The following is a 57671-nucleotide window of genomic DNA, read 5'->3' on the forward strand; positions in this document are numbered from 1 at the left end:
TCAGTTGGTAGTAGCGCATGACTGTTAATCATGATGTCGTAGGTTCGAGTCCTACTGGCGGAGCTAGTATAGCACCCATTTGGGTGTTTTTTTGTTTTGAAAAAGGCTAGGATAATTGCTATCCTAGCCTTCTATTTATAAGAACGATAGTCATATTCCTTAGCTTTTTCGTCTTTTTATCTGTCTCCATTCGTAGAGAAAAAAGAGAACGATTCCAACGAAAAAGGCAATGAGTCCTTCAACGAAGCCTTGAGGAACAAATGTTAAAGTGACTGTTCCAGATCCTTTTGGAACACGAACTCCCATTAATCCTTTCTGGATACGATGAATGTGGATAGGTTTCCCATTTTGTTTAGCTGACCAGCCTTTATCATAAGGCAGTGTAAAAATCAGAGTAGTATCTCTATTTGCGTTATAGGCTGCCACCAATTTATTTTTCTTTTTGTGAATAGCAACTTCTTGCTGACGAATGGTGGTAATAGCTTGTATATATTGGTCGAGATTTAGAGCAAAAAATTCTGGTGTATCAAAGGAAACCGTCGAATTTTCTGGGAAACTCATACGAATAGTAACCGTTTCCTCTGTGTCAAAATAGCCAATCGAAAAGAATGGGAAGGCATTATCAATGGTATAGCGTTGGGTCTGTCCCTTGTAGTCGATTTCAATATCTTTTCGATCATCATTTGAAAAATGTAAATTTGGAACATTGACATACAGTTGACTATGGGCAGGAACCGTTACTTCATATTGAATACTTGCGTAGGATAGATGACTATCTTCTTCAATTTTTGCAGTTTGCAACGAAGATGTACTATTTTGTGAAGTAGGCGAGAGAATATTTAATTTCTTATAAAATTTATATTTTTTATCTGTGATTTGATGGATGAATCGTGTTTGATTATCAAGTGTTAAATTTGTAAAGGAAGCATTTTTATAAGTTTTTGCTGACAAAAAGGCGATTGGTAAGGCATATTCATTTTCTGAAAGTGAGACTCCACTTTTGGTTGCAATCTCTTTAAATCCAAATTTTTGAACAGGTTGTTTGCTCAAATTATAGCGAAAACCAAATAGACTATCCATTAAAATAGAATTATTTTGATACCGAAGATTGAGGTTGGTTCCTTCAGATTTAAATCCTAGTTTGTCCAATGTCGAGCTAGCATCCGTATTTCGTACAGATGAAAATTGAGAAATTCCATTATAACCATACTTCATGCTATCATTGCCTGTTTGTGGCTGTAGAATCTCAGTCCGATAATTTGAGTCAGTCTTTCCTCTTACTAAGGATTGGATAGCTTTTAAGTCGCGTTCGTAGGATGACCGAGAAGCAAAGACCCATTCATTCGCAATTCCTTCTATTTGATAATAACTATTCACCGATAATTCAAAGATGGAGAAAAAAAGGATTGAAAGATAGAAAAGTCTAGGCGGTATTTTTTTTAAGATAAAACCTAAACAGACTAAATAGAAGGCAATTAAAAATTCAAAAGTAACAATGAAATTGACAGCATCTAAAAATTTATAGTGACTGCTGAAAAGGACAGTTGCTCCAAATCCTAGAATAAGGAGGAAATTAGCAAGACTAAACCGAATCCAAGTGATCTCATCCATTCGATTTAGAACTTCTCCTGCCATTAGAATAATTGTCAAAGAAAAGATCCAAGAGTATCGATGAAGAAACATATTTGGCGCGTGCATACCTTGCCAAAGGAGATCTAATATTTGAAAACGAAAACTCAAAATAAGAATGGTCAATAGTATAAAGTAAGAAAGTTTCACGTGAAACTTGATCGACTTTACAAAGAAAAAGGTGATTGCTAGTAGCAGTGGAAATAGCCCTACGTAGATCATTGGAATGGATCCATATTTAGTAGTGTCAAAACTTCCAATGAAATTTTTTGCAAATACATCAAGATACCAACTTTTTTCTGTAAAGATACTGTCAACCTTTGAAAAATTTTCTCCATGAGTGCGTATATCTAAGAAGGTTGGATATAACATCACAAGACTTGTTATAACTGATAAAAGAGATACAATCACAAAATGGAAGAAACGTTTTCCAATTTCCTTTATGTTCCATGACAGTTGTGTCAAGTACCATAAAATGAGAAAAATAGACATCATAAACCCAAAATAATAATTTTGGATAAACAAGCTGGTTAAGCTGATAAAATAGAGAATCTCTCCCTCATTGTGAATTAATTTTTTGAATCCATAAAGAATCAATGGTGCTAAGATAAAAACATCTAGCCAAGTTTTAATTTCAATTTGACTAATGGCAAAGCTCATCAGAGCAAAGGATGTTGAAAGGGTAAGAACCAGGCTTCTAGGGATTTTAGAAAACATCCCATGTAGACTAATATAAGTACTCAGACCAATTGCACCAAATTTTAGAAGAGTGATGAGATAAATAGCATTCGGCATGGATTGTGCATTAAAGAAGTAGACAAGAGGAGAAAAGAAACTTCCTAGATAATAGCTACTGAGTGCATAGAAATTAATGCCTAATCCACTTTGAAAACTATAAAATAGGCTATCTGTCCCATGTAAAATATTTCGAAGTGTGGTATCAAAAATGACATACTGATGATAACCATCTCCTAATAATGGGGATGTATCACTGTTCCAGTAGATTCCTTGTGAGAGGTAAATACAGAACATCATGATAGCTGGAATCAGGAAAGAAGATACTATAAAAAGGGATGTTTTTAGCTTTGTTTTATTCATATATTTCTACTGAAAGAGCCTGAAATCATTATTTCAGGGCTCTTTATTTTTATGATTGACTCCAAAGTTCTTTCACTTTTGCTTGAACTTCTTCATTTTCAAGAAACTCATCATAGGTTTCATCAATGCGATCGATCACGCCGTTTTTTGAAAGAACGATAATATGGTTGGCGAGTGTTTGAATGAATTCGTGGTCATGGCTGGCAAAGATAATTGATTCTTTAAAATTCTTCAATCCATCATTCAAACTTGAAATGGACTCCAAATCCAAGTGATTGGTTGGATCATCTAGTACAAGAACGTTTGACTTAAGGAGCATCAATTTAGACAACATGACACGAACTTTTTCTCCTCCTGACAAGACGTTGACAGACTTGTTAACTTCGTCACCTGAAAAGAGCATCCGTCCTAAGAAACCACGAAGGAAAGTGTTGTCATCTTCTTCTTTACTTGCAAATTGACGAAGCCAATCAAGAATACTTTCACCACCAGCAAAATCTCGACTGTTGTCCTTGGGTAGATAAGAACGACTAGTTGTGACTCCCCACTTAACAGTTCCTTCATATTCAATATCATCCATCAATGCACGGATCAAAGCGGTTGTTTGAATATCGTTCTGTCCGATAAGAGCGGTTTTATCACCAGGACGTAAGATAAAGCTGATATTGTCAAGGATGGTTTCTCCATCAATCTTGACAGAAAGATTTTCTACTGTCAAGAGATCGTTACCGATTTCTCGTTCCGCCTTAAAGTTGATAAATGGGTACTTCCGGCTAGATGGAACAATTTCTTCTAACTCAATCTTGTCAAGCATTTTTTTACGAGATGTTGCTTGTTTTGATTTTGAAGCGTTGGCTGAGAATCGTGCGACAAACTCTTGCAATTGTTTAATTTTTTCTTCAGCTTTTGCGTTTCTATCTGCTTGTAATTTTGCTGCAAGTTCAGAAGATTCTTTCCAGAAATCATAGTTTCCGACGTAAAGTTTAATTTTTCCAAAGTCAAGATCTGCCATATGGGTGCAGACTTTATTCAAAAAGTGACGGTCATGGGATACAACGATAACCGTATTTTCAAAATCAATCAGAAAATCTTCTAACCAGGTAATGGATTGAATATCGAGACCGTTGGTTGGTTCGTCTAAAAGAAGGACATCTGGTTTACCAAAAAGTGCTTTAGCTAAGAGAACTTTCACTTTATCCCCGTTAGCTAACTCGCTCATCGTTTGATAATGAAGGTCTTCTGAAATATTTAGATTTTGAAGCAATTGAGATGCTTCACTTTCTGCTTCCCATCCACCGAGTTCGGCAAATTCACCTTCAAGTTCAGCTGCACGGACGCCGTCTTCATCAGAAAAATCTTCTTTCATGTAGATAGCATCTTTCTCTTTCATAATGTTGTAGAGCTTTTCATTTCCCATAATGACAACATCGATGACCCGTTCGTCTTCATAGTCAAAGTGATTTTGACGCAAAACGGACAAACGTTCATCAGGACCGAGAGAAATATGACCAGTTGTTGGTTCAATATCTCCAGCTAAAATTTTTAAAAAGGTTGATTTTCCAGCACCGTTGGCACCGATAAGACCGTATGTATTTCCTTCTGTAAAGTTGATATTGACATCGTCAAACAATTTTCGATCACTAAAACGTAGTGAGACGTCTGATACTGTAAGCAATGATATTCTCCTATTTCTATAATGTCTTCATTTTACTAGAAAATAGGGGAAAATTCAACTTTTTTAGTGTCAATTTATTTTTACAATTTTGTAAATTTAGTTGACAATATAGTAAAGTGTTATTTCGTCACAAACATAGAGGGAAGACTAACATTTTCAACTAGAAAGTGCTATAATGATAGGGATAACGATTAAGGAGAAGAGTATGACAAAACCCATCATTTTGACAGGAGATAGACCAACAGGAAAACTTCATATTGGCCACTATGTAGGTTCTTTAAAAAATCGCGTCTTGCTACAAAATAAAGACGAGTATAATATGTTTGTTTTCCTAGCAGACCAGCAAGCTTTGACAGACCATGCAAAAGATCCAAAAACGATTGTAGAATCTATTGGAAATGTTGCTTTAGATTATCTTGCTGCAGGATTGGATCCTGAAAAGGTTACGATTTTCATTCAAAGTCAGATTCCTGAATTGGCAGAATTGACTATGTATTATATGAATCTGGTATCTTTGGCACGACTTGAAAGAAACCCAACTGTAAAAACTGAGATTTCTCAAAAAGGTTTTGGTGAGAGTATTCCAACAGGATTTTTGGTATACCCTATTTCACAAGCAGCTGATATTACAGCATTTAAAGCAAATTTTGTTCCAGTAGGAAATGACCAAAAACCAATGATTGAACAAACTCGTGAGATTGTTCGTTCCTTTAACCATGCATACAACACAGATGCTTTGGTCGAACCAGAAGGAATTTATCCTGAAAATGAGGGAGCTGGTCGCTTACCTGGTTTAGATGGAAATGCTAAAATGTCTAAATCGTTGAATAATGGAATTTACCTAGCTGATGATGCAGATACTTTAAAGAAAAAAGTGATGAGTATGTATACTGATCCGGATCATATTAAAGTAGAGGATCCAGGAAAAATCGAAGGGAATATGGTATTTCATTACCTGGATGTATTTGGCCGTCCAGAAGATGCAGCTGAAATTGCAGAAATGAAAGAACATTATCAACGTGGTGGACTTGGTGATGTAAAGACCAAACGATATCTTTTAGAAATTTTAGATCGTGAATTAAGACCAATTCGTGAAAGACGCCTTGAGTTTGCAAAGGATATGGGGGAAGTTTACTCTATTCTTGAAAAAGGAAGTGAGCGCGCTCGAAATGTAGCAGCTCAAACACTGGATGAAGTAAAATCTGCGATGGGAATTACCTATTTTAAAAAATAAAACGACTTCAGTAATAGCGAACATTTCTTTACTGTTCATTGATAATTTACCAATAAATGATTGACAAATTACGATAGAATGGTATGATATTAACAATAAAAATTCGAGCCTTGCTCAAATAAAAAGAAAAGAGGATCCAGCTAATGTCTAATTGGGACACAAAGTTTTTAAAAAAAGGGTTTACATTCGATGACGTGCTTTTGATTCCAGCAGAAAGTCACGTATTACCTAATGATGCAGATTTAAGTACACAATTAGCAAGTAATTTACGCTTGAACATCCCAATCATTACTGCTGCTATGGATACAGTGACGGAAAGTCAAATGGCAATTGCAATGGCACGTGCTGGTGGACTTGGTGTGATCCATAAAAATATGTCAATTGAGCAACAGGCAGATGAAGTACGCAAAGTGAAACGTTCTGAAAATGGGGTTATTATTGATCCATTCTATTTGACACCTTCTCATACAATTGCAGAAGCAAATGAGTTGATGGGACGATACCGCATCAGTGGTGTTCCAGTTGTTGAAACACTTGAAAATCGTAAATTAGTTGGTATTCTTACCAATCGTGACTTGCGCTTTATTTCTGATTACAATCAACCTATTTCAAATCATATGACAAGTGAAAACTTGGTGACTGCACCAGTCGGTACTGATTTAGAAACCGCTGAACGGATTCTCCAAGAACACCGCATTGAAAAATTACCATTGATAGATGAAAATGGTCGTCTTTCTGGCTTGATTACAATCAAAGATATTGAAAAAGTTATTGAGTTTCCAAATGCGGCTAAGGATGAATTTGGTCGTTTGCTTGTGGCTGGTGCCGTAGGGGTTACTTCAGATACTTTTGAACGTGCAGAAGCTCTTTTTGAAGCTGGTGCAGATGCTATTGTCATCGATACTGCTCATGGACATTCTGCAGGTGTTCTTCGTAAGATCGCAGAAATTCGTGCTCACTTCCCAGATCGTACCTTGATTGCAGGAAATATTGCAACAGCTGAAGGTGCGCGTGCATTATTTGATGCAGGGGTAGACGTAGTTAAGGTTGGAATTGGTCCAGGATCAATCTGTACAACTCGTGTTGTTGCAGGGGTTGGTGTCCCTCAAGTTACTGCTATTTATGATGCAGCTGCTGTAGCTCGTGAATATGGAAAAACGATCATTGCTGATGGTGGTATCAAGTATTCAGGAGATATTGTCAAAGCACTCGCAGCTGGTGGAAATGCGGTTATGCTTGGCTCAATGCTTGCAGGTACAGATGAAGCACCAGGTGAAACAGAAATCTTCCAAGGTCGTAAATTTAAAACATACCGTGGTATGGGATCTATTGCAGCAATGAAGAAAGGTTCTAGCGACCGTTACTTCCAAGGATCTGTCAATGAAGCCAATAAATTGGTTCCTGAAGGAATTGAAGGACGCGTTGCTTATAAAGGTTCTGTAGCAGATATGGTCTTCCAAATGATCGGTGGTATTCGTTCAGGTATGGGTTATGTTGGTGCAGCAACCATTCAAGATTTACATGATCATGCACAATTTGTTGAAATGAGTGGCGCAGGATTGAAAGAAAGTCATCCTCATGATGTGCAAATTACAAACGAAGCTCCTAACTACTCGGCACAATAAATTTACAAAAATGTAAATATAATTAACAACACCTTGACAATATTGTCAAGGTGTTGTTTTGATATGGCCAGCTTGAACAGTAAAAATTTTCAACTCTTCAGGCAGTTCTTTTAAATGATCGAGAGTTGTCGTTGTAATAAATGTCTGAATATTATTAGAGATGGTTTCAAGTAATTGAAGTTGACGATAATTGTCAAGTTCACTCATGACATCGTCAAGTAATAAAATAGGCTTTTCTCTTGTGATTTCTTCCATCAATTCGATTTCTGCTAATTTTAGAGAAAGAACAACACTTCGATGCTGACCTTGACTGCCAAAGGTAGCATTCATATTATTGATAAAAAATGCCAAGTCATCCCTGTGAGGTCCAATACTTGTTGTTTTCCTAAAAATATCCTTCTGACGATTTTTTTCCAACATATAGAGAAACTGCTCCTCTATATCATTTACTTCTTCAGAAAAAACAGTTGACTGATATTGAATTGATAGGTCTTCTTTGTTGTTAGAAAGTCGAGTGTGTTTTTCATTTGCTTTAGCTTCTAATTTTTTTATAAAATCAAGTCGATGATGAATGACGCGACTTCCAAAACTAGCTAGTTGTGAATCTAACACCTCCAAAAATGTAGCATCAATTTTTTCTGAATTTTTTAGGTAACTATTTCTTTGTTTGAGAACATGGTTGTATTGAGATAAGTCGGATAAGTAGATAGGTTTCATCTGACCTAATTCAATGTCAATAAACTTTCGACGTCCTGCAGGTGATCCTTTGATCAGTTGCAAATCTTCGGGTGCGAAAAGTACAACATTCATATGGCCAATATAGTTCGATAATTTGGCTTGTTTTAAATGATTTACCTTAGTTATCCGACCTTTTGGTGTCAAGGAAATTTCTAATGGAAGTGGGCCAGTTTCCCTTTGTAATTGACCAGAAACTTTAAAATCAGTGGATTCAAAATAGATAAGATCTCTATCATTTCTTGTTCGATGACTTCTAGTTAAAGCCAGAAAATAAATTGATTCGAGAATATTGGTCTTCCCTTGAGCATTTTGACCTAAGAAAATATTTAATCCAGGATGAAAATCGACTTCAAGTTCTTGATAATTACGAAAATGTTGAATGGATAACTGTTTTAACCACATTACGAGATACCAGGAAAGCGAATCGCTTTTTCCTTTTTGTTAATCTTTGTCGATTCTTTCTTTTGTTGTTGATTGAGCTGCTTGACAAGTTTAGCAACACGTTCCTTTTCTTCCCTTTCTTTGAGATGCTCTTCTATTTCCTCTTGAGAAGGTCCGAGAATGGTGATAGTCATGTTCAGTTCAGGGATGTCAATTTGATCATTGACACGAAGTTTACGGCCTCTCCGTTGTTCTAATTCACCATTAACAAAGACTTCTTTTTCTTGAAGAAAGGTTTTGATTGCACCACCGCTCTGTATAATACCAAGTTCTTTTAAGATAGCTTGCAATGTAATAAAGTCATCAAATAATTTGTAATTCATAGTTCACCTCTTTGCGTGTTATTATACCATATTTTTAGTTTATCTAGGGTAGAGAATGTTGTGTGATTTGAGCAGCTTTTTCACAGTTTGAATTAGGATTTTAGTGTGATTTCGTGTTATAATGAAAGTTACTATTGAATAGAACGAGGATGAAAATGGAATTAGTAAAGGGCGTGAATCTTCACTTTCTTCAATCAAAAAAATTTAAAACCAATAAAATTAAGGTCCGTTTTTCATCGCCATTAGATGAAAATACCGTGGCTGCGCGTGTTTTAGTAGCCTGTATGATGGAAACTGCAAATCAAAAATATCCAACTTCTCAATTATTCCGTGAAAAATTAGCGAGTCTATACGGGGTAGAATTGTCAACCTCAGTCTCTAAGAGGGGGCGTGTTCATTATGTTGATTTGAATATTTCCTTTGTGCGCGATGATTTTTTGAGCAAAAAAAATGTTCTTACTGATGAGGTTTTGGACATTATAGAAATCATCTTCTTTTCACCTTTGGTAGTAGCAGATTACTTTGACAGTGATACATTTGAGGTTGAAAAGAAAAATACGATTTCCGATTTGGAGTCGGAAATTGAAGAGCCTTATTATTATGCCCATGGGCAATTGAATCAACTATTTTTTGAAGACGAAACAATAGGGATGTCAAGATTGGGAAAAGTTGATTTAGTGAGACAAGAGACAGGTCAAACTTCTCTTTCACAGTTTCATCAGATGCTTCAATTCGATAACATTGACTTCTTTTTCATAGGCGATTTTAATGAAGTCGCTATTGTAGATCGAGTGAATAGTTTTGAATTCAAGCCACGTGATAATCATTTATCTGTCAACTATCAACAACCTTTTACAAATATCGTTAGAGAAAAGTTAGAGCAAAAACACAATCAACAATCTATTTTAGAATTAGGTTACCATTTCTCTACCCAATATGGAGACCCTCTCCATATTCCACTTGTTGTATTGAATGGGATGCTGGGAGCATTCTCACATTCAAGACTTTTTCAAACAATTCGTGAGAAAGAAGGTCTCGCTTACACCATCTCTAGCCATTTTGATATTTTCACAGGCTTTATGAGAGTTTTTGCAGGTATCGATAAGGAATCTCGTACTAAAGTAATGACCTTGATTATGCGACAGTTGAATGATTTAAAACGAGGTAAGTTTACAGATTCAGAGCTTCGATTGACAAAAGAAATGTTGGTGAATACGACCTTATTAGCACAGGATCGACAAAATACCTTGATTGAAAGGGAATATCTGAAAACGATCCTAGGAACGAAGGTACTTCCCTTAGAAGAATGGTTAGAATCCATCAATAAGGTTAGTAGAGAGGAAATTATTGAAACGGCAAAAACAATTAATTTACAGTCTGTTTATTTTATGGAAGGAAAGTAGTGTAAAGATTGAAAATTAAAGAAAAATATTATGAATCAGTTGGTGAGCAGGTTTACTTTACACGCTTGTCAAATGGGTTGACCATTCATTTAGTTCCAAAAGAAGATTATTATGAAACTTATGGGATGATCACAACTAAGTTTGGTTCAGTGGACACACGAATTCTAGTGAATGGGGATGAAAGAAAATATCCTGCAGGAATTGCTCATTTTCTAGAACATAAAGTGTTCGAAGATGAAAAAGGCCAAGATTATCTAAAAAAATTCGTTCATTTAGGATCGGAAAGCAATGCCTTTACAAGCTTTACAAAGACAAGTTATCTTTTCTCAACAACTTCAAAAGTCCCTGAAAATATTCAATTGTTATTGGAGATGGTTTCAAAAGCTTCCTTTACAGAAAAATCTGTATCTAAGGAAAGAGAAATCATTCAACAAGAGATTGGAATGTATCAAGATAGTCCAGACTATCGATTGTTTTTTGGTGCTTTAGAAAATTTATATCCTGGGACACCGTTAGCAGATGATATTGCTGGGACGAGGGAGTCTATCTCTAACATTACAATAGATAATCTCCGTGAAAACTTTGACCTATTCTATCATCCCTCTCAAATGCACTTATTAGTGATTGGAAATTTTGATGTTGATGAAGTATTGCAAGTAGTAAAGGAATATGATCTGACTCCTCCTCATCCTTCTATTGAGTTAGAACGTTTTCCTGTAGAAAAAAATGAAGTAAAATTGAATCAATCCTGTAGAATGGAAGTTGCTACTCCTAAGTTGGCAATTGGAATTCGAGGAAATGATATCATTAAGGAAGAGGAAAAATTTCGCTATAAATTAATGTTAAAATTACTATTTTCGATGATGTTTGGTTGGACCTCACAACGGTTTCAAAGTTTATATGAAGCTGGGAAAATTGACAACTCATTGACACTTGAAGTCGAGGTTGAGGAATTGTTTCATTTCGTCGTCTTGACAATGGATACTCAAGAACCGGTCTCCTTATCTCATCAATTTAGATCAGCTATTAAACAATTTGATAAGGATCCGGATGTGAATCAGGAACATTTAGATACGATTAAAAGCGAAATGTTTGGTGATTTCTTACAAGGTTTAAATTCGCTTGAGTATAGTGCAACTCAGTTTGAATATTTTTCAGACGGTAGCACTTCTTATGATCTTCCAAAGATTTTACAAGGTATTAGTTTACAAGATATCATCAAATTAGGTCGTCAGTTCATCGACCAGGCTGAAATGGTTGACTATATGATTTTTCAAAAGTAGTAAACAATGTATCAAGAAGGGAAAACATGAAGAAGAGAACGATTGGTCAAGTGTTAAGATTGTCAAGAGTAAATTTACACTTAAGTTTACAGGATGTTTCAAATAAGACAGCCATCGAAATTCCTTATATAGAAGCGTTGGAAAACGATGAGTTTGATCTATTACCGAGTCCCTTTTACGCCCAGATCTATCTTAAAAAGTTAGCATGGGCTTTGGGATTAGATGAGTCCATCCTATTGACAGCTTTTCGTGAAGGAAAAGAATTGTTATTTGATGAAGAAATACTTGTAGATGACGAGGAGCTTCATTCAAGAAAATTAAGGCAGAAAACAAGCTGGTTACCAATCCTGTATTATCTGCTAGTTAGCTTTGCCATTCTTACTTTTGTGATTTATATCGTATATTTTTATGAGTTTACAGCATCTGTAAAATAGATGTAAAGATAGTTTATTTTTGGAGGAAATATGAAAAAAGAAAATATTCCTAATGCATTGACATTAATTCGAGTTGTAATGATTCCTATTTTTATTGCCATTTTAAGTTTAACTCACTCTTATCTAGGACATATTGTAGCAGCAGTTATTTTTGCAATTGCAAGTATTACAGATTATTTAGATGGCTTCCTTGCACGAAAATGGAATGTAGTTAGTAATTTTGGGAAATTTGCCGATCCAATGGCAGATAAATTATTGGTCATGTCAGCCTTTATCATGATGATTGAATTAAAGATGGTCCCTGCTTGGATTGCAGCCGTTATCATTTGTCGTGAGTTAGCTGTCACTGGTTTGCGTCTTCTACTTGTTGAGACAGGTGGTACAGTTTTGGCTGCAGCCATGCCTGGTAAAATTAAGACCTTTAGCCAAATGTTTGCTATTATCTTTTTGCTTTGTCATTGGACCCTTCCAGGGCAAGTATTACTTTATATCGCACTGATTTTTACAATTTATTCTGGTTACGACTACTTTAAAGGAAGTAGCTATCTCTTTAAAGACACATTCAAATAAATGAAACATATTATAGAGCTAAAAAATGTATCCTTTCGATACGATAAAACAATAGAAGAGTATCAAATTGACACTGTTTCGTTTCACGTGAAACAAGGGGAGTGGCTTTCAATTGTTGGGCACAATGGTAGTGGGAAATCTACCGTTGTACGCTTGATGGATGGTCTTTTAGAACCTGAGTCTGGTGAGATTTATATTGATGGGCAACAGTTGACTCGTGAAACTATATGGCAAATCCGCAGTAAAATTGGGATTGTATTTCAGAATCCGGACAATCAATTTGTCGGTGCAACAGTGGAAGATGATGTCGCCTTTGGCTTGGAAAACCAAGGAATTCCACGGGAAGAAATGATTCAACGTGTAGAGAAGGCTATTGACCAAGTAGGCATGCTAGAGTTTAAAGATCGGGAACCTTCTCGATTGTCGGGTGGTCAAAAACAACGAGTAGCCATAGCGGGTATTATTGCCTTGCGACCAACTATTATTATCCTTGATGAAGCAACTAGTATGTTAGATCCAGAAGGCCGAGAGGATTTAATGGCAGTAATGCGGGAACTCCAGAAAAAGTTTCAATTAACGATTATCTCCATTACTCATGATTTAACTGAAATCGCCCTAAGTGATCGAACCCTAGTGTTTCAAAAAGGAACATTAGAGTCTTCCATGACGCCGAGGGAATTGTTTTCAAGAAATGATCTGCACGAGATTGGACTGGATAAGCCTTTTAGTAAACAAGTCCAAGAATCTCTGAGCTCGCATTTCCTGCTAAAACAGGATTATTTAACAGAAAGTGAGTTATTAGACCAACTATGGGAATTTCTTTAAAGAATGTCTATTATACTTATCAAGAGGGAAGTCCTTTTGAAGGACAAGCGCTTTCTGACGTCACTTTGGAAATACAGGATGGCTCTTATACTGCCATCATTGGACATACTGGTAGTGGCAAGTCCACTTTGTTACAATTACTAAATGGTTTACTTCGTCCGACTGAAGGAATGATTCAATTCGATGATTTTGTTTTAGATAATCATTCTGAGCCAAAAGAAATGAAGTACTTAAGAAAAAAAGTTGGCTTAGTTTTTCAATTTCCAGAGAGTCAGTTATTTGCAGAAACTGTTCTAGCTGATGTAGCTTTTGGACCACAAAATTTTGGGGTACCTAAGGACAAAGCGGAGGAAATAGCCAAAGAAAAATTAGCGATCGTTGGTTTAGAAGAGTCTATCTATGATAAAAGTCCATTTGAATTATCTGGTGGACAAATGAGGCGGGTTGCGATTGCGGGTATTTTAGCCATAGAGCCAGAGATTTTAGTATTGGACGAGCCAACAGCAGGCCTAGATCCTGCTGGGAGAAAGGAATTGATGGCGCTGTTTGAGACGTTGCATAAAAATGGGATGACTCTTGTTTTGGTGTCTCATACAATGGATGATGTAGCAAACTTTGCTGATACTGTATTTGCTTTGGAAGCGGGAAAACTTGTCCTAAACGGATCCCCAAGGGAAGTGTTTCAACAGGTTGATTATTTACAAAAACTTCAATTAGGAGTCCCACAAATTACGAATTTTGCTCTTCAATTGAAAAAAAGGGGGCTTCCTCTAGACAGACTACCAATCAAAATTGAGGAACTAAAGGAGCTGTTACTTCATGAATAATATGATTTTAGGACGGTATATCCCTGGAAATTCCATCATTCATCAACTGGATCCTCGTGGGAAGTTGCTCTCAATGTTTTTGTTCATTTTTCTTCTTTTTTGGGCCAATAACTTGCAGACCAATATTCTGCTCTTTGGTTTCATCTTTGTTTTAATGTATTTAACGAGGATTTCGGTTAGTTTTTATGTCAAAGGCTTAAAATCAATGATTTTTATCATTGCGTTTACAACTATTTTTCAATTATTTGCGACCTCTCAAGGAACAATTTTATATCACTGGTGGTTTTTTAAATTAACCGACCAAGGATTGATACAGGCCGCCATCATATTTTGTAGATTTATTTTAATCATTTTTTATTCGACAATTTTAACCGTGACAACGACACCATTAAGTTTAGCAGATGCTGTTGAAAAGATCCTTACACCATTAAAAATTATTAAAGTTCCGGCTCATGAGATTGGGCTAATGCTATCTATGAGTTTGCGTTTTGTTCCAACATTAGTAGATGATACGAATCGAATCATGAATGCGCAAAGGGCGCGTGGTGTTGATTTTGGAGAGGGAAATTTATTAAAAAGAATTCGTTCTTTTATTCCGATCCTTATTCCTTTATTTGCTTCTAGCTTTAAACGTGCAGATGCACTAGCGATCGCAATGGAAGCGAGAGGGTACAAAGGGGGTGAAGGACGAACACGTTATCGGAGTCTACAGTGGGGAGTGAAAGATACTCTAGCATTGTTTATTATTCTGTGCCTCATGGGGTTGATTTTTTATCTAAAAAATGGATAGAGCTAGTTGTATTGGTTCAAAAATAAGGAAAAAGCGCTAAACAAAGCGCTTTTTACATTAAATTCACATATTCTTGTAACATTTGTAATATATTCTACAATAAACTGTAACATTTTGTGTGTATGATAGAATTATGTTCGAAAGGAGAATAGAATTCATGAACAGTAAAAAGTTCCAATGGACAGTCACTTCCTTACTTTCAGCAGCATCGCTTTTCATTTCTGGTATTGCTACAGTGAATGCTGAAACTTACGAAGTGAAGTCTGGAGATACTCTATCAAAAATTGCATTAGAAAATAACACTTCAGTAGAAAATATTATTGCATCTAACAATTTGACCAATGAAGATTTGATCTATGCAGGACAAATTATTGAGTTAGGTGAGCGTTCAAAATCTATGATTGATAAAGTTGCTCCACAAGAGCAAGCGAAACCTGCTGAAAGTGCACCTGCAGCAGCACAAACTGCTCAAAAACAAACAACTTATGCAGCAAATGCTGCAGTGACTTCTGCACAATCAACAAATGGTGGAATTGTTCTATCAAATGGAAATACTGCTGGGGAACAAGGTTCTTATGCAGCTGCTCGTATGGCTGAAATGACTGGTGTACCTGCTTCTACTTGGGAAGCAATTATTGCCCGTGAATCAAATGGTCAAGTAAATGCAGCAAATGCTTCTGGTGCAAGTGGTTTATTCCAAACAATGCCAGGTTGGGGTTCAACTGCAACAGTTGATGATCAAATCCAGGCAGCATATAATGCATACAGCTCTCAAGGTTTGTCAGCTTGGGGTTATTAAAAAATAGGTTTACAATTTGTAAACCTATTTTTTTAATGTCTCTAGGATTTCAAGTGGAGAATGACAAATAAAATCAGGTGAGTAAAGAAGTAGCTCTTCAAGATCTCCAAATCCCCAAGAGACTGCCATAGTTTTTATTCCAATTGTTTGACCTCCAATGAGGTCAAATTTTGTATCTCCAATAATGACTGTTTCCTCTTTTGGAAGATCATTGATTGACAAGGCGTATCGAATGACATCGGCTTTGTGGATACGATCTGAATTGGATCCATAAATTCCTTTAAAGTATTTAGCGATACCTAAATCTTGACACATCTGTAAAGCAACTGGTTCATGTTTTGAAGTCGTTACATAAAGGGGAATGTTTTCGTCTTGTAATGTTTTCAAAGCTTCTACGATCTGAGGAAACAGAGTTGATTTGTATTGACCTTTTTCATGGTAATACTGACGATAAATAGTTACAGCTTGATCTACCAAAGCTTCAGGAAGAGTAGCTTCAAAACTAGAAATCAAAGGTGGTCCCATAAAACTTCGGATGGTTTTAAGATCGGGTTGAGGAACCTTCAAGGTATCGAATGTATGTTGAAAGCTCTCTGTAATTCCCTTGGAACTGTCAACTAATGTTCCGTCTAAGTCAAAAAATAAGGCTTGCATGTTATTCTCCAAATATCTCTTTTTGTAATCTTCGACCGGTTGGTGTTGCTGCCAATCCTCCTTCAGCTGTTTCTCTAAAGGCAGTTGGAAGACTGGAACCAACTTGATACATGGCGTCAATAACTTCATCAACAGGTATTTTTGATTCAATGCCTGCTAAGGCCATATCAGCAGCAACGAAGGCATAGCTGGCTCCCATTGCGTTTCGTTTGACACATGGGACTTCCACAAGCCCTGCTACTGGATCACAAATGAGCCCAAGCATGTTTTTGATGACAAAACAGACCGCTTGACTCGCTTGATAAGGAGTTCCCCCAGCAGCTAGTGTTAATGCAGCCGCGCTCATAGCTGAAGCAGAACCGACTTCTGCTTGACAACCACCTTCTGCACCTGAAATAGAAGCATTATTGGCGATCACTAACCCAAAAGCCCCAGCTGTTAGTAGAAAATCTAATTGTTGCTGACGGTTTAACCCTAATTTTTGAGTTGCAGCAGTGAGAACTGCAGGAAGACAGCCAGCAGATCCTGCAGTGGGTGTTGCACAGACCAGCCCCATTTTAGCATTGTGTTCGTTGACAGCGATAGCATTCTTCGCTGCGGTTAAGACGGTCAAGTCAGATAAAGTTTTTCCTGATTTGATATAACGATCTAATTTTGTCGCATCTCCACCAGTTAATCCACTACGAGAGTGATTTTCATTTAACCCTAACCTTACAGAATCAATCATCACTTCTAAATTACGGGTCATTAATCGGAGGACTTCTTCGCGTTCACGACCAGTTAGTTCAAATTCAGTTGCAATCATTAACTCTGCGACGTTTCCTTCGTATTGCGTGCTTGCTTGTTCTACGAGGTCTACAATTGAATAAAACATACGAACTCCTTATTTGAAAAAGTTGACATTATGAAGATGAGGAATTTTACGGATATCTTCGATAGCTGCTTCACAACTCCTTGAGTCAACTTCTATAATCATAATTGCTTTTTCTCCAGCTTTTTCCCGCGTCACATTCATTTGTGCAATGTTAATATCATAGCGAGAAAGGGCTTCTGTCACATGAGCGATCATCCCAGGGACGTCTTGGTGCACAATGATAATGGTTGGAGTATTCATATTTAGCGAGATGGCAAAGCCATTTAACTCAGTAACCTGTATATTCCCACCACCAATGGAGATTCCAGTGACAGAAATCGTTTTATGGTCATTTTTCACCGTGATGGTCGTCGTATTTGGATGAGGAGCATTGCTCTCTTTTTGAATAGACCAAACAATCCGAATGCCTCGTTCATGTGCAATTTTTAGACTATCTGGGATTCTAGGATCATCTGTGTCCATTCCTAAGATGCCAGCTACTAAGGCTAAATCTGTTCCATGACCACGATAGGTTTTTGCGAAGGAATTAAATAATTGGAACTCAACCTCTTTTGGCTCTTCTCCAAAGATAGAAGAAACAATTTTACCAATTCGAACTGCACCTGCAGTGTGACTGCTGGATGGGCCAATCATCACAGGTCCAATAATATCAAAAACAGATTGGAATTTTAAAGAGTTCATGTTCTGCTCCTTTGTGATCACTTTACTTCATTATATCAGATATGGCTGATGATTTCTTCTATTTTTCCCGAAATATCTGAGAAATCTTAAGCAAGACTTAAAACATTTATATTATATCTAAACTTTAGTATTTCTAACATCTATATGAAATATTTGACATATAATTTCAATAAATATGAAATATTTCTTGTGTAGTATAGAGGTATACCAATAAAGGAGTACATAATAATGAATAAAAAACAAATGATGAAACGTATGATTGGACTTAGTTTACTTGCAGGACTTTTCTTTCCAATTGCAGCGAATGCAGATGCTTATACTGTAAAATCAGGTGATACTTTATCTGCTATTGCTAAAGAGAAGAACACAACGGTTGATGCAATTGCTAAGAAAAATAAGATTAGTAACGTGAACCTCATCTCAGTTGGTCAAGTTCTTGAGATTGAAGGTACAAATACAACGAAAAAGACTGAGGAGCAAGCTACTACAAGTAAAACAGACGCTACACAAGCAACAACGACTGTCTCTGCTTCAGATGGCTTGAGTGCGGAAGATGCAGCTGCTAAGGAATGGATTGCCCAAAAAGAATCAAGTGGTAGTTATACAGCACAAAATGGCCAATATTATGGTCGTTACCAATTAACTCTCACCTATTTGAATGGTGATTTATCACCTGCAAACCAAGAAAAAGTGGCCAATCAATACGTTGTCAACCGTTATGGATCATGGTCAGCAGCTAAAAATTTCTGGTTGGCAAATGGCTGGTATTAAATTCGTTTAAAAAGAGTCCTTGAATAAGACTCTTTTTAAATTTACAGCTCTGTAAACGTATCATTAATTAGCGAGGACTAGGGCGGTCAAATGCTTGTTTTCTTCTACAAAGCGTGTTAAAATGGTAACTGCTCAAAACGACCTTCAATCGTTGAAGCAAACCACGACCTTCAATCGTGAGTAACGAAAAGATGGGAGAAACCTATGAGTGATAACTCGAAAACACGTGTTGTTGTTGGTATGAGTGGCGGTGTCGATTCATCTGTAACGGCTTTGTTGTTAAAGCAACAGGGTTACGATGTCATCGGCATCTTCATGAAAAACTGGGACGACACAGACGAAAATGGTGTCTGTACAGCTACAGAGGATTACAAAGATGTGGCAGCAGTTGCAGACCAGATTGGCATTCCTTACTATTCTGTCAACTTTGAGAAAGAATATTGGGATCGTGTCTTTGAATATTTCCTTGCTGAATACCGAGCTGGTCGGACACCAAATCCGGATGTCATGTGTAATAAGGAAATCAAATTTAAGGCCTTTCTAGATTACGCTATGACCCTCGGTGCCGATTATATAGCGACAGGGCACTATGCACGCGTGACGCGTGATGCGGATGGCGTTGTCCATATGTTACGTGGCGTTGACAATGGAAAGGATCAAACTTATTTCTTAAGCCAATTGTCACAAGAACAACTTCAAAAAACCATGTTTCCGTTGGGGCATTTAGAAAAGCCTGAGGTTCGCCGGTTAGCAGAAGAGTCTGGACTAGCAACGGCTAAAAAGAAAGATTCCACGGGAATCTGCTTTATCGGAGAAAAGAATTTCAAAGAGTTTCTCAGCAACTATCTACCTGCTCAGCCAGGCCGAATGATGACCGTAGATGGACGAGATATGGGTGAACATGCCGGTTTGATGTATTACACGATCGGTCAGCGTGGTGGTCTTGGAATTGGTGGACAACAGGGTGGAGACAATGCTCCATGGTTTGTAGTGGGGAAAGACCTTAGTCAAAACATTCTTTACGTTGGTCAAGGTTTCTATCATGATGCACTGATGTCAACAAGTTTACAGGCTAGTCAAGTTCACTTTACACGAGATATGCCTGAAGAACTTACGTTAGAATGTACAGCTAAGTTTCGCTATCGTCAACCTGATTCCAAAGTGACTGTACACGTTAAAGGTGACAAGGCAGAAGTGATTTTTGCAGAACCTCAACGAGCCATTACGCCAGGACAAGCTGTTGTGTTTTACGACGGTGAAGAGTGTCTCGGTGGTGGTTTGATTGACAATGCTTATCGAGATGGTAAGGTTTGTCAATATATTTAAATTGACAAATTTAGTCAATCTGATACAATAAAATAAGCAATAGAAATGATGGTCAAAGCTCATGGATGTTGCAGGCTTTTTGTCCTGCACTTCTTGCGAGTTTTGACTGTTTTTGTGTCGTTTTTTGAGAGGAAGGAAAAGATGCAGCAGCAGGATTTTCGAACGAAAGTGGATCGCACGGTTTTTGGTGTGAGAGCGACTGCCTTGATAATAAAAGATAGTCGTTTGTTAGTCATAGAAGACAAAGATGGTTTTTATACAATTGGTGGTGCTATTCGAGTGAATGAAGCTACAGAAGATGCTGTGGTCCGAGAAGTAAAAGAAGAACTTGGTGTCATATCTAAAGCAGGCCAGCTAGCTTTCGTGGTTGAAAATCGCTTTGAACAAGCTGGAATCCACTACCATAACATTGAATTTCATTATTTGGTGGACTTGCTGGAAGAAGCACCTTTGGTCATGCAGGAAGAAACAAAGTCCTTACCCTGCCGGTGGATACCTCTGAATCAGTTGCATACATTTCCTCTGAAACCATCCTTCTTAAGAACAGCTTTGCCTGGTTGGGACGGACAATTGCAACACATCCATCTTGAAGAATAGGAGAAAAAATGACTTATAATTTTATAGAAGAATACGATATCATTGTCATTGGTGCTGGGCATGCGGGAGTTGAGGCTTCACTTGCCGCTAGTCGTATGGGCTGCAAGGTCTTACTTGCAACTATTAATATTGAAATGTTGGCCTTTATGCCTTGTAATCCGTCTATTGGTGGGTCTGCAAAAGGAATTGTTGTTCGTGAAGTAGATGCTTTAGGTGGAGAAATGGCGAAGAACATAGACAAGACCTATATCCAAATGAAAATGCTCAATACTGGTAAAGGTCCTGCGGTTCGTGCCCTTCGGGCTCAAGCAGACAAAGAACTTTACTCAAAAGAAATGCGGAAAACGGTAGAAAACCAAGAAAATTTGACTCTCCGCCAAACCATGATTGATGAGATTTTGGTGGAGGATGGTAAGGTTGTTGGTGTAAGGACTGCGACTCACCAAGAGTATGGGGCAAAGGCTGTCATTGTCACTACTGGGACAGCTTTACGCGGAGAAATTATCATTGGAGATCTCAAGTATTCGTCAGGGCCTAATCATAGTCTAGCTTCTATCAATTTAGCCGAAAATCTCAAACAGCTAGGATTAGAAATTGGACGTTTCAAAACAGGGACACCACCTCGTGTAAAGGCATCGTCAATTAATTATGACGAAACGGAAATTCAACCTGGAGATGAAGCTCCAAATCATTTTTCTTATACATCGCGTGATGAAGATTATGTAAAGGATCAGGTTCCTTGTTGGTTGACTTATACGAATGGGCATAGCCATGAAATTATCCAGAATAATTTACACCGGGCACCTATGTTTACAGGGGTTGTAAAGGGAGTAGGTCCTCGCTATTGTCCGTCCATTGAGGATAAAATTGTCCGTTTTGCTGACAAAGAGCGTCATCAACTATTTTTAGAACCTGAGGGACGAAATACAGAAGAAGTCTATGTTCAAGGTTTGTCAACCAGTTTACCAGAGGATGTGCAACGAGATCTTGTCCATTCTATTAAGGGATTGGAAAATGCTGAGATGATGCGAACGGGTTATGCGATTGAGTATGATATGGTTTTGCCTCATCAATTGCGCGCAACTTTGGAAACCAAGAAAATTTCAGGTCTCTTTACAGCTGGCCAAACCAACGGAACATCTGGCTATGAGGAGGCCGCTGGTCAAGGGATTATTGCAGGGATCAATGCGGCTCTAAAAATCCAAGGAAAACCAGAACTCATTTTGAAACGAAGTGATGGTTATATTGGGGTCATGATCGATGACTTGGTAACAAAAGGAACGATCGAACCCTACCGTTTGTTAACAAGCCGTGCAGAATACCGCTTGATCTTACGTCACGATAATGCAGATATGCGGTTGACGGAGATGGGGCGAGCAATTGGATTGGTAGATGATGAACGTTGGCAACGTTTCGAAACCAAGAAGTATCAGTTTGAAAACGAGATGAAGCGTTTGGATAGCATTAAGTTAAAGCCTGTAAAGGAAACCAATGAGAAGGTCGCTGCAATGGGCTTTAAACCATTGACAGATGCTGTCACTGCTAAAGAATTCTTGAGACGACCAGAAGTCTCTTACCAAGATGTGGTAGAATTTATCGGTCCTGCAGCTGAAGAACTGGATGATAAAATCATTGAATTGATTGAAACTGAAATTAAATACGAAGGCTATATTTCAAAAGCAATGGACCAAGTCGAAAAAATGAAGCGTATGGAAGAAAAACGAATTCCTGCGAATATTGACTGGGATGATATTGACTCCATCGCAACCGAAGCTCGTCAAAAATTTAAATTAATTAATCCAGAAACGATTGGTCAAGCAAGTCGTATCTCAGGTGTCAATCCAGCAGATATCTCTATTTTAATGGTTTACTTGGAAGGTAAATCTCGGAGTATCTCCAAAAACAAAGCAAACCACTAATCAAATGAGGCTGAGATGATGTTTCAGCCTCAATTTTATAGATTGAAATTTGTTGCTGTTGTTTACACGATTGTAAACTTTTGTTTACAAGGTAGTGAAGTGGAGAAAGAGTTTTTGACTGGTCAATCTTCTCTGTAATATAGAGAGAAACCTCGCTTTTTACCTCTAATTATGGTATAATTCCGAGAAGAGGTTTATGATGAAAAAATTTCGTTTATCGTTCATCCATTATGTGTTAATTGGTTTTATTTCATTTGCAATTTTAGCAATTTTTTTAAGAATCTTTGGCAAAGGCTATGTAACTCTCATTGCAATTTTTTTAGTCTTAGCTGGATTGATTGCTTTATTTGAATACCAGTTACAAATTTCAGAGTTAGATGAATTAGAACAAATACAATATGTGAACCATCAGGCAGAAAGCGGATTAGCATCCCTCCTTGATAAAATGCCTGTTGGAGTTATCAAAATTAATGAAGAGTCAAATGAAGTAGAGTGGTTCAACCCTTATGCTGAATTGATTTTTTCAACAGATGATGGGGACTTTGATGTTGAATCCTTGAAAAAGTTGCTCAATACTCTGTTTGAGGATAAAGGACACTATGTCACTGTAGCCGATAAGAAATATTCCGTTTACTTTGATCAGACGTCTAGTGTTGTTTACTTTTTTGATGTTTCAAGTGAGTATGAAGCAACTGTGGGGTTGGTGACAACTCGTCCCGTTATCGGTATTATTTCTGTTGATAACTATGATGATCTAGAAGATGTCATTTCAGACTCTGATATTAGCAATATCAATAGTTTTATTGCCAACTTTGTAGAAGAGTTTACAGCTCATTACCATATGTTTTACAGACGTGTGGGGATGGATCGTTTCTATTTGTTTACAGACTACACGGTCTTAGAACAGTTGATGGAATCAAAATTTTCAGTCATCGATCAATTCCGTGAAGAAGCTAAAAATCGTGAGCTACCTATTACCTTAAGTATGGGATTCTCGTACGGTGACGGGAAGCATGATGAGATTGGTAAAGGGGCTCTCTTGAACCTAAACCTTGCAGAAGTTCGTGGTGGGGATCAAGCGGTTGTCAAGGAAAATGATGAACAGAAAAACCCTATTTTCTTTGGTGGGGGAACAGCTTCGGCTGTGAAGCGGACTCGGACTCGCACACGCGCTATGATGACAGCTATTTCGGATAAGATCAAATCCGTTGATCAAGTCTTCATTGTTGGGCATAGAAACTTGGATATGGACGCTCTAGGAGCGTCTGTGGGAATGCAGTTTTTCTCTAGCAATATTTTGGCCTCCTCTTATGTGGTCTATGACCCGCATGCAATGGCAAGTGATATTTCAAGAGCGATTGCGAAACTAGAAGAAGAGCAGGTAACGAAAATCCTTTCCCTAGAGGAAGCCATGCAAATGGTGACGGATCGCTCTTTGTTAATTATGGTTGACCATTCTAAGACAGCTTTGACCCTTTCTAAAGAATTTTATCAGGAATTTCAACAGATTATTGTCATTGACCATCACCGTCGGGACGATGATTTCCCTGAAAATGTTCTGATCACCTATATTGAAAGTGGAGCAAGTAGTGCGAGCGAATTGGTTAGTGAACTGATTCAGTTCCAGAAGTCGAAGAAAAATCGGTTAACGAAGATTCAAGCTAGTGTCTTGATGGCTGGGATCATGCTGGATACTAAGAACTTCTCCACACGTGTTACAAGTCGGACCTTTGATGTGGCGAGTTACCTTCGTTCAAGAGGTAGTGATAGTGTAGCCATCCAGGAGATCTCTGCGATTCAGTTTGACGAGTACCGCGAAGTGAACGAACTGATCTTGACTGGTGAAAAGATTTTGCCGCATATCATCGTAGCTTGTGCCAATACGACTAAAGCCTATGATTCAGTAACCATTAGTAAGGCTGCTGATAGTATGCTGGCCATGTCTGAGGTGGAAGCAACCTTTGTCATTGCTTGTAATCAAAGTGGAACTGTCTCGATTTCTGCACGTAGTCGAAGCAAAGTCAATGTACAGCGTATCATGGAACAGCTTGGCGGAGGAGGTCATTTCAATTCGGCGGCTTCTCAAATTGAGGGTCAAGATTTGATGAGTATTCGTCAACAATTGATTGAGACTATTGAAAACGAAGTAACTATTGAAAAGGAGAATGTAGAATGAAAGTTATTTTCTTAGCGGATGTAAAAGGTAAAGGTAAGAAAGGCGAAATTAAAGAAGTGCCTACTGGTTATGCACAAAACTTTTTGATCAAGAAAAATCTTGCGAAAGAAGCCAATGCCCAAGCAATCGGTGAACTTCGTGGAAAGCAAAAGTCAGAAGAAAAAGCGCATGCTGAATTGTTAGCAGAAGCGCAAAAGATTAAAGCAAAATTAGAAGAAGAAGCAACTGTTGTTCAATTCACGGAAAAAATTGGGCCAGATGGCCGTACTTTCGGCTCTATTACCAATAAAAAGATTGCAGAAGAGCTTGAGAAACAATTTGGCATTAAAATTGATAAACGTCATATCCAAGTTTCCTCTCCAATTCGTTCAACAGGTTTGATTGACGTCCCTGTAAAAATTTATCAAGATGTTACAGGTGTGATTAATATTCGTGTAAACGAAGGGTAAACACGATCGATAGAAAGGTTTTTTTATGGCTGAGATAGAGGAATTACGAACACAACCTCAGGATATCCAAGCGGAGCAATCAGTGTTGGGAGCCATCTTTATTGATGAGGGGAAATTGGTCTTTGTTCGTGAATATATCGAGCCTGGCGATTTCTTTAAGTACTCGCACCGTTTGATTTTTAAAGCCATGATCGATCTAGCTGACCGCGGGGATGCGATTGATGCGACGACTGTTCGAAATATTTTAGATAGTCAGGGGGATCTCCAAAATATTGGTGGTCTCTCCTATTTGGTAGAAGTCATTAATTCGGTACCAACTTCAGCTAACGCGGAGTATTACGCGAAAATTGTTGCCGAAAAAGCTGTCTTACGTCGATTGATCTCTCGATTAACGGAAAGTATTAATCAAGCTTATGATGGTGCAAGTCCTTCAGATGAAATCATTGCGGGTGCTGAAAAAGCTCTGATTGATGTTAGTGAAAACGCAAATCGTAGTGGATTTAAAAATATTCGAGACATCTTGAATATAAATTTTGGTAGCTTGGAAGCCCGCTCGCTTCAAACCTCTGATATTACGGGTATTGCGACAGGCTATCGCGATTTGGACCATATGACGACAGGGCTACATGAGGAAGAGTTGATTATTTTAGCGGCTCGTCCTGCAGTAGGGAAAACAGCCTTTGCTCTAAATATTGCTCAAAATATCGGGACAAAGTTGGATAAGACAGTGGCTATTTTCTCATTAGAAATGGGTGCTGAAAGTTTGGTTGACCGGATGTTAGCAGCTGAAGGCTTGATTGAATCCCATTCGATTCGTACAGGTCAATTGACGGATGAAGAGTGGCGGAAATATGCCATTGCTCAAGGAAATTTGGCCAATGCGAGTATTTACATCGATGATACCCCAGGAATTCGGATCACTGAGATTCGTTCGAGAGCAAGAAAATTAGCGCAGGAAACAGGCAATCTCGGTCTTATTCTGATTGACTACCTGCAGCTGATTACAGGGACTGGAAGAGAAAACCGTCAACAGGAAGTTTCAGAAATTTCTCGTCAGTTAAAGATTTTGGCAAAGGAACTAAAAGTTCCCGTTATTGCTTTGAGTCAGCTATCACGTGGTGTGGAACAGCGCCAAGACAAACGTCCTGTTCTTTCTGATATTCGTGAATCTGGATCGATTGAGCAGGATGCGGATATTGTTGCTTTCTTGTACCGTGATGATTATTATGATCGAGCTGGTGAAGAGGAAGAAGATGGAATGCCCAATAATACGGTTGAAGTGATTATTGAGAAAAACCGTTCAGGTGCGCGTGGGACAGTCGAATTAATATTCCAAAAGGAATACAATAAATTCTCAAGTATTTCAAAGAGAGAGGATCAATAAGATGAGTGATGCATTTACAGATGTTGCAAAAATGAAAAAAATTAAAGAAGAAATCAAGGCCCATGAAGGACAAGTGGTTGAAATGACGCTTGAAAATGGACGGAAACGTCAAAAAAATAAATTTGGACGCTTGATTGAGGTCTATCCTTCTTTATTTATTATCGAGTATACGAACGACAATAGCTTACCAGGTGAACCGGCCAATACCTACGTGGAGTCTTACACCTATTCAGATATTTTGACAGAGAAGAATTTAATTCGTTATTTGGATTAATTTCTTGCTTTTATCGTCTAAATCAGTTATTATAATAAATACATATGGGAGTCTGTGTACAGTCTGAGAGGAAGTGTAAGCTTCGACCGCACCTGATCTGGGTAATGCCAGCGTAGGAAACAAATGAAATGTATTTTTCGTTATGAGTGACCTTGTGCAATCCGTCTCCTATTTTGGAGGCGTTTTTTATTTGTGAGAAAGGAGGTTACGATGTCTCTTGTAAAAAGATATTCAAAACAGTTGATAGGATTTGCAGGTTTTAGCAGCCTTCTTGTCTTATGGCAGTTAGCAGGATTGTTAAATATCCTCCCCAAATTTGTATTACCAACGCCACTTGAAATTGGGAATGCCTTTGTACGAGATCGAGCTCTCCTGATTCATCACAGTTTGTCTACCCTTCAAGTGGCCTTGATCGGACTTGTTATAGGGGTTCTTCTTGCTGCTGGCTTTGCGATTCTCATGGATAGTTTTCAATGGGTGAATGATCTGGTCTATCCTTTTATGGTTGTTATTCAAACCATTCCGACGATTGCCTTGGCCCCTATCCTGGTTCTTTGGTTTGGTTATGGTATGCTTCCAAAACTGGTTTTGATCATTATTACGGTTGTATTTCCCATCGTAGTCAGTCTGTTAGATGGTTTTCGGCATTGCGATCAAGATATTCTGAGATTGTTTCAGATTATGCAAGCCAATCGCTTTCAGACTTTAGTCCATTATAAAATTCCTGCAGCGCTTCCTTATTTTTTCGCAGGTTTACGTGTGAGCGTTTCCTATGCTTTTATCAGTACGGTAGTTTCAGAATGGTTAGGAGGTTTTGATGGATTGGGGGTCTATATGATCCAATCGAAGAAGTTATTTCAGTATGATACGATGTTTGCGATCATTGTATTGATTTCTGCTATTAGTTTACTCGGTATGTTTCTCGTTGACCAATTAGAACGAACCATTCTAAAATGGAAAAAGGATTGACAAACTTGTAAATGGTGTAAAAATTAAATTGACAAAAATGTAAAAGAGGTATAGCTAATGAAAAAGTCAATAGGTTTATTTTTCTCAATAATATTGGGATTTGTTTTCTTGAGTGCTTGTCAAAATTCTGTCAAGCAATCGTCAAGTGGTTTGAAAAAGATTGATTTTATTCTAGATTGGACCCCGAATACCAATCACACGGGTCTCTATGTAGCAAAGGAAAAAGGGTACTTTAAAGATGCAGGACTGGATGTAGATATAAAACTTCCTCCGGAAGACAGTAGTTCTGATTTGATTATCAATGGGAAAGCTCCATTTGGTATTTATTTCCAAGATTCTATGGCCAAGAAATTGGATAAAGGTGCGGGTATTACCGCTATTGCAGCTATTGTCGAACACAATACGTCAGGGATTATTTCAAGAAAAGATGCAGCGATCACAAGTCCAAAAGATTTGGTTGGTAAGAAGTATGGTACCTGGAATGATCCGATTGAGTTGGAAATGATCAAATCGATGATGAAAAAAGAAGGGGCTGATTTTAATCAAGTAAAATTGGTTCCAAATAGTGATTCAAATTCCATTACTCCGATTGAAAATAAGGTCTTTGATGCTGCTTGGATTTATCACGGTTGGGATGGAATTTTGGCTGAGCAAAAGGGAATGAAAACCAATTTCTTCTATATGAAAGATTTTGTTCCTGCATTTGACTACTATTCGCCTGTTATTATTGCTAACAATGACTATTTGAAATCTCATAAAGAGGAAGCAAAAAAATTCATTCAAGCGGTGAAAAAAGGCTACCAATATGCTATAGAGCATCCAGAAGAAGCAGCAGATATCTTGATTAAACAGGCCCCTGCTTTGGCTAACCAGCGTGATTTTGTACTAGCTTCTCAAAAATATCTTTCCAGTCAATATGCTTCAGACAAGGATAAATGGGGACAGTTTGACTCCAAACGTTGGAATGCTTTTTATGCTTGGGCAAAAGAGCAAGGATTGGTTTCAAATGACTTAGAAGACAAAGGTTTCACAAATGAATTGGTAGGTGACTGATATTTTAACCGTAAAAGATGTAAGTTTCTCTTTTGGAGATAAAGCAGTTTTAAACAATGTATCACTAGAAGTGCAAAAAGGAGAAATCGTCTCTATTCTAGGTCCAAGTGGGGTAGGGAAATCAACCTTGTTTAATTTAATTGCTGGGATCCTTCCCTTACAAAAGGGCGCTATAGAAGTAGATGATGCCCCGATCTCCTTTGGAAAAGTCAGCTATATGCTACAAAAGGATCTTTTGTTAGAACATAAGACAGTATTGGGAAATATTATTCTTCCCCTTCAATTAAAAAAGATTCCTAAGGAAGAGGCAACATCTACAGCTCTAAAATTGTTAGATGAATTTAAATTGGGAAGTATCGCCAACCTTTATCCTAATGCGCTGAGTGGGGGGATGCGGCAACGGGTGGCGCTATTAAGGACTTATCTATTGGGTCATTCTGTCTTCCTATTAGATGAAGCTTTTAGTGCCTTAGATGAATTGACAAGGCAGGATCTTTATCACTGGTATCTAGAAAGCAAGGAACGTCTTGGTCTCACCACTCTAGTGATCACTCATAGTATCGAAGAAGCTTTGACATTGAGTGACCGGATCTATATCTTGAATCATAATCCCGGTGAAATTATTGCAGATCTTCCTTTAAAATGGGATCCAGCAACGGATAGAGACTGGCAACAATTGCAATATAAAAAACGAATCATAGAATTATTGTCTGAATTTCATTGAAATTGTTTTGAAGGACTTTACAAAGTTTCTATTCCGTGATAGAATAGAATTTGTGCGAAATGACAGCAGGACAAAATGAAGCTCGTCAACAGGAAGCCAGCTAGAAAAGTAACCTTTGCTGTTTGGGCGAAGGCTTTCTGAACGAATCAGGTTTGTCTAAAACGTTATTTCCTACAAAAAATTATTTTTATAGGAGGACATTTCAAATGTCACGTTATACAGGACCATCTTGGAAACAATCTCGCCGTCTTGGCTTGTCACTTACAGGTACAGGTAAAGAATTGGCACGTCGTAACTACGTACCAGGTCAACACGGACCAAACAACCGTTCAAAATTGTCAGAATACGGTTTGCAATTAGCTGAAAAACAAAAACTTCGTTTCTCTTACGGACTTGGTGAAAAACAATTCCGTAACTTGTTCGTACAAGCTACTAAAGTTAAAGAAGGAACTGTCGGTTTCAACTTCATGCTTCTTTTGGAACGTCGTTTGGATAACGTTGTTTACCGTCTTGGACTTGCGACTACTCGTCGTCAAGCTCGTCAATTCGTTAACCACGGTCACATCCTTGTTGACGGAAAACGCGTTGATATCCCTTCATACCGTGTAACTCCAGGTCAAGTGATCTCAGTTCGCGAAAAATCAGCTAAAGTTCCAGCTATTCTTGAAGCTGTTGAAGCTACAGTTGGACGTCCAGCATTCGTATCATTCGATGCTGACAAATTGGAAGGTTCATTGACACGTCTTCCAGAACGTGATGAAATCAACCCAGAAATCAACGAAGCACTTGTCGTTGAATTCTACAACAAAATGCTTTAATTTTAAGATATACTTTGCAGAAAGCCTACTACAGTGGGCTTTTTGTTTTGTCTTAAAGGGTTGATTTCTGGGTTTGTTCAGTTATTTGTTCAGTTATAAGTTTTCTAAAGCTGTTTTATTACATGAGGTAGTTTTTTGTTTTCTTAAAACCTAAACCTGCTAATAAAAAAACTCCTGATCTATCTAGATCAGGAGGCACTATTACCGTAACATTTTCATTAAAAATTCAGCCATTTGTTGAGGGCTTTCTTTTTTTCCGCGAGAAACCCACATTTGACAGACTCCGAAGAAGGCATTGGTCAGATAGACAGAACTGTAGACTCTTTCAATATCTGTTAATGATTTATGACTATATCGCTCTTGCAAACTATCAACCAGAAGAATCTGTAATTTATGTCGTAAGAAGGTTTGGATTTCCTTGGTTCCATTCTCTGTCAGAAGAACCGCAAAGAGTGGCTCCTTGGTTAGAAATTCGAACACCTCTGTAATCGCTTGGCGCTTGTCGTCTTGGTGTTTATCAAAGATGTATTCAAGCTTGTGAAAGAGTGCTTGTTGGTAGCGCTCGATCATGTCGTACTTGTCTCGATAGTGGGTATAAAAGCTAGAGCGACTAATACCGGATTCTTGTGCTAACTCAACCGTTGTGATTTGGTCGAATGATTCCTTTTCGAGTAGTCGAACCATCGCCTCCTCGATATTTCGTTTTGTTTTTAATCGTTTATTGCTCTCAGTCATCTGTTAATCCTTTTTGCACAAAATTATACACAGTGTCTAAAAACAAAGATTTCCTACTTGTGAAAATTTTTAGAAACTGTATAATCTATTATATCAGAAATTTAGACAATGTGTATAAAAAGGAGACAAAAAATATGATGAAAGAATGGAAGGCTATTCTTAAAAAGCCAACATTTATCATTGTCATGATTGGAGTTGCTTTGATTCCAGCTCTTTATAATATTATTTTTCTATCTTCCATGTGGGATCCATATGGAAAGGTTTCGGATCTTCCTGTAGCGGTTGTCAATAAGGATCAATCTGCTACATATAATGGACAAAAAATGGAAATCGGAAAAGACATGGTGTCCAATTTGAAGGACAATGACTCACTTGATTTTCATTTTGTAGATGAGAAAGCTGCGAAAGATGGTCTCAAAAATGGCGATTATTATATGATTGTAACCCTGCCTGAGGATCTTTCAAAAAAAGCTAGCTCCATCTTAACCAATCATCCGGAACAGATGACCATTGATTACCAAACATCCAGTGGTCATAGTTTTATCGCAGGGAAAATGAGCGACACTGCGATGACAAAAATGAAGCAGTCAGTGGCTGAAAAAGTGACCAATACTTATACAACAGCTTTATTTTCTAAAATGGGATCGCTTAAAACTGGTATGGGGACAGCGGCAGATGGAAGTGCTAAATTAGCAGATGGTGCAAGTAAATTGGAAGATGGTGGTCAAACACTATCTACTAATTTGAATACATTGGCTCGTTCAAGCTTAGCATTTTCAGATGGTGCAACCACTCTCCGAACTGGTCTAGCAGCCTATACAGATGGTGTTGGTCAATTGGGAAATGGTCTCAATCAAATGGCTGGTCAACTTCCAAACTTGGTATCTGGAGTCAATCAATTAAATAATGGGTTTGGCACTTTTAATACAGGATTGATGGCTTACGCTACCGGAGTGGATCGATTAGGAAATGGTCTCAATCAAATGGCGAGTCAAACCCCTCAGTTGGCCTCAGGAGTTGGTCGATTAACCAGCGGTATGGGGACACTCAATGACGGTCTTGGGAATTATACCAATGGCGTGCGTCAATTGAATTCGGGTCTATCTAACTTTTCAAATGGTTTAGTGACCTATACAAATGGAGTCGCTACATTATCAGAGGGAGCGGGTCAATTAAGTAGTCAATCCACTACTCTTCGAAATGGAGTTTCTCAATTAGAATCAGGTATTCAAACATTATCAAGCCAGCTACAAGCTTCTACAAGCCAATCAGCTCAGATTGATCAATTGGCAGCTGGTTTGAACCAATTAAATGCAGCGATTCAAAATGCTTCGGTAGATACCAGTCAACTTTCATCTGGCTTGACGAGTATTGCGAATTCAGCCCAAGCGATCCTTGCTTCAGCCCAAGCGGATCGTGCAAATGCCCTTGCAAGTGTGCAAGGGACAGCAGCTTATCAAGCAATGACAGCTGATCAACAAGCGGAAATCAGTGCGGCGATCTCATCGAGCCCAAGCTCGAGTGAAACAGCAGCTCAAGGGATCTTGACAACGATTCAAACGATCCAAAGTAGTTTGAATACAGGAAATAGCTTGACACAGCTGCAAACTGCAGCCAATCAAGTTTTACCAACAGCTTCTTCTACCTTGACAGACTTGTCAAGTGGCTTGTCTAAGATACAATCCGCAGTTAGTGGACAATTGTTGCCGGCTAGCCAAACCATCAGTCAAGGGATTGGCGCTTATACAGCTGGTGTTGATAAAATCGCTAGTGGGGCAACCCAACTTCAGACCAATAGTAGCACTTTAACGGATGGTGCTAGTCAGTTAGCAGCAGGGGTTGGCCAACTAGATAGTAAATCATCAGAATTACTTGCAGGAAGCAATCAATTAGCTTCTGGTCTAGGTGAGTTAAATGGTAAGATGCCTGCTTTGACATCAGGTATGAATCAACTGGCTTCAGGAGCAACCCAATTAACAGGTAAGTCTGGTGAATTGGTTGCTGGAGCTGGAAAATTAGCTGATGGTGTAGGGCAATTGAACAGCAAAACTCCAGAGTTGGCAGGTGGTGTCAACAAACTTGTCACAGGTGTCAACCAGTTGACAGAGAAATCAGGTCAATTGGTGACAGGGACTGATAAACTAGCTGACGGAGCAAATCAAATCTCAGATGGATCCAGCAAATTAGCAGCGGGTGGCCAAACATTGACAAACGGTTTGGGTGAATTAGCAACAGGAAGCCAAACCTTGAGTCAAGGTTTAAACGATGCTAAGGGACAACTGAATGCTGCTACAACCGAAAAAGAAAACGCAAAAACCTTAGCCAATCCTGTTACGACTTCTAAAACAGATCAAGATAATGTCCCTGTAAATGGGGTCGGAATGGCTCCTTATATGATCTCTGTAGCACTCTTTGTTTGTGCCTTGTCAACCAATATGATCTTTGCAAAATTGCCATCCGGTCGTCATCCTGAAAGTCGTTGGGCATGGTTTAAATCTCGCTTTGAGGTCAATGGAACCATTGCGGTGGTTGCAGGAATCTTGGTCTATGGTGCTGTTCACTTGATTGGTTTATCTGCCAATCATGAGATGGCTACCCTCTTCCTTTGTGTGATCGGTAGTGTGGCCTTCATGTCTATCGTGACCGCTTTAACAACATGGCAAAGAAAGGTCGGTGCTTTCCTTTCCTTGATCCTCTTGCTCTTGCAATTGGCTTCTAGTGCAGGAACTTATCCTCTTGCTTTGACAAATGGATTTTTCCAAGCCATTCATCCATTCTTGCCAATGAGCTATACCGTCTCTGGTCTTCGTCAAACGATTTCGATGACAGGAGAAATTGGAAATCAAGTGGTCTTCCTTCTGATGACTATTGTTCTTTTTGCAGGGCTAGGAATGTGGTTCTATAATCCAAAAAAATATGAAGAGGACTAATCTTCGGGAACTCCCAACAGAATGTGTTGGGAGTTTTTTGTTTCATGTGAAACAAAAATTCTCGCTTGTTTAAGCGAGAATAGTCATTATTTAAAGAAGACAACATCAGGATTTGGCGTAATATAGAGAAGTTGGTCGTTTTCAAAGACCAATTGGATGGTGTTGTTTTTATAGGTGTAAATGGTGTAGGCTACTCCAAATTTAGAAGCTTGTTTGAGATCAACTGCCCCCAATAAAAAGGCATGAGCTTGTTCTTCTGTAATTTTCCCCTTACGGTAGAGATTTTTAATATTTTCTAGTTCAATATTTTGAAAAGATTCGCTAATATAAGCAGGGTCTGTTAGTTGTTTCTCTGGATTTCCAAGGATTTTTTGGACAAGGGCAGTGGTATACCCTTCATAATCCGGCGTTTGTACAAAAATATTGTCGTCATTTCTAGAGTAGGCTACTTTTAAGTTCCCTGTTGCATAAATTTTATCCTTGGGTGCTTCTTGGGCATTTCTAGGGAGCCCTTCGGTTGTGATGATGTCAGAAGTGGTTTCCGTAGTAGTTGAGGGAGAGCTAGAGGAATTACCTGTGCTAGTTGAGCTAGTTGAACGACTCGAGCTACTTTTTTTAGTGGTTTTCTTTTTTGAGCTGGTAGTAGTAGGCTCTTGTTTAAAATTGATCTTAAGGTCCGGCACACAGGCTGATAGAAAAAGAAGAGATAGCAAGAGTGTGAAGAAAAGAGGTAGTGTCTGTTTTTTCATCATGTTCCTTTCAACAAGTTGATTGATTTTCTATTCTATCATAAAAAGAGTAACAAAAAAAGGTCAGGAAGAAATCCTGCCTTTATTTGTTATTATGGATGTCCGCCTCCAGGTCCACCACCTTGAGGCCCGCCACCGCCGGGAGCACCACCGCCTCCAGGCATGGAATTGACAATTTCTGTTTGTTTTTCACCATTGATATAGATATCTCCACCGGTGTAGGTAGCAGTACCATCAAAGTCGAATCCAGATTGACCTGTTAATTTAATGGTTCCTCCGGTAACGGTGATGTTTCCATTCGAATCGATTGGATCGGTATCCCCTTGGCCAACTTCAACGTTGAGGGTTCCACCATTCATGGTGAAGAAAATTTCATCTTGGTTGGCATTGGCATTAGCCGCATTGACCCCGTCATCGGTTGCATAGATGGTGATATCTCCACCGTTAATGGTGATCGATTTTCCTTCGAGACCTTCGACAGACTCTGTTACCTCATAGGTTCCGCTATCGATGATCAGATCACCAGAAGCATGGATTCCGTCGTCTCCTGCAGTGATGGTCATTTTGTTGTCTGAAAGATACATGGTTCCAACCGAAGTATCTTCATCATTATCCACCTTGACTGCATCTTCATCTGCATCGATGGTCATGGTCGTGCCAGTGATATTGAGTTCATCATTGACGTTGAAGGCATCTCCTACAGCCGTGATCTTATAGGTTCCACCTGTGATATGGAGAGTGTCATTGGCCTTGATACCATTGTTCTTCTTGGCGTCAATGTTGAGTGTACCTGAACCATTGATGGTGAGGTCGCCTTTAGAGAAGATGACCGCATCGGCATCTTCATCATTGTTTGAACTTGAATCAGACAAGGTATTGGTCGTGCCGTCTGCTAGGGTAAGGTAGACATGACCTGCTTTCGTAGCAGAAATTGGCGCGTTGGTGTTGGTCATGGTAACGCCTTTCAAGACGATATGAACATCATCTGAGTCACCTGCTTCGACCTTGATTTGAACCCCATCGGATTCACCAGAGATGACATAGGTTCCGGCCTTTGAGATGGTCACAGTTGATCCAGAAACGGCTACGCCGTCACCTGATACATTTGCAGACGAACCAGACAGTTTTACAGTAGAGGCTTTGCTTTCATCATAAGAGCTGTCCTTGTCCTTATCTGTAAAATAGTTGGAATTGTTTGTTTTATTTTTTGAAGTAGAGGTAGTGGTTGTTTGTGCAGTATTGCTTTTTGTAGCTGATTGTGATGACGCCTGGGTACAAGCTGTCAGTAAGGTGAGGGTTGCGGCCCCCGTTAATAAAAATTTCCATTTGTTTGATTTCATGAGCTTTTCCTCTCGTTCAATTGATATGCTCCTAGTCTAAAGTTGCTAGCTGAAAGTTTCCTAAAGTTTTTCTGAAAGGAACCTTAACTTTAGTTTTCTTTAAGTTTGGCTTAATGACCAGTTAAGAAAGTCCCATTAAACTAGAAAGCACGTAAGTCGTATTCATACTTACTGAAGGTTAGAAACAATAGATCCCTCTTAAAGGAGAAGAAACATGAAAAAAACAATTGAGACAAGTTTCAAACGAATCGAAACAAAATATATCGTCGCAAAAGATGACGTGAAGGACTTGATCAAAGACTTAAAAGAATACGTCGTAGAAGATGATTACCCAACCTCAACCATTTCAAACATTTATTTTGATACGGAAAATTTTGATGTCATTCAAGATGCTCTTGCAAAACAACACCGCCGTGAAAAAATTCGGATGCGGACTTATATAGAAAAACCTCAAGCAGACAGCCCAGTGTTTCTAGAGGTGAAGTCAAAAGATGAAGAAGGAATTGGCCATAAATTCCGCCTAGTCGCTACTTCGCAAGCCATTATCAACTTGATGACAGATGGGACAGTAGATCATCAGATACAAGATCCAGACTTAGTGCAAGAGATTCGGAGATTGCGCAAACGTTATGGTCATCGATTGGAACCACGGATGTTCATTTATTATGATCGTTTGTCTCTCAAAGAAAAGAAATCCATTCAGGGTTATCCTTATCAGAAGATTCGCGTGACAATCGATCAAAACTTAGTCTTTCGAGACCAGGCTGTTAGCCTTTTTGGTGGGAAGAAAGGAGAACCTCTACTAGAGGATGACTTCGTGATCATGGAAATTAAGGCTCCTGGCCAAGAACCTAAATGGCTAAAGGATATTTTAGAGAAGTATGGTTTGGTGAAACAGAAATTTTCAAAATATAGCTGTGCTTATCATAAATCACAAGGCTTGGATTATGCCCCAAGACCAGTTCAAGAAACGGTAGGTGCTGCCTATGTCTAATCTATTTGATTCTATTTTTAATAATGCCACAGCAGCGGTGGATCCCTTGCGCTTACTGCTGGCCCTTTTGGTCAGCCTCTTTCTAGGGCTGGCCCTATCTTGGACCTATAAATACCGAACACTTTACACTCGAGAGTTTGTCATTAGTTTGACCTTGCTTCCTTGTATGATGACCTTAGTGATCTTTTTGGTCAATGGAAGTTTGGGAACCTCGATTGCAGTGGCAGGGACCTTTAGTTTGATCCGTTTTCGTTCGGCTACGAGTGGTTCGAGAGAGTTGATTGCGATTTTTCTAGCCATGATTATAGGACTAGCAGCAGGATCGGGCTATCTTTTATTGGCCATTTTATCAACCCTTTCTTTACTAGGGGTGTGGCTGGTATTAGAGAACAAACAGAGTAAGGCAGACCATCAACGGCGCCGCCATTTGACTATTACCGTCTCAGAACAAGATTCTGTTGCAGAACAAATCAGCCAGTTGTTAGATAAAAGTTGTTCAGAAATTGACTTTATTTCTGTCACAACGGCCCAAGCTGGAGAACAACTGACCTTGAACTATGAGGTAAATATGGAATCGAACATCGATGATTTTGCCCTTGCCAATCTATTGATTAGCAAGATTGAAAATTGTGATGTAGCTCTGACAAAGAAAGCGAAGAAAAGAAAGAATCTATAACGGCTATCCTACTTTAGGATAGTTTTTTAGGGGTTTAAGAACTTTTTAAGAAAAAGTGGTATACTGTTTCTAAAAAATGGAAGGAATCCTTTATGAAAAAGACTGCTATTTTTGAAGATGTCGTCTCTATTATGACCCATGATTCATCTACCAGCAAGGATCGAAAAGGATGCGATCCAGAGCCTTTTCGAGAAAACATTACAGATGAGATGACAGATGATGCCTTTCTCTATCAAGTTAAGGCTTACCTAGCTAGTTTTGGGGTGATCGGGCATGTTTCCTTTCGAGATAAAAAGGCCAGTCAAAAAGGGTTCCTTTTGAGAATAAATGGACAGAAACTGTATGTTGAGGAAGCTAATGAAGATACGGGTCTTCAAGTAGGAGATCAGATCCTAGCTCTGGATGGAAGAGACTTGGATCAGATAGCTTCTCTTCATAAAGCCTATTTTATCAGCAAGACCCCAGAAAGACATTATAGAGAATGGGCAGATTTGGTCTCTCAGTCAACGAGTGTCACCCTGCTTCGAGAAGGGATAGAAAAGACCATTAAAGTAGTACCCAGTCGAGAACCGATCCAGGATCATATCTTTTGGAAACGATTAGACGATGAGATTCTTTATCTTCGTCTGGATAACTTTATGGATGAGAGAGCTATTAGTCGGGTATATCAAGAGTGTTTACCTATGATGACGGAAGTCAAGTTTCTTATCATTGATGTCCGACAGAACGGCGGAGGGACAGATTCTTTATATTTCTCTCTATTACATCTAGGTTTAGAGAAGGATCAGGGCTATGAAGGCATTGATTGGGATGATGATGGCATGGAAATTCTCTACACGGAGCGTAATGTTGATCTGCGCTTGAAAGACTTTGAGGACTGGATGCAACAGGAAGAAATTAGTCCTGAAACAGCTAAACTGCTTGAAGATATGAAAGAGGATTTGCTTCGCCATCGGGGAAAAGGTTATGTAGCATATAAGGGAGAAAGCGAGGAATTTTTCCCAGAGGTCAGAGGAAGTCTCTATCCTGAACAGATCTTTATCTTATCAGATATTTATTGTGCTTCATCTGGGGATAACTTTGTTCAGATGATGAAGCAGTTTAAGAAGGTAACGGTGGTGGGTCGACCAACTCTTGGGATTCTAGACTACTCTAATTGTTGTACAGTTGATTATGGCAATTTTTGTTTAATGTTTCCCACCTCTCGCTGTTTAAGCGTGGATCAAGGGAAAGGGATGACGGATCAGGGTGTTCTACCCGATATAGAGATTCCTTGGACACCTAGCCATTTCGAGAGAGATGTGGATCTGGACAAGTGTCTGGAGTTGATTCGTCAGGGGACTGTGAAATAGAATAGGATTTCAACCAGAAAACTGATTAAAGAAAAATGCTTTCGTTAAACGACTTGAATGATCTGAAATGATAACGTTTTCTACGACATTCTCACTATGTTTAAAATTGCTTACTTGGTATAAAAAATGGTAAAATAGTGAATAACAATCAAAATGAAGAGTGAAACTTATGAAACATAAAACACTTTATAAATTTATCGGGCAGACGGTCTTGTATTTCGCCATTTTTCTAGCCCTACTTTATTTCTTTAGTTACCTTGGTCAAGGTCAGGGTGGCTTTATCTACAACGAATTTTAGAAAAGGAGACTCCTAGCCGTGTCAAACCAACCAATTACTGATATGATCGAGACAATTGAACGTTATGCGCAACTACAACCAGACTATCCTGTCTACAATGTCCTTGGTGAGGAGCATACCTATGGCCAATTGAAGGCTGATTCAGATAGCTTGGCTGCCCACATCGACCAAATGGGACTTCCTGAAAAGTCACCTGTAGTGGTCTTTGGTGGTCAAGAATATGAAATGTTAGCAACCTTTGTGGCCTTGACCAAATCTGGCCATGCCTACATTCCGATTGATAGCCACTCTGCCTTGGAGCGCGTGTCTGCCATTGTTGAAGTAGCAGAGCCAAGCTTGATTATTGCCATCAATGAATTTCCATTGGAAAACCCAGCTGCTCCAATCATGTCCTTGGAGCAAGTGCGTGAAGCTTATGCGGCTCAGCATGCCTATGACTTGAAACATCCGGTCAAAGGGGATGATAACTACTACATCATCTTTACCTCAGGGACAACCGGGAAACCAAAAGGGGTGCAAATTTCGCACGATAACTTGCTCAGTTTTACCAACTGGATGATTACGGACAAGGAATTTGCAACGCCAGAGCGTCCGCAAATGTTGGCGCAACCGCCCTATTCTTTTGACTTGTCTGTCATGTACTGGGCACCGACCTTAGCTCTTGGAGGAACCCTTTTTGCCCTTCCATCAGCTATCACTCAAGACTTCAAACAACTCTTTGCGACGATCTTTTCTCTTCCGATTGCGATCTGGACTTCAACACCATCTTTTGCAGATATGGCCATGTTGTCTGAGGATTTCAATGCTGAAAAAATGCCAGGGATCACCCATTTCTACTTTGATGGGGAAGAGTTGACAGTCAAGACTGCTCAGAAATTGCGCGAGCGTTTCCCAAATGCACGCATCATCAATGCCTACGGCCCAACGGAAGCAACTGTAGCTCTTTCGGCTGTAGCCGTAACAGATGAGATGTTAGCTACTTTGAAACGTCTGCCAATTGGTTACACCAAAGAAGATTCTCCAACCTTCATCATTGATGAGGCAGGTAACAAATTGCCGAATGGTGAGCAAGGTGAGATCATCGTATCAGGCCCAGCTGTTTCAAAAGGTTATATGAATAATCCAGAGAAAACAGCAGAAGCCTTCTTCGAATTTGAAGGTCTTCCAGCCTACCATACGGGAGATGTCGGAACCATGACGGATGAAGGCCTTCTTCTCTATGGTGGTCGGATGGACTTCCAAATCAAGTTTAACGGTTATCGTATCGAGCTAGAGGATGTCTCTCAAAACTTGAACAAATCGAAGTATATTGACTCAGCAGTCGCAGTACCGCGTTATAATAAGGATCACAAGGTCCAAAATCTCTTGGCCTATGTCATCTTAAAAGAGGGCGTCAAAGAACAATTTGAGCGCGAAATTGATATCACAAAAGCCATCAAGGAAGATTTAGAAAACATCATGATGTCTTATATGATGCCTTCAAAATTCCTCTATCGTGATAGCCTGCCATTAACACCAAACGGGAAAATCGACATCAAAGGGTTGATTAGCGAGGTTAATAACCGATGATCGAGTTTTTGAAACAGCTCCCTCATTTAGAACACTATGGAACACCGATCTATTTTGTCTACCTCATTCTAGCTTTTTTGCCGATCTTTGTGGGCCTCTTTTTCAAAAAGAGATTTCCGGTCTATGAAGGACTGGTGAGTCTGATCTTTATCATTTTGATGCTGACAGGTTCGAATCTCAAGCAAATTTATGCCCTGCTCTTTTACGTAGTCTGGCAAATCTTGATTGTGTATTCCTACAAAATCTATCGTCAGAAAGCGGACAACAAGTGGATTTTCTATCTTCATTCCTTCTTGTCTGTCTTGCCCCTGATCTTTGTTAAGGTGGAGCCAGCGATCAAGAATGGGCACCAATCCTTGTTTGGATTTTTAGGGATTTCGTATTTAACCTTCCGAGCTGTCGGAATGATCATCGAAATGCGAGATGGTGTCTTGAAAGAATTCACACTCTGGGAATTCTTACGCTTTATGCTCTTTATGCCGACCTTCTCAAGTGGACCGATTGATCGTTTCAAGCGTTTTAATGAGGATTATAACGCTATTCCTGAGCGTGAAGAATTATTGGATATGTTGGAGCAAGCTGTTAAGTATATCATGTATGGCTTCCTTTATAAATTTATCCTAGCTCATATTTTTGGCCACTTATTGTTAGGACATGTGCAGACCTATGCTTTGTCTCAAGGTGGATTCTTCAATATCGGAACGCTGGGAGTCATGTATGTTTATGGCTTTGACCTCTTCTTTGACTTTGCGGGCTATTCGATGTTTGCTTTAGCAGCTTCCAATCTGATGGGAATTAAAAGTCCCATCAACTTTGATCGTCCCTTTAAATCACGTGACTTAAAGGAATTCTGGAATCGTTGGCATATGAGTTTATCTTTCTGGTTCCGTGATTTTGTCTTTATGCGTCTCGTGATGGTATTGATGCGCAATAAAGTATTCAAGAGCCGGATTACCACCTCAAATGTTGCCTACATTATCAATATGTTGGTCATGGGCTTCTGGCACGGGGTGACTTGGTACTACATCGCTTATGGGCTCTTCCATGGGCTTGGACTGGTCATCAATGATGCTTGGATTCGTAAGAAAAAGACCATCAATAAAGAAAGAAAAGCAAAAGGATTGGATCCTATACCGGACAATCGTTGGACCAAAGCTTTAGGGATCTTTATCACCTTTAACACAGTGATGTTGTCCTTCCTGATTTTCTCAGGATTCTTGGATCAACAATGGTTTCCAAAATTGAAATAAAAGGAGAATAGAAAAATGGATGTAAAATCTCAAGTAATTGAAATTATTGACGAATTGTTTATGGAAGATGTCTCAGACATGATGGATGAGGATCTCTTTGATGCGGGTGTCCTTGATAGTATGGGGACAGTCGAATTGATTGTGGAACTGGAAAATCGCTTTGGCATCCGTGTTCCTGTATCTGAATTTGGACGCGATGATTGGAATACTGCTAACAAGATCGTAGAAGGTGTAACGGAGCTTCAGAATGCTTAAGCGTTTGTGGCTGATTTTAGGGCCCGTATTTTGCGCGCTCCTCATGGTAACAGCTTTATTATTCTTTTATCCAATCAATCATAAGCACAACTATACTGAAGAGAAAAAAGCTGCGGTTAGTCTGAATGCAGAAGGATTCAAGAGTCGTACAAAGAAACAAGAAGCACTTTCTGATCCACAGCATCGCTTTGTCCCTTATTTCGGCTCCAGTGAATGGTTGCGTTTTGATGTGGTGCATCCAGCAGTTTTGGCTGAGAAATATGACCGCAATTATAGACCCTACTTTTTAGGAGAACGTGGTGCGGCTTCTTTGAACCAGTATTTTGGGATGCAACAGATTTTGCCAGAACTCAAGGACAATACAGCTGTTTATGTAGTTTCTCCGCAATGGTTTACCAAAAAGGGATACGATTCCTCTGCTTTTCAACAATTCTTTAATAGCGATCAGTTGAATAGCTTTATTGCCAATCACCAACAGGATGCTGCATCCCAGTATGCTGCAAAGCGTCTGTTACAACAGTATCCAAATGTCGCCTTTCAAAGTGTTGTAACGAAAATTTCTCAAGGAAAGAAAATTTCCAGATTTGATCAGTCTTTGAACCAGTTTGTTTCCCACCTTGTCCAACGCGAAGATGCTTTGTTTAGTAATCTTGCAACGCGTACAAACGGGAATTACGATAAGAAGGTCAAAAAACGTCTACAAGATTTACCAGATCAATTCTCATATGAGAAATTGGAAGAAATTGCAACGGCTGAAGCAAAAGTCAAAACCAATAACAACGACCTTGGAATCAGCAATCATTTTTACAATACTCGTTTAAAAATGAAGTTGAAGAAACTAAAAGGTTTCCAAAAAAACGAATCCTATGTTCAATCTCCTGAGTACAATGACTTGCAGTTGGTTCTAGACCAGTTTGCTAAATCTCGGACCAATGTTATCTTTGTCATTCCTCCAGTTAATGCCAAATGGATGAAATACACAGGCTTGAGCCAAGAAAAGTATGAACAGGCTGTTCAAAAGATTCGTTACCAATTGGAAAGCCAAGGATTCACCAATATTGCAGACTTTTCTAAAGATGGTGATCAGCCCTACTTTATGGAAGATACGATTCATATGGGATGGAATGGTTGGCTAGCCTTTGATAAAGCGGTCAATCCCTTTGTCACAAAGGCTGAAAAAGCACCAACTTACCATCTAAATGACCGCTTCTTCAGCAAAGACTGGGCCCAATATAAAGGGACACCAGACGAATTTAAATAATGCTTGATCAAAGGGGGCAGGATCAAATCCTGGCTCCTTGATTTGTGAGGAAAGTGACGAGAAAGTCACAAATAAGCAAGAGAGTTATCCACAGGCTGTGGGAAACTTGCTTGTAAATGGATGAAAGCAAGTCCTGATGCTGACGACGCTTCCTCTTTTGAGGGGGCAAAAGGTGAAAGTTATCCACATTTTTGTGGATAAGTGATAAAAAACAGTGGATAAGTCAGCTGGTTTGTGAAAAGGAGAATAGTGTGAAAAAAATTTGGTTTTACGCAATCGTTCAGGGAATTGTGATCTTTTTTATTGTGGGTGGCATGACCTATGTGCTTAGGGGAGATTTCTTTTTCCGCTACCTATCCCCTATTTTTGGACTAGCAGCAGCTGTCTTGCGATTTGGGACTGCGACTTTAATGAAGGTGCTAGCACCCACTCTCTATGATGATCCCAAAAAGAAAGAAGAGAGCCACGATAACTAAAGAAGTTGCTGACTGAAAAAGTTGAGCTAAAGGCCACTTTCTGCTGGTCTTTATGGTAAAATAGAAGGAAGAATATTAGTTTGGAGATTAATTAGAAATGAAACGTTCAATGTATGCTGGACGTGTTCGTGAAGAACACATTGGAACTCGTATTACCTTGAAAGGATGGGTTAGCCGTCGTCGTGACTTGGGTGGTTTGATCTTTATCGATCTACGCGATCGCGAAGGAATCATGCAATTGGTGATCAATCCAGAAACAGTTAGTGCAGAAGTGATGGCTACAGCTGAAAGCATCCGTAGTGAATATGTTGTAGAAGTGACAGGCCTTGTAGAAGCTCGTGAACAAGCCAATCCAAACTTGCCTACAGGAGCAGTAGAACTCAAGGTAGAAGCTATTACGGTTCTCAATACTGCCAAAACAACACCATTTGAAATCAAGGACGGAATTGAAGCCAATGATGATACCCGTCTTCGTTACCGTTACTTAGACCTTCGTCGTCCTGAGATGTTGGAAAACCTCAAACTCCGTGCAAAAGTAACCCATTCAATTCGCAATTACTTAGATGAATTAGAATTTATTGATGTGGAAACACCGTTTCTTTCTAAGTCAACTCCAGAAGGAGCACGTGACTACTTGGTTCCTTCCCGTGTCAATAAGGGTCATTTCTATGCCCTTCCACAAAGTCCTCAGATTACAAAACAATTGTTAATGAATGCTGGATTTGATCGCTATTATCAAATCGTGAAGTGTTTCCGTGATGAGGATTTACGGGGAGACCGTCAACCTGAGTTTACACAGGTCGACTTGGAAACCTCTTTCTTGAGTGATCAAGAAATCCAGGATATCACAGAAGGCTTGATTGCACGTGTCATGAAAGAAACCAAGGGAATTGAAGTAACACTCCCATTCCCACGGATGAATTATGATGATGCTATGGCCTTGTATGGTTCAGATAAACCAGATACACGTTTTGAAATGTTGCTACAAGACTTGACAGAGCTTGTCAAGGGTGTAGACTTCAAAGTCTTCTCAGAAGCTCCAGCAGTTAAGGCGATTGTTGTCAAAGGTGCAGCGGATCATTACTCTCGTAAAGATATCGATAAATTGACGGAAGTTGCGAAGCAATACGGTGCAAAAGGTCTTGCTTGGGTGAAATATGCTGAAGGTGCTTTGAACGGTCCTGTTGCGAAGTTCTTGACAGACTTGACAAGTGACTTGACAGCTGCTTTACAGTTAGAAGACAAAGATCTAGTTCTCTTTGTAGCAGATACTCTTGAAGTAGCCAATGCAACGCTTGGTGCTTTGCGTGTTCGTCTTGCGAAAGAGCTTGACTTGATTGACAACAATCAATACAACTTCCTTTGGGTAGTGGATTGGCCAATGTTTGAATGGTCTGAAGAAGAAGGCCGTTATATGTCTGCTCACCATCCATTTACACTCCCACAAGCTGAAACAGAGCATGAATTGGAAGGAGATCTTTCAAAAGTTCGAGCAATTGCCTATGATATCGTCTTAAATGGCTATGAATTAGGTGGAGGAAGCCTACGGATTAATCATAAAGATTTACAAGAACGGATGTTTAAGGCACTTGGATTTACAAAAGAAGCTGCCAATGAACAATTTGGTTTCTTGTTAGAAGCAATGGATTATGGTTTCCCACCACATGGAGGATTGGCGATTGGATTAGACCGCTTCGTGATGCTTCTTGCAGGGGAAGATAATATTCGGGAAGTCATTGCCTTTCCTAAGAATAACAAGGCGACAGATCCAATGACACAAGCTCCTTCTGTCGTTTCTGAAAAGCAATTGGATGAGTTAAATCTTCAAGTAGAAGTAGCAGAGCAAGAATAGGACAAGAGAGAAAAGGGAAAGTCTAGGAATCAGTTGCTCTAAAATTTTCCTTTTCTTCTAATCGATGGATTGAAAATGAAAAAAACTCGCTTTCATAAGCTATTTCGCTATCATGTGCGACGACTAGCTTATAACATTAAATTATTGCGCGTGCTGAAGAGCATCTCCCGTGAGAAATACGATGAAAAAGTGTCAGCTTCCTTGCTGTATGGTTTTCTATCAGCGATTGCCGTCAACTTCTTCTTTCAACCAGGACATGTATACTCCAGCGGTGCAACAGGGCTAGCTCAGATTTTATCTGTTCTGAGCCAACGCTTTATTGGCTTTACGATTCCCGTTTCCTTGACCTTTTATGCCATCAATATCCCTTTGATGATTGTGGCTTGGTATCAAATTGGCCATAAATTTACCATCTTTACCTTTATTACGGTTTCGATGAGTTCCCTCTTTATTCAGTTCGTGCCAGTGATTACGTTGACCAACGATCCGATCATGAATGCCCTATTTGGTGGGGTTGTCATGGGAACAGGGATTGGTTTTGCTCTTCGGAACAACATTTCCAGTGGGGGAACGGATATTGTCAGTTTGACGATTCGAAAACGGACAGGAAAGAATGTCGGCAGTATCTCCTTTTTGGTCAATGGGACCATTATGTTGATCGCTGGTCTGACCTTTGGTTGGAAGTATGCTCTTTACTCTATGATTACCATCTTCGTATCGAGTCGAGTAACGGATGCTGTCTTTACCAAGCAAAAACGGATGCAGGCAATGATCGTAACGAGCCAGCCGGATGCCATTATTGAAAAGATTCATAAAAAATTGCATCGTGGAGCAACCATTATCCACAATGCAGAAGGAACCTATAACCATCAGGAAAAAGCGGTTCTGCTGACAGTTATTACGCGTGCAGAGTTTAATGAATTCAAATATATTATGAAAAAAGCTGATCCTCAGGCTTTTATCACCATTTCAGAAAACGTTCATATCATTGGACGCTTTGTAGAAACAGAAGAATAAAAATAAGGTCACCACATTGTGGTGACCTTTATTTTGTTGATTCAGTTTCGTGGAGAAGGAGCCAACTATGGGCAGGAATAGAAAGTTCCTTTCCTTTAGGAATAGGCGCTTGGAGGTTGGCATGAGGATAGGCAAATAACAGCTGGCTATCGCTCGGATGTTGATAGGTCTTTTCTTGATCACCGATATTGACGAGAATCGTTATTTTTTCACGATCTTTCTCAATCGTGTAGATCAAATGATGATCAGACAACCATTTGACATCACAGTAGTCGCGAATCTCTTGCCCTTTTTTCAAACGAAGGAGTGGCTGTGATTTCCGATAAGCAATCAATTCTTCAAGAAAAGCAATTTCTTCTTGGCATTTTGAAAGGGATGTCCAGTCCAATTGGTTGAGACTATCTGGCAAGTTATAGGTGTTGTCTTCGAGCCCTTTTGTGCGGTAAAATTCTTGACCAGCATGGATAAAAGGTACACCTTGGGATAATAATACCAAATGAAGAGCGAGACGTGAGAGAGCTTTTCGCTCCTCTAGACGAATCTCTTCTTTTTCAAGTTGGAAATAATCAAAAACAGTTGCATTGTCATGGCATTCGACGTACTGAATGGCTTGTTGAGGTTGGATGAAATGAGCAGGTCCTACTTTCCCGACATTTGCTGTTAGGATATTAGAAAAATCATTGGCTGGATGTTGACTATCACGACGGTGATCGGCTAAGAGTGTTCTCTTGACCGTATCCCGGAAATTATCACTGAAAAAGCCAAAATCTGGTAATCGTTTTGAGTTGTACTGGTGAGCGAGCTGGTCTTCAGAGAGGCCTGTATCCATCTTCCACCCTTCGCCATAGAGATAGACTTTAGGATAGATTTCACGGAGCTCCTCTGCAATCTCTGTCATGGTTTGAATGTCTAAGATTCCCATCAAGTCAAAGCGAAAACCATCAAAGCCGTAGAGGGAAACCCATTGCTTGAGGGATTGCTTGATATAGTGTCTTACCATGGAACGTTCACTTGCGACATCATTCCCACAGAAGGTTCCATTGGTCCGCTCTCCTTCTGCATTATAGCGGTAGAAATAACCGGGTACGATTTGTTCAAATGCATACTCATCGGCCTGGTAGACGTGATTGTAGACCACATCCATGATAACACTAAGATTAGATTGGTGATAGGTTGCAATAGCATCTTGGAGTTCCCAAATCCGTGCATAAGGATCGTTGGGGTCACTGGCATAACTACCTTCTGGAACATTGTATTGGACAGGATCATAACCCCAGTTGTAGGCTTTCCATTGATTCTCTTCATCAACACTACCGAAATCATAGACAGGAAGTAACTGTACATGGGTAATGCCAAGTTTTTGAAGGTAATCAAATCCAAGGATCTGACCATTGAGTTGAGGCGATTCTGTCAACCCTTTAAACTTACCAGGGTGTTTAAAGCCGGCCTCTTTTTGGACAGAGAAGTCCCGAACGCTCATCTCGTAGATGATTGCTTCTGTCGGGTCTAATTGACGAGCAGCACGTGTGATAGGACGTGTAATCTTCTTCCGGTCGATGACCAAGCTGTCTCCAGAGTTGGCCAAAGAGGATAGAGCATAGGGATCGTGAATCCGACGTTCTAGGCCATTGACACGAAATTCATAGTGGTAGGCAGCTCCTTCCCAATCCCCTTTGAGCAAGAGTTTCCAGACACCGTTTTCTGTACGTGTCATCGGATAGATCTGATCTTCGATATGGAGACTCACATCTTGCGAAATCGGTGCCCAGAATTTAAATTGCGTCTGATTTGGTGTGTAAAAACTTCCTAAATCTTCTCCACTATAGGTGAAGGTTTGATCGAAAATGGGTTTGCGAACGATGTTTCGATAGTGGAGTATAGAAGAATTTCCAGTAGCATCGTAGATGGTGTACTCTTCTCCGAGTTCAAGTGGAATAGGGCTTAAGAAATAGTCTCCTGTGTCAGTCGCTGCACTTGACGTTTTGACAGGGATTAAGGCAAGATAACCTTGGTTCGTTTTCAAATAAAAAGGAAGGATATGCTCCTCTCCCTTTTGGATACGAATGAGGTCTTGGTCATCTAAATAAGCAGTAAATGTAGACATAAAGACTCCTAGAGTTTCGTAATGGTATGGTCAATCAATTGACGGTAGCAGACGGTTTTTCCTTCTTTGTGATCCTTGATAATTTGTAGAATTGTCCGAACAGACTCACGTCCGAGTTCCACTGCATTGATGTCAATATAGGCTTCAATATCGAGTCGTGGCTTAATCGAATCAAAGGAAATAATCGGGATTGTCAGCTGGTGTTCTAATAGGTATTGGCGCACCCCTTCAGCAACGAGAATATCGGTTGTCATGATGGCATCTAACTCTGCTAGGGGAAGGCTCTCCATCATTTGATAAGAATTGTCTTCCAACATAAAACCAAATGAGAAATGAACCAGTTTTTCATCGAGAGGAATCCCTGCTTTTTGGAGGGCTTCTTTATAACCTTCGTAGCGGTCTTGAGATACGAACAGTTCTTTGTTTCCCCCGATAAAAGCAATTTTTCGGTAGTTTTGTTGAATGAAATAATCCGTCGCATCAAATGCAGCCTTGATATTATCATTATCCACTAGCGATACAAAAGGTGAAGCTGCCTTTCCGAGAATGAGGAAGGGGAACTTGTCTTTGATCGCAAATTCAACGAGGGGATCATTCGGGTTGGAATAAAGGAAAATCAAACCATCTACACGATTTCCGTAGATGAGTTGTTTGAGGTTGTCGAGCCGCCGTTCTTCATTTTGCCCCGTACAGATTTGGATGGCATAATCATTGTCTGACGCGATCTGGGTAATCCCTCTTAAAACAGTTGGGAAGAAAGGATTCTGGTAGAAGACGTCACTGTCGATTGGTAGGACCAAAGCAATGACTTGACTAGATTGGCTGACAAGGCTGCGAGCATTAAGATTGGGATGGTAGTCCAATTCGACCATGGCCTCACGGACACGTTTTTTTGTTTCATCACTAATCGTGGATTTGTTTTGGATGACGCGCGTGACAGTTGAAGGCGCGACGCCAGCGAGTTTCGCCACATCTTTGATGGTAACACGCATGAGAAAACCTCCTAGCGGTGATAGTCTGGATCACGGAAGTGGGTCTTATAAAATACCATAGCAAGATAGAGTACAAATAAGACATTTTGGATCATGATCGTCGTAGTAAATACTTGATGGAATAGTAAACTGATGAAGACACTCAGTAAAATAGGGAGTCCCAAGCAATTCAGAATACAATTGAAACATTCCTTGAAAGTTTGTAGTGAAAAGAGTCGAGATTTTCGTGTCAAGTAGAGGAAGAAAGATGCCCCTAGGATGAGAATCAAATAATTGACTGTCGATAAGAAGCCAGAGAAAATCACGAGAAAGAGACTGACAGGGAGTCGATTGTCGCGAAACCAATCGCTAGAGATAGCTTGAGTGAAGCTTTTTTTATCCCGAAGGCTCTCTTGATTAATAGCCTGGTATGAGACTGTAGCGAGTTCTTTATTCTCTTTTGAGATAATCAATTGTTTGCGATCAAAATGGAGTGTTAACTCCTTGCCTTCACTAGCCTTTGCCTCTTGGCCTAAGATAACCTGTCCTTTTGAAGTCTTGTGTACAGGGTTAGTCCCTGTATAGGTGAGCTCTTGGTCTTTGATCACGACGTGTTCTTGGATATCTTTCATAACGTCTGTTGATAAAGGATCAAACACATCGCTGACAAAGGTTGTCAAAGGATAGGTTTTGAGTTGAGCATTTTGCAGAGCCACAGGTAATAGTGTGATAGAGATTAGAAAGAAAGAAGTAAAAATCATTTGGAACCAGCTCAGTTTTTTGCGGTTTGCAAAAGAAGAGCGGAAATTGAAGATACTTGCGAAATAATTAAAAGGATAGGGCATAAGATGACCTTTCTAAACATAAGAGTATCAGAAATGCAAAGAGAAATCTCTTTGCATTGATTTTATTCTTAACGAAGGGTAGTAAAGCATCCACCATACTACCCTTAACTTAAAAATAAAATGTGCTTGAAATAAGATTCTATTTTATCCTTTATCTCCACCAGCTGTCAAGCCTGAAACAAAGTTCTTTTGTAGGAAGAAGAATAAGATACAGATTGGAACCGCGATCAAAATAGCACCGGCTGCAAAGAAGGCGATTTTTTGATTTTTTTGGTCACTGATAAAGGTTTGAAGACCAACGGCTACCGTATAGTTCACTTCGTCACGAAGCAAGAATTTAGACAAGATATAGTCTCCGAAAGGCCCCATGAAAGCCCAAAGTGCTTGAACGGCAATCATTGGACGAACAAGAGGAAGGACGATTTGCCAGAAGCGACGGAAGTGTCCAGCTCCATCCAATTTCGCAGATTCATCGAGAGAAATTGGAACAGTATCGAAGTATCCCTTCATCAACCAGGCATTCATTGGAATACCACCACCAACATAAAGGAAGATCAAGAACCAAGGTTGGTTCAAGGCATTCAGCATCAAAGCCATAACGAAGAAGGCTGTGAGGGCTGCCATGGTTGGGACCATTTGAATAATCAAGAAGAAGACCAAACTTTGTTTACGCGCCAAGAAATTGTAACGGCTGTATGCGTAACCTGCGAAGGTAACGATACTTGTTTGTACAATCATGGTGATAATGGCGATAACCAAGGTGTTCATATACCAAGTGCCATAATGAGTTTCAGAGAAAAGTTTTGAGAAGTTATCAAAACTAAGATTGCCACTAAAATCAAGTGTAAAGGCACTGACATTCCCTGATTTGAAGGCTGATAGAACCGTAATCAACAATGGATAAATGATAACGATTGAAAGAACCACCATGTACAGGTAAGTCAAGAAATGATTGAGGCGGCGTTTAAATTGAACTGAATTTTTCATTTTATACATCCTCCATATCAAATGCATGTAGTTTCTTGAAGGCAATCATAGAGATTGAGATCACAATCACAGAGATAATCAAGGTTACCGCTGCGGCCATTGAATATTGAGGAGAAGAATTGGTTGTCAACTTGTAGATCCATGAGATCAAGATATCTGTAGATCCGGCGTTTCCTCCGACAGAACCAGGTCCCCCATCGTTAAACAAGTAAATGATGGAGAAGTTATTAAAGTTGAAAGTATATTGACTGATCAAAGTTGGAGCTGCAACAGCCATAATCATTGGGAAAGTGATGCTGCGGAATTTTTGCCAACCGTTGGCACCATCAATATAAGCAGCTTCGTAAAGATCGTTTGGAATAGATTGAAGAATCCCTAAAGTCAAGACGTAAATGTAAGGGAAGCCGAGCCAACCTTGCATCATAATCAAAGCAATTTTTGTCCAAGTAGGATCTGTTTTCCAAGGAATCAAAATGCCATCTAAGAATGGGAAGATCTTCGCAAACAATGGGATAACTTGTGCATTGATGGCACCGACACTATCGTTAAACATATTTGAGAAAGTTAAGATAGTGATGAAGGCTGGAACAGCCCATGGGAGCAAGAAGATAACCCCAAAGATTCGTTTTCCTTTTACGAATGGTTGGTTTGCAACAATAGCGGTCAAGATACCGAGTACGATTTGAAGAGTAGAAGCTGCGAGTGCCCAAATCAAGGTCCAGCCAAGAACAGATGTAAAGGCTGAGCGGAAGGTGCTCAAGGTCCACATATTAGTGAAGTTTTGGAACCCGATCCAATCAAGCAAGGTTGTTGGAGCGGTATGTTTGAAGTCGTAGTTGGTAAAGGCGATCATCAAAGTTACTAAAACTGGGAAGATAATCGCAAATGTCATAGCAATGTATGAAGGAATGATCAATAAATATGGGAAGCCATTTTCATAGATGGCTTGAACCATTTCTTTTCCAGTTTTTGGAACAGCAATGCCATTGTTGATACGTTTTGCAACGGTTCCAGCATCCTTAATATTTAAGGCATAAAATAGGAAGTAAACAATGGTAATGATCAAGTGGAAGGCGCCACGAATCAAGATAAAGAGAGAATTATCTTGTCCACGGACGGTTCCAAGTGTAACCAATTTCGCTAATTCTCCAGCTCCGATTCCTAGGAAATAGGCGAGAAAGAGAACAGTTACGGCAAGAAAAATATAGCCTTTGGTTTTTTGTTTGTTATAAATTTGCCCAAGACCCGGGATCAAAGAGAGCCACATAGCCTTTTTAGGGTTTTGTTCTGTAGTCATTCAAATCTCCTTATAATGTCCTTGCTAGAGAGCAAGAAGACAAGTCAGACAGTCAGTTGTGCTTGAAAATTGAACATAAGAGGTTGGGACCTTGTCTCCAACCTCTTACTCACACCTAAAAACTGTCTTATTTGCTACCGAATTTTTGTTCGATGGTTTCTTTAATCAATTTCACTGCATCGTCAGCAGATGCTTTTGCAGATTTTTTACCACTTACAGCATCGAAAAGCATAGTAGCAGCTGGATCCCAAACAGCACTCATTTCTGAGATATTTGGCATTGGTTGAGCATTCTTGAATTGATCAACAACGGCAGTTGTCAATTCATCGTTTTTGCTAACCGCATATTTACGAGCTTCGGTGTTGGCAGGAACTTCATTGGTCTTGTCAAACAAAGCTTTTTGTTGATCAGTACTTGTCAAGAAGTCAATGAATTTTTGAGCGCCATCAAGGTTTTTCGCACCTGCAGGGATAACCCAAGCTTTACCACCACCAAAGGCAGAGTATTGTTTTCCGTTTGGAAGAGTTGGAATCGTTGCGACACCGTAGTTTACTTTAGCTTCTTTCAATGAAGCAGCTTTCCAAGGACCATCGATGATAGCAGCTGTTTTACCTTCTTGGAATTGTGTTTGGATGAAGTTAGCAGCACCTTTTGTATCTTGCAAACCTTTTGGCCATTTAGCATACCAAGTTTTTGCATATTCGATACCATCGATAGAACCTTGGTTGTTCAATCCAATATCTTTAGGATCTGTACCGTCTTTACCAAACACATAACCGCCGTTACCTGAAAGTAAACCGTAAGTGTAGTAGAAGTTTGTCCAGTCAGCTAAGAAGGCAGTTGTTTTACCAGGTTCGCTAGCGAAGTCGTACTTGCTATCTTTTGCAAGATTGTCAAGATCACCAAATGTTTTTGGAGCTTCGCTTAAAAGATCTTTGTTATAGTAGAGAACCAATGTTTCGATGACAGCAGGTGCACCGTAAACTTTACCACCGTTTGTTACAAGAGCTTCAGTTGTTTTATCTGTATGGCTATCTTTGTTTAATGTCACTTCAGCCAATTGACCATCGCTACCAAGACCACCTACACGGTCGTATGGAGCCATCATTACGTCTGGAGCTTTTTTAGATTGGTTATCAAGAGAAAGGTTATCCAATCCACCAAGAGCATCACCAGTCTTGATGTTAACTTTTACGCCATTTTCTTTTTCAAAAGCTTTTGCAGCTTCTTCAACATAAGATTTGTAGCCTTTGTCTACATAGACGTTGATTTCTTTACTTGCCTCAGAAGAACCTGATGAGCTATTGCTACAAGCAGCAAGTAAGAAGCCGGCAAAACCAACTGTACCAAGTACAGCAGCACTACGTAAAATTGTACGTTTCATGATTTATTCCTCCTAAAGAATAAAAAAAGATAATAATTAGAAACCGTTTTAGACAAACGTTTTCCTAAAACGTCTTAAGTATATCACAAGGCGAAAACGTTTGCAAGTAGTTTTAAACAATTTTTTTAAAAATATTTTAATTCCGAACTTTCTTCTATAAAATGCATCAAATTTGTTGACATTAGCCAAAGGAAAGAATACACTAAGGGGGTGAGGACATTCTGAAAAAAGTTAAAAAAGTTTTTAAGAAATCCCTTGCAGAAAATAGGGAAAAAGTTTATAATAACATGGTACGCAAACGTTTTCGCAAAAATTGCGTAAACTGAGTTGCGCCTGTTCGATTTTTAACAAAGAGTAGAGCCGCTTGAGAGCTGGATACGACTCTGCAACGATACCCATACCGTGCACCGAATCGCAGGCTTCAAAGAAATAAAAAAAGGTGGTAACCCATGAAAAAACGTCAAAGTGGTGTTTTGATGCACATTTCTTCCCTTCCTGGACAATACGGGATCGGATCATTCGGTCAATCAGCATATGATTTTGTTGATTTCCTCGTTCGGACCAAGCAACGTTACTGGCAAATCTTGCCGCTTGGTACAACTAGTTATGGAGATTCTCCATACCAATCTTTCTCAGCTTTTGCTGGGAACACTCATTTTATTGATTTCGATCTTTTGATTGAACGAGGTTTGTTGACAGAAGCAGATCTTAAAGGAGTGGACTTTGGTCAAGATCCTACTCAAGTGGATTATGCAAAGGTTTTCGAACAACGTCGTCCCTTGCTTGAAAAAGCAGTTGCGAACTTCTTGAAATCAGGTGATCAAAAAGAATTCCAAGCCTTTTGCGAAGCCAATGCTTCTTGGTTGGAACTATTTGCAGAATACATGGCTATCAAAGAACACTTTGATTTAAAAGCCTGGACAGAATGGCCAGATGCAGCTATTCGTGCACGTGAACCAAAAGCTTTGGCTCAATACCGTGAAGAATTGGCGGATCAATTGACTTACCATCGTGTGACTCAATTCTTCTTCTTCCAACAATGGTTGGCCTTGAAAGCTTATGCCAATGACCATCACATTGAAATCGTCGGAGACATGCCAATCTATGTAGCGGAAGATTCAAGTGACATGTGGGCGAACCCTCATCTCTTCAAAACAGATAAAAACGGGAAAGCGACTTGCATCGCAGGATGCCCGCCAGATGAATTCTCAGCAACTGGTCAACTTTGGGGGAACCCAATCTATGACTGGGAAGCAATGGACAAAGATGGCTACCAATGGTGGATTGAACGCTTGCGTGAAAGCTTCAAGATCTACGACATCGTGCGGATCGACCACTTCCGTGGTTTTGAGTCTTACTGGGAAATCCCTGCTGGATCAGATACAGCAGCACCAGGTAAATGGGTTAAAGGTCCTGGCTACAAACTCTTTGCAGCTGTGAAGGAAGAGCTCGGTGATTTGAACATCATCGCTGAGGACCTTGGCTTTATGACAGATGAAGTCATCGAACTTCGTGAAAGCACTGGCTTCCCAGGAATGAAGATTCTTCAATTTGCCTTCAATCCGGACGATGAAAGTATCGATAGCCCTCACTTGGCACCAAACAATTCTGTGATGTATACAGGAACACATGATAACAACACAGTTCTTGGATGGTACCGCAATGAAATCGACGATCCAACTCGTGAGTACCTTGCTCGTTATACTAACCGGAAAGAGTACGAATCTGTACCGCATGCGATGCTTCGTACCGTCTTTGCTTCCGTCAGCTTCATGGCGATTGCTACGATGCAAGACTTGCTTGAGTTAGATGGCTCAGCTCGGATGAACTTCCCATCTACTCTCGGTGGTAACTGGTCATGGCGAATGACAGCGGATCAATTGACTCCAGCTGTCGAGCAAGAATTGCTTGATTTCACTACGATCTATCGTCGTGAAAACAAAGACTTGAAAAAAGAAGTTAAGAAAGCAAAAAAATAATCTTTCCCCCTATTAAAATTGTTGAAACAAAGGAGACTCCCAACATGGAATCATTACAAAAATATGTGATTGATCATCATCAAAAAACAATTGCTGAATGTTCAAATGAAGAATTGTACATTGCCTTGCTAAATTACACCAAGCAAGCAAGCGCTCAAAAGAAAATCAATACTGGTAAGAAAAAAGTTTACTACATCTCAGCTGAGTTCTTGATCGGTAAACTCTTGTCTAACAACTTGATCAACTTGGGTCTTTACGACGATGTTAAAAAAGAATTGTCAGATGCTGGTAAAGACTTGATCGAAGTCGAAGAAGTGGAATTGGAACCATCACTTGGTAACGGTGGTTTGGGACGTTTGGCAGCCTGCTTTATCGACTCTATCTCAAGCCTTGGTTTGACAGGGGATGGGGTTGGTTTGAACTACCACTTTGGTTTGTTCCAACAAGTCCTTAAAAACAACCAACAAGAAACGATTCCAAACGCATGGTTGACTGACCAAAGCTGGCTCGTTCGTTCAAGCCGTAGCTACCAAGTGCCATTTGCACACTTCACATTGACTTCTACCCTTTATGATATCGATGTCCCTGGTTACAAGATTGATACCAAGAACCGTTTGCGTTTGTTCGACTTGGATTCAGTTGATTCATCTATTATTGAAGATGGTATTAACTTTGACAAGACAGATATCGCTCGCAACTTGACCCTCTTCTTGTACCCAGATGATAGTAACCGTCAAGGGGAATTGCTCCGTATCTTCCAACAATACTTCATGGTATCAAACGGTGCACAATTGATCATCGACGAAGCCATCGAAAAAGGAAGCAACTTGCATGACCTTGCTGACTATGCTGTTGTCCAAATCAACGATACTCACCCATCAATGGTCATCCCTGAATTGATCCGTCTTTTGACAGAACGTGGTATTGGAATGGATGAAGCCATCTCTATCGTTCGTAGCATGACGGCTTACACTAACCACACAATCC

52 protein-coding genes (1 of these 52 running past the window's edge) are annotated in these 57671 nt (G+C 39.5%); 36 read left to right on the plus strand and 16 right to left on the minus strand.

Features of this window, described 5'->3' with window-relative positions; all coding sequences use genetic code 11:
* Nucleotides 1-159 precede the first annotated feature (159 nt).
* Both ADI76_RS09290 and ADI76_RS09295 read right to left on the minus strand, forming a co-directional pair.
* A complete protein-coding gene (locus ADI76_RS09290; protein WP_049516048.1) occupies nt 160-2727 on the minus strand; it encodes a YfhO family protein in 2568 nt (855 codons plus the stop codon).
* A gap of 49 nt (nt 2728-2776) precedes the next feature.
* Nucleotides 2777-4402 carry an ATP-binding cassette domain-containing protein gene (locus tag ADI76_RS09295; protein WP_049486042.1) on the minus strand — a complete coding sequence of 542 codons (1626 nt, stop codon included), beginning with the start codon at nt 4400-4402 and terminating at the stop codon, nt 2777-2779.
* A 205-nt stretch (nt 4403-4607) separates the two neighbouring features.
* Between ADI76_RS09295 and trpS the strand changes: the two genes are divergently transcribed.
* Entirely contained in the window at nt 4608-5636 is a 1029-nt protein-coding gene (trpS, locus tag ADI76_RS09300; protein WP_049516054.1) for a tryptophan--tRNA ligase, read from the plus strand.
* Between the two features lie 143 nt (nt 5637-5779).
* A complete protein-coding gene (gene guaB / locus ADI76_RS09305) occupies nt 5780-7261 on the plus strand; it encodes an IMP dehydrogenase (protein ID WP_031574797.1) in 1482 nt (493 codons plus the stop codon).
* Nucleotides 7262-7306: 45 nt separating this feature from the next.
* Here the strand turns inward: guaB and recF are convergent, their stop codons facing one another.
* Both recF and yaaA read right to left on the minus strand, forming a co-directional pair.
* Nucleotides 7307-8401 carry a DNA replication/repair protein RecF gene (recF, locus tag ADI76_RS09310; RefSeq protein WP_049516056.1) on the minus strand — a complete coding sequence of 365 codons (1095 nt, stop codon included), beginning with the start codon at nt 8399-8401 and terminating at the stop codon, nt 7307-7309.
* Nucleotides 8401-8763, minus strand: a complete 363-nt coding sequence (gene yaaA, locus ADI76_RS09315; RefSeq protein ID WP_049516058.1) for a S4 domain-containing protein YaaA — start codon at nt 8761-8763, stop codon at nt 8401-8403. Before yaaA ends, recF begins: the two co-directional genes overlap by 1 nt.
* A 155-nt stretch (nt 8764-8918) precedes the next feature.
* On the opposite strand from yaaA, the gene yfmF reads away from it, so the two are divergent.
* The 8 genes from yfmF (at nt 8919) to ADI76_RS09355 (ending at nt 15694) form a co-directional block, all read left to right on the plus strand.
* Nucleotides 8919-10166: an EF-P 5-aminopentanol modification-associated protein YfmF gene (yfmF, locus tag ADI76_RS09320; RefSeq protein WP_049516116.1), complete on the plus strand. Its 1248-nt coding sequence runs from the start codon at nt 8919-8921 to the stop codon at nt 10164-10166.
* Between the two features lie 8 nt (nt 10167-10174).
* Nucleotides 10175-11449: an EF-P 5-aminopentanol modification-associated protein YfmH gene (gene yfmH / locus ADI76_RS09325; RefSeq protein ID WP_049516059.1), complete on the plus strand. Its 1275-nt coding sequence runs from the start codon at nt 10175-10177 to the stop codon at nt 11447-11449.
* Nucleotides 11450-11475: 26 nt separating this feature from the next.
* On the plus strand, nt 11476-11883 hold the full coding sequence (locus tag ADI76_RS09330; protein WP_049516061.1) for a helix-turn-helix domain-containing protein: 408 nt from the start codon (nt 11476-11478) through the stop codon (nt 11881-11883).
* A 30-nt stretch (nt 11884-11913) separates the two neighbouring features.
* On the plus strand, nt 11914-12453 hold the full coding sequence (gene pgsA, locus ADI76_RS09335; RefSeq protein WP_049516063.1) for a CDP-diacylglycerol--glycerol-3-phosphate 3-phosphatidyltransferase: 540 nt from the start codon (nt 11914-11916) through the stop codon (nt 12451-12453).
* Entirely contained in the window at nt 12454-13278 is an 825-nt protein-coding gene (locus ADI76_RS09340; RefSeq protein ID WP_049516065.1) for an energy-coupling factor ABC transporter ATP-binding protein, read from the plus strand. It abuts the gene before it with no gap.
* Complete coding sequence (locus ADI76_RS09345; protein WP_049516067.1) at nt 13263-14105, plus strand: energy-coupling factor transporter ATPase; 843 nt, start codon at nt 13263-13265, stop codon at nt 14103-14105. Before ADI76_RS09340 ends, ADI76_RS09345 begins: the two co-directional genes overlap by 16 nt.
* Complete coding sequence (locus tag ADI76_RS09350; RefSeq protein ID WP_049516070.1) at nt 14098-14895, plus strand: energy-coupling factor transporter transmembrane component T family protein; 798 nt, start codon at nt 14098-14100, stop codon at nt 14893-14895. Before ADI76_RS09345 ends, ADI76_RS09350 begins: the two co-directional genes overlap by 8 nt.
* Nucleotides 14896-15052: 157 nt before the next feature.
* On the plus strand, nt 15053-15694 hold the full coding sequence (locus ADI76_RS09355; RefSeq protein WP_023919985.1) for a LysM peptidoglycan-binding domain-containing protein: 642 nt from the start codon (nt 15053-15055) through the stop codon (nt 15692-15694).
* 24 nt (nt 15695-15718) lie between these two features.
* On the opposite strand, the gene ADI76_RS09360 is transcribed toward ADI76_RS09355, so the two are convergent.
* Genes ADI76_RS09360 through sdaAB form a run of 3 tightly spaced genes read right to left on the minus strand, consistent with a single transcriptional unit; the run spans nt 15719 to nt 17903 of the window.
* Nucleotides 15719-16348 (minus strand): HAD hydrolase-like protein, encoded by a 630-nt coding sequence (locus tag ADI76_RS09360; protein WP_049516073.1) that lies wholly within the window; start codon nt 16346-16348, stop codon nt 15719-15721.
* A gap of 1 nt (nt 16349) precedes the next feature.
* On the minus strand, nt 16350-17222 hold the full coding sequence (gene sdaAA / locus ADI76_RS09365; RefSeq protein WP_049516076.1) for an L-serine ammonia-lyase, iron-sulfur-dependent, subunit alpha: 873 nt from the start codon (nt 17220-17222) through the stop codon (nt 16350-16352).
* 9 nt (nt 17223-17231) lie between these two features.
* On the minus strand, nt 17232-17903 hold the full coding sequence (sdaAB, locus tag ADI76_RS09370; protein ID WP_003002135.1) for an L-serine ammonia-lyase, iron-sulfur-dependent subunit beta: 672 nt from the start codon (nt 17901-17903) through the stop codon (nt 17232-17234).
* Nucleotides 17904-18131: 228 nt separating this feature from the next.
* Here sdaAB and ADI76_RS09375 point away from each other — a divergent pair, with 228 nt between their 5' ends.
* The 12 genes from ADI76_RS09375 to rpsD all read left to right on the plus strand — a co-directional run bounded on the left by ADI76_RS09375 (nt 18132) and on the right by rpsD (nt 30363).
* Nucleotides 18132-18674, plus strand: coding sequence for a LysM peptidoglycan-binding domain-containing protein (locus ADI76_RS09375; RefSeq protein WP_049516078.1), 543 nt, complete (start codon nt 18132-18134; stop codon nt 18672-18674).
* A 204-nt stretch (nt 18675-18878) separates the two neighbouring features.
* Entirely contained in the window at nt 18879-20000 is a 1122-nt protein-coding gene (gene mnmA / locus ADI76_RS09380) for a tRNA 2-thiouridine(34) synthase MnmA (RefSeq protein ID WP_049516080.1), read from the plus strand.
* Between the two features lie 141 nt (nt 20001-20141).
* Nucleotides 20142-20597 (plus strand): NUDIX hydrolase, encoded by a 456-nt coding sequence (locus ADI76_RS09385; protein ID WP_049516082.1) that lies wholly within the window; start codon nt 20142-20144, stop codon nt 20595-20597.
* Nucleotides 20598-20605: 8 nt separating this feature from the next.
* Nucleotides 20606-22516, plus strand: coding sequence for a tRNA uridine-5-carboxymethylaminomethyl(34) synthesis enzyme MnmG (mnmG, locus tag ADI76_RS09390; protein WP_049516085.1), 1911 nt, complete (start codon nt 20606-20608; stop codon nt 22514-22516).
* Between the two features lie 196 nt (nt 22517-22712).
* Nucleotides 22713-24692 (plus strand): DHH family phosphoesterase, encoded by a 1980-nt coding sequence (locus ADI76_RS09395; protein ID WP_080982795.1) that lies wholly within the window; start codon nt 22713-22715, stop codon nt 24690-24692.
* Nucleotides 24689-25141: a 50S ribosomal protein L9 gene (rplI, locus tag ADI76_RS09400; protein ID WP_003002156.1), complete on the plus strand. Its 453-nt coding sequence runs from the start codon at nt 24689-24691 to the stop codon at nt 25139-25141. Before ADI76_RS09395 ends, rplI begins: the two co-directional genes overlap by 4 nt.
* A gap of 25 nt (nt 25142-25166) precedes the next feature.
* Nucleotides 25167-26525: a replicative DNA helicase gene (gene dnaB, locus ADI76_RS09405; protein ID WP_014714093.1), complete on the plus strand. Its 1359-nt coding sequence runs from the start codon at nt 25167-25169 to the stop codon at nt 26523-26525.
* Between the two features lies 1 nt (nt 26526).
* Nucleotides 26527-26799, plus strand: coding sequence for a Veg family protein (locus ADI76_RS09410; RefSeq protein ID WP_003009183.1), 273 nt, complete (start codon nt 26527-26529; stop codon nt 26797-26799).
* A gap of 210 nt (nt 26800-27009) precedes the next feature.
* Entirely contained in the window at nt 27010-27768 is a 759-nt protein-coding gene (locus tag ADI76_RS09415; RefSeq protein ID WP_049516089.1) for an ABC transporter permease, read from the plus strand.
* A gap of 57 nt (nt 27769-27825) precedes the next feature.
* Nucleotides 27826-28821, plus strand: coding sequence for an ABC transporter substrate-binding protein (locus tag ADI76_RS09420; protein ID WP_049475071.1), 996 nt, complete (start codon nt 27826-27828; stop codon nt 28819-28821).
* A complete protein-coding gene (locus tag ADI76_RS09425) occupies nt 28814-29545 on the plus strand; it encodes an ABC transporter ATP-binding protein (protein ID WP_024056481.1) in 732 nt (243 codons plus the stop codon). The genes ADI76_RS09420 and ADI76_RS09425 overlap by 8 nt, the downstream gene beginning before the upstream one ends.
* Nucleotides 29546-29751: 206 nt before the next feature.
* Complete coding sequence (gene rpsD, locus ADI76_RS09430; RefSeq protein WP_003002210.1) at nt 29752-30363, plus strand: 30S ribosomal protein S4; 612 nt, start codon at nt 29752-29754, stop codon at nt 30361-30363.
* A 201-nt stretch (nt 30364-30564) separates the two neighbouring features.
* On the opposite strand, the gene ADI76_RS09435 is transcribed toward rpsD, so the two are convergent.
* A complete protein-coding gene (locus tag ADI76_RS09435) occupies nt 30565-31098 on the minus strand; it encodes a TetR/AcrR family transcriptional regulator (protein ID WP_003001962.1) in 534 nt (177 codons plus the stop codon).
* 134 nt (nt 31099-31232) lie between these two features.
* Between ADI76_RS09435 and ADI76_RS09440 the strand changes: the two genes are divergently transcribed.
* Nucleotides 31233-34028, plus strand: a complete 2796-nt coding sequence (locus ADI76_RS09440; RefSeq protein ID WP_049516091.1) for a YhgE/Pip domain-containing protein — start codon at nt 31233-31235, stop codon at nt 34026-34028.
* Between the two features lie 86 nt (nt 34029-34114).
* Here ADI76_RS09440 and ADI76_RS09445 read toward each other — a convergent pair whose 3' ends face one another.
* Nucleotides 34115-34780 carry a DUF4947 domain-containing protein gene (locus ADI76_RS09445; RefSeq protein ID WP_049516092.1) on the minus strand — a complete coding sequence of 222 codons (666 nt, stop codon included), beginning with the start codon at nt 34778-34780 and terminating at the stop codon, nt 34115-34117.
* An 89-nt stretch (nt 34781-34869) separates the two neighbouring features.
* The gene (locus tag ADI76_RS09450; RefSeq protein ID WP_049516094.1) at nt 34870-36117 is read right to left on the minus strand and encodes a carbohydrate-binding domain-containing protein; all 1248 of its coding nucleotides are present in this window, start codon (nt 36115-36117) and stop codon (nt 34870-34872) included.
* A gap of 214 nt (nt 36118-36331) precedes the next feature.
* Between ADI76_RS09450 and ADI76_RS09455 the strand changes: the two genes are divergently transcribed.
* The 11 genes from ADI76_RS09455 (at nt 36332) to ADI76_RS09505 (ending at nt 47117) form a co-directional block, all read left to right on the plus strand.
* Entirely contained in the window at nt 36332-37111 is a 780-nt protein-coding gene (locus ADI76_RS09455) for a polyphosphate polymerase domain-containing protein (protein ID WP_049516096.1), read from the plus strand.
* Complete coding sequence (locus ADI76_RS09460; protein WP_049516098.1) at nt 37104-37787, plus strand: DUF4956 domain-containing protein; 684 nt, start codon at nt 37104-37106, stop codon at nt 37785-37787. The genes ADI76_RS09455 and ADI76_RS09460 overlap by 8 nt, the downstream gene beginning before the upstream one ends.
* Before the next feature lie 92 nt (nt 37788-37879).
* Nucleotides 37880-39139, plus strand: a complete 1260-nt coding sequence (locus tag ADI76_RS09465) for a S41 family peptidase (protein ID WP_049516099.1) — start codon at nt 37880-37882, stop codon at nt 39137-39139.
* A gap of 169 nt (nt 39140-39308) precedes the next feature.
* Nucleotides 39309-39437, plus strand: coding sequence for a teichoic acid D-Ala incorporation-associated protein DltX (locus ADI76_RS09470; protein ID WP_003002102.1), 129 nt, complete (start codon nt 39309-39311; stop codon nt 39435-39437).
* Between the two features lie 18 nt (nt 39438-39455).
* Nucleotides 39456-41006, plus strand: coding sequence for a D-alanine--poly(phosphoribitol) ligase subunit DltA (gene dltA, locus ADI76_RS09475; protein WP_021154127.1), 1551 nt, complete (start codon nt 39456-39458; stop codon nt 41004-41006).
* Entirely contained in the window at nt 41003-42256 is a 1254-nt protein-coding gene (dltB, locus tag ADI76_RS09480) for a D-alanyl-lipoteichoic acid biosynthesis protein DltB (protein WP_049516100.1), read from the plus strand. The genes dltA and dltB overlap by 4 nt, the downstream gene beginning before the upstream one ends.
* Before the next feature lie 15 nt (nt 42257-42271).
* Nucleotides 42272-42511: a D-alanine--poly(phosphoribitol) ligase subunit DltC gene (dltC, locus tag ADI76_RS09485; protein ID WP_003002265.1), complete on the plus strand. Its 240-nt coding sequence runs from the start codon at nt 42272-42274 to the stop codon at nt 42509-42511.
* On the plus strand, nt 42504-43772 hold the full coding sequence (dltD, locus tag ADI76_RS09490) for a D-alanyl-lipoteichoic acid biosynthesis protein DltD (RefSeq protein ID WP_049516102.1): 1269 nt from the start codon (nt 42504-42506) through the stop codon (nt 43770-43772). The genes dltC and dltD overlap by 8 nt, the downstream gene beginning before the upstream one ends.
* Nucleotides 43773-44023: 251 nt before the next feature.
* On the plus strand, nt 44024-44248 hold the full coding sequence (locus ADI76_RS09495) for a hypothetical protein (protein WP_021154124.1): 225 nt from the start codon (nt 44024-44026) through the stop codon (nt 44246-44248).
* Between the two features lie 97 nt (nt 44249-44345).
* Complete coding sequence (gene aspS, locus ADI76_RS09500; protein ID WP_049482684.1) at nt 44346-46100, plus strand: aspartate--tRNA ligase; 1755 nt, start codon at nt 44346-44348, stop codon at nt 46098-46100.
* Between the two features lie 75 nt (nt 46101-46175).
* The gene (locus tag ADI76_RS09505) at nt 46176-47117 is read left to right on the plus strand and encodes a YitT family protein (protein ID WP_021154122.1); all 942 of its coding nucleotides are present in this window, start codon (nt 46176-46178) and stop codon (nt 47115-47117) included.
* 28 nt (nt 47118-47145) lie between these two features.
* Here the strand turns inward: ADI76_RS09505 and pulA are convergent, their stop codons facing one another.
* The 6 genes from pulA to ADI76_RS09535 all read right to left on the minus strand — a co-directional run bounded on the left by pulA (nt 47146) and on the right by ADI76_RS09535 (nt 54705).
* Nucleotides 47146-49221 carry a type I pullulanase gene (gene pulA, locus ADI76_RS09510; protein WP_049492689.1) on the minus strand — a complete coding sequence of 692 codons (2076 nt, stop codon included), beginning with the start codon at nt 49219-49221 and terminating at the stop codon, nt 47146-47148.
* 8 nt (nt 49222-49229) lie between these two features.
* Complete coding sequence (locus ADI76_RS09515) at nt 49230-50213, minus strand: LacI family DNA-binding transcriptional regulator (protein ID WP_013904333.1); 984 nt, start codon at nt 50211-50213, stop codon at nt 49230-49232.
* A gap of 11 nt (nt 50214-50224) precedes the next feature.
* Complete coding sequence (locus tag ADI76_RS09520; RefSeq protein WP_045760038.1) at nt 50225-51037, minus strand: DUF1189 family protein; 813 nt, start codon at nt 51035-51037, stop codon at nt 50225-50227.
* Nucleotides 51038-51181: 144 nt separating this feature from the next.
* Nucleotides 51182-52024, minus strand: a complete 843-nt coding sequence (locus ADI76_RS09525; protein ID WP_021154117.1) for a sugar ABC transporter permease — start codon at nt 52022-52024, stop codon at nt 51182-51184.
* 1 nt (nt 52025) lies between these two features.
* Nucleotides 52026-53321, minus strand: a complete 1296-nt coding sequence (locus ADI76_RS09530; protein ID WP_049516104.1) for a sugar ABC transporter permease — start codon at nt 53319-53321, stop codon at nt 52026-52028.
* A gap of 127 nt (nt 53322-53448) precedes the next feature.
* Entirely contained in the window at nt 53449-54705 is a 1257-nt protein-coding gene (locus ADI76_RS09535; protein ID WP_049516106.1) for an extracellular solute-binding protein, read from the minus strand.
* 449 nt (nt 54706-55154) lie between these two features.
* On the opposite strand from ADI76_RS09535, the gene malQ reads away from it, so the two are divergent.
* Both malQ and glgP read left to right on the plus strand, forming a co-directional pair.
* Nucleotides 55155-56684: a 4-alpha-glucanotransferase gene (gene malQ / locus ADI76_RS09540; RefSeq protein ID WP_049516109.1), complete on the plus strand. Its 1530-nt coding sequence runs from the start codon at nt 55155-55157 to the stop codon at nt 56682-56684.
* Between the two features lie 44 nt (nt 56685-56728).
* Nucleotides 56729-57671 carry the beginning of a glycogen/starch/alpha-glucan family phosphorylase gene (glgP, locus tag ADI76_RS09545; protein WP_023919924.1) on the plus strand. The gene runs 1316 nt beyond the window's last position, so only the first 943 of its 2259 coding nucleotides appear in the window; it begins with the start codon at nt 56729-56731; the stop codon falls past the right edge of the window.

The organism is Streptococcus parasanguinis (assembly GCF_001074805.1).
GTDB classification, from domain to species: Bacteria; Bacillota; Bacilli; order Lactobacillales; family Streptococcaceae; genus Streptococcus; species Streptococcus parasanguinis_A.

Bases quoted from the DNA above. Each gene is read 5' to 3' on its own strand.
- ADI76_RS09290 (WP_049516048.1), bottom strand. From the start codon at position 2,727: ATGAATAAAACAAAGCTAAAAACATCCCTTTTTATAGTATCTTCTTTC.
- trpS (WP_049516054.1), top strand. From the start codon at position 4,608: ATGACAAAACCCATCATTTTGACAGGAGATAGACCAACAGGAAAACTT.
- guaB (WP_031574797.1), top strand. From the start codon at position 5,780: ATGTCTAATTGGGACACAAAGTTTTTAAAAAAAGGGTTTACATTCGAT.
- recF (WP_049516056.1), bottom strand. From the start codon at position 8,401: ATGTGGTTAAAACAGTTATCCATTCAACATTTTCGTAATTATCAAGAA.
- yaaA (WP_049516058.1), bottom strand. From the start codon at position 8,763: ATGAATTACAAATTATTTGATGACTTTATTACATTGCAAGCTATCTTA.
- yfmF (WP_049516116.1), top strand. From the start codon at position 8,919: ATGGAATTAGTAAAGGGCGTGAATCTTCACTTTCTTCAATCAAAAAAA.
- ADI76_RS09330 (WP_049516061.1), top strand. From the start codon at position 11,476: ATGAAGAAGAGAACGATTGGTCAAGTGTTAAGATTGTCAAGAGTAAAT.
- pgsA (WP_049516063.1), top strand. From the start codon at position 11,914: ATGAAAAAAGAAAATATTCCTAATGCATTGACATTAATTCGAGTTGTA.
- ADI76_RS09340 (WP_049516065.1), top strand. From the start codon at position 12,454: ATGAAACATATTATAGAGCTAAAAAATGTATCCTTTCGATACGATAAA.
- ADI76_RS09345 (WP_049516067.1), top strand. From the start codon at position 13,263: ATGGGAATTTCTTTAAAGAATGTCTATTATACTTATCAAGAGGGAAGT.
- ADI76_RS09350 (WP_049516070.1), top strand. From the start codon at position 14,098: ATGAATAATATGATTTTAGGACGGTATATCCCTGGAAATTCCATCATT.
- ADI76_RS09355 (WP_023919985.1), top strand. From the start codon at position 15,053: ATGAACAGTAAAAAGTTCCAATGGACAGTCACTTCCTTACTTTCAGCA.
- ADI76_RS09360 (WP_049516073.1), bottom strand. From the start codon at position 16,348: ATGCAAGCCTTATTTTTTGACTTAGACGGAACATTAGTTGACAGTTCC.
- sdaAA (WP_049516076.1), bottom strand. From the start codon at position 17,222: ATGTTTTATTCAATTGTAGACCTCGTAGAACAAGCAAGCACGCAATAC.
- sdaAB (WP_003002135.1), bottom strand. From the start codon at position 17,903: ATGAACTCTTTAAAATTCCAATCTGTTTTTGATATTATTGGACCTGTG.
- ADI76_RS09375 (WP_049516078.1), top strand. From the start codon at position 18,132: ATGAATAAAAAACAAATGATGAAACGTATGATTGGACTTAGTTTACTT.
- mnmA (WP_049516080.1), top strand. From the start codon at position 18,879: ATGAGTGATAACTCGAAAACACGTGTTGTTGTTGGTATGAGTGGCGGT.
- ADI76_RS09385 (WP_049516082.1), top strand. From the start codon at position 20,142: ATGCAGCAGCAGGATTTTCGAACGAAAGTGGATCGCACGGTTTTTGGT.
- mnmG (WP_049516085.1), top strand. From the start codon at position 20,606: ATGACTTATAATTTTATAGAAGAATACGATATCATTGTCATTGGTGCT.
- ADI76_RS09395 (WP_080982795.1), top strand. From the start codon at position 22,713: ATGATGAAAAAATTTCGTTTATCGTTCATCCATTATGTGTTAATTGGT.
- rplI (WP_003002156.1), top strand. From the start codon at position 24,689: ATGAAAGTTATTTTCTTAGCGGATGTAAAAGGTAAAGGTAAGAAAGGC.
- dnaB (WP_014714093.1), top strand. From the start codon at position 25,167: ATGGCTGAGATAGAGGAATTACGAACACAACCTCAGGATATCCAAGCG.
- ADI76_RS09410 (WP_003009183.1), top strand. From the start codon at position 26,527: ATGAGTGATGCATTTACAGATGTTGCAAAAATGAAAAAAATTAAAGAA.
- ADI76_RS09415 (WP_049516089.1), top strand. From the start codon at position 27,010: ATGTCTCTTGTAAAAAGATATTCAAAACAGTTGATAGGATTTGCAGGT.
- ADI76_RS09420 (WP_049475071.1), top strand. From the start codon at position 27,826: ATGAAAAAGTCAATAGGTTTATTTTTCTCAATAATATTGGGATTTGTT.
- rpsD (WP_003002210.1), top strand. From the start codon at position 29,752: ATGTCACGTTATACAGGACCATCTTGGAAACAATCTCGCCGTCTTGGC.
- ADI76_RS09435 (WP_003001962.1), bottom strand. From the start codon at position 31,098: ATGACTGAGAGCAATAAACGATTAAAAACAAAACGAAATATCGAGGAG.
- ADI76_RS09440 (WP_049516091.1), top strand. From the start codon at position 31,233: ATGATGAAAGAATGGAAGGCTATTCTTAAAAAGCCAACATTTATCATT.
- ADI76_RS09445 (WP_049516092.1), bottom strand. From the start codon at position 34,780: ATGATGAAAAAACAGACACTACCTCTTTTCTTCACACTCTTGCTATCT.
- ADI76_RS09450 (WP_049516094.1), bottom strand. From the start codon at position 36,117: ATGAAATCAAACAAATGGAAATTTTTATTAACGGGGGCCGCAACCCTC.
- ADI76_RS09455 (WP_049516096.1), top strand. From the start codon at position 36,332: ATGAAAAAAACAATTGAGACAAGTTTCAAACGAATCGAAACAAAATAT.
- ADI76_RS09460 (WP_049516098.1), top strand. From the start codon at position 37,104: ATGTCTAATCTATTTGATTCTATTTTTAATAATGCCACAGCAGCGGTG.
- ADI76_RS09465 (WP_049516099.1), top strand. From the start codon at position 37,880: ATGAAAAAGACTGCTATTTTTGAAGATGTCGTCTCTATTATGACCCAT.
- ADI76_RS09470 (WP_003002102.1), top strand. From the start codon at position 39,309: ATGAAACATAAAACACTTTATAAATTTATCGGGCAGACGGTCTTGTAT.
- dltB (WP_049516100.1), top strand. From the start codon at position 41,003: ATGATCGAGTTTTTGAAACAGCTCCCTCATTTAGAACACTATGGAACA.
- dltC (WP_003002265.1), top strand. From the start codon at position 42,272: ATGGATGTAAAATCTCAAGTAATTGAAATTATTGACGAATTGTTTATG.
- dltD (WP_049516102.1), top strand. From the start codon at position 42,504: ATGCTTAAGCGTTTGTGGCTGATTTTAGGGCCCGTATTTTGCGCGCTC.
- aspS (WP_049482684.1), top strand. From the start codon at position 44,346: ATGAAACGTTCAATGTATGCTGGACGTGTTCGTGAAGAACACATTGGA.
- ADI76_RS09505 (WP_021154122.1), top strand. From the start codon at position 46,176: ATGAAAAAAACTCGCTTTCATAAGCTATTTCGCTATCATGTGCGACGA.
- pulA (WP_049492689.1), bottom strand. From the start codon at position 49,221: ATGTCTACATTTACTGCTTATTTAGATGACCAAGACCTCATTCGTATC.
- ADI76_RS09515 (WP_013904333.1), bottom strand. From the start codon at position 50,213: ATGCGTGTTACCATCAAAGATGTGGCGAAACTCGCTGGCGTCGCGCCT.
- ADI76_RS09520 (WP_045760038.1), bottom strand. From the start codon at position 51,037: ATGCCCTATCCTTTTAATTATTTCGCAAGTATCTTCAATTTCCGCTCT.
- ADI76_RS09525 (WP_021154117.1), bottom strand. From the start codon at position 52,024: ATGAAAAATTCAGTTCAATTTAAACGCCGCCTCAATCATTTCTTGACT.
- ADI76_RS09530 (WP_049516104.1), bottom strand. From the start codon at position 53,321: ATGACTACAGAACAAAACCCTAAAAAGGCTATGTGGCTCTCTTTGATC.
- ADI76_RS09535 (WP_049516106.1), bottom strand. From the start codon at position 54,705: ATGAAACGTACAATTTTACGTAGTGCTGCTGTACTTGGTACAGTTGGT.
- malQ (WP_049516109.1), top strand. From the start codon at position 55,155: ATGAAAAAACGTCAAAGTGGTGTTTTGATGCACATTTCTTCCCTTCCT.